The organism is Thiomicrospira microaerophila (assembly GCF_000934765.1).
Classification (GTDB): domain Bacteria; phylum Pseudomonadota; class Gammaproteobacteria; order Thiomicrospirales; family Thiomicrospiraceae; genus Thiomicrospira; species Thiomicrospira microaerophila.
In genome coordinates, this window is sequence record NZ_JYNN01000005.1 from 1 (window position 1) to 57671 (window position 57671).

A 57671-nucleotide genomic window follows, 5' to 3' on the forward strand; every position below is an offset into this window, starting at 1 on the left:
GATCAGAGAGTGCAAGCTTGTGTTTGATAATCAGTGCACCGATCACCAAACGTGCGGGTTTGGCGGGACGACCGCGTTTTTGATTGAGCTTGGCATAGTAGCTTTGGGCGAAGTCATCCCATGGAATGCACTGTGCAAGTTGAACCCAGCGGTTTTGTGGATCAAGATCTGATTGGAAGGGCCAATCGAATTCGCTGAGTGATAATTGGGTTACAGAGTGGTCTCGAATCATTTTTGTGCACGCTTTTTTATATCTTGGGGCTGAAAAACTGTGCATTACTATACCACAAAAACAAGTATTTTTGTTTTAAAACAATGATTTATATTTTCTGAGCAGACTCTAATTAAAGAAAAATATTTGGCTGACCCCTTAAGTGCCGAAGGCGCGGCCAAGGTGGGTGGGCGCTGGAATGCCGAAGGCACGCCTATGCTTTATACCAGCGCCAATGCCGCGACTGCAAAGTTAGAAATCTTGGCAGGTGTGAATGAATATGCCACATTGGCAGAATTTAAGCTGGTTTGCATCGAGATTCCGGATGACAACCTATATATGATCACCGTTGACGAGCTGGTTAATGCTCAAAAAACAATGGAAAGTACGCTGGCTTGGGATGCCGATATACGCCCGGAATTTACTGTGGACCTAGGTGAAACATGGTTCAGCAGCATGGAAACCCTGGCATTAGGCGTACCTTCAACATTAAGCGCCCATGATTACAATATTCTGATCAACACAACGCACCCAGACTTTAAAAAAGTCAAAGTACATAAAGTAACGAATGAAGGAATGAGTCAACGCTTAGCCATACGACAAGAGCCTATTGGCCTTTAGTCCGGCTGGCTCCTAAACGCCTGTTATAGAGGAAAACATCTGATATTGATTAGCGCCCCTAATCACACGCCTTCCTCCGTTTTTCAAATCATGATTTCACATAGCGATCTACGTGACGCTGAAGCCAGAGCTCCAACAGTGCGCAGTGCCATAGTTTTGAGCCTTTGATTGCGGTGAAGTTTTCTTCTGCTTCTGGGTTGGCTAATAGGCGCGCAATATAGTCTGGGTTAAATAAACGGCGCTGCTTCGCTGCCTCGCTGGTCAAAATCGATTTCATAAACTCATAAAACTCGCCGCGCACATATTTTAACGCGGGCATCGGAAAATAGCCTTTGGGGCGATCAATCACTTCATCCGGTACGATGCCACGCGAAATGCGTTTTAATAGGGTTTTACCGCCATCATCCAACTTTAATTCAGGTGGCGCAGACATCACCGCTTCCACCAACAAATGATCCAAAAACGGCACTCTGGCTTCCAAGCCCCAAGCCATGGTCATATTATCCACGCGCTTAACCGGATCATCCACAATCAGCGTAGTAGAATCTAATCGCAACACCTGGTCTAAAAAGCTATCGGCACCCGGCTCGGTTAAACGGTCTTCAATAAACGCCGAGGTCACATCCTCTGTATGATAACGCGCATCGACCGTCTGCAACCATTCTTGATGTGTGCGGTCAAAATAACGCGGCGCAAATCGCTCCAACGCACTGCCCTGCGCTTGTGCCATTTGTGGATACCAAAAATAGCCGCCAAAGACTTCATCCGCGCCCTGTCCTGACATCACCACCTTGACGTCTTTTGATACCTGTTCGGATAATAAATAAAACGCCACCGCATCCTGACCGACCATCGGCTCGGACATCGCATCAATCGCCTCAGGCAAGCGGGGCAACACCTCGGCATTCGGCACAATATATTTATGATGTTTGGTTTGATAACGCTCAACCACTAGATCGGAATACTCAAACTCCGAGCCTTTTTCCTCTGGCGCATCTTCAAAACCAATCGAGAAGGTACGAATATCCTGCGCGCCGGCCTCGGCCAACAGCGCCACAATTAAACTCGAATCCAAACCACCAGACAATAACACCCCCACCGGCACATCCGCCGCATCCAAGCGTTTCATCACCGATTGTTTTAATAAATCATGGGTTAAATACAACCAGGCCTGGTTGTCTTTTGGCTGTTCTGGACGCTGTGCATTCAACGACCAATAACGTTTTTTAAACATCTGTCCATCCGGATTCACCACCAACCAATGACCGGGTTCAAGCTTGCGAATCCCCTTCAAAATCGTATGGGGCGCGGGAATCACCGCGTGCAAGGTCAATTGATGATGCAAGCCTACAGGGTCAATCTCGGTATCGACGCCGCCCGCCGCTAGCAAGGCCTGGGTATTGGAGGCAAAACGTAGGCCGCCATCGACCTGCGCATAATACAAAGGCTTAATACCAAAACGATCTCGCGCCATCAACAACTGTTCGTGATGATCATCCCAAATGGCAAACGCAAACATCCCTTCAAACCGAGTGACACACTCCATCCCCCACTGGCGATAGGCTTTTAAAATCACCTCCGTATCCGAATGCGAGCGAAACACCTGCCCCAAACCGATCAACTCATCGCGCAAGGCTTGATAGTTATAAATACAACCGTTAAACACCAGGCTTAACTCTTGATCAATCATCGGCTGATGACCGGCTGGCGACAAGTCTATAATCGCCAAACGTCGATGCCCAAAACCGACTTGGTTTTGTGTCCAAACACCGCCATCATCCGGCCCACGACGTTCTAGCTCTTTGAGCATGGTATTGAGGGTTTGCTGGCTCGACACGCCACCCTGCCATAAAAATTCACCACAAATTCCGCACATAGGATTCTCTTTTGATCAGTTAGTTTGGGTTATTTTACAGGTTTAATCTGTCTTAAACCAAGCCTTGATCATACTGGCACTCGGAACGCCACCAGAATGGACGACTTGACCGTTTACCACGACCGAAGGGGTGGTCATCACACCGTATTTAGCGATTTCGGCAATATCTTCAACCTTTTCGAGTTGTACGCTAAGCCCTAGCGCTTGGGTGACCTTTTCAACCTGGTTGAAAGCGTTTTTACAATTTGCACAGCCGGTACCTAGAACTAAAATATGGTAGCTTTCAGCCTGATTAACCGCTACCGCTTCCTCAGCACGACAGCTGGTTTTAGTATCACCGCCACTGCAACAGGCCTGGTTGGTTTTGTCAGAGGGCGTGTTATTGTGATCACAACAAGCTTTGCTTTGTTGCTTTGCTACTTCTTGCTTTGCCGCTTGTTGCTTGGGCTGGCTTCCACAGCTACCGCCCGGACAACATTCACCGGTTTTAGACAATTTGGATAGCATACCGGCTGGACAAAATCCGGTATAGGTCGCTTGCAAACCCATGACACCGGCAAACAAACTAATCCACAACCAACTAGGGCTGAACAAATCAACCTGCCCCACTAAATGCGCAATCAAAATCGGCGCAATTACCATTAAGCCCATCAACCTTACCGCGATATTACCTTTCATCTTTTTCTCCTTAAAATTACAAACCTATGCATAAATAAAATTAAACATCCAACCCACTAACACAAACGATACCGCTAAAATTACCACAAACCAAATCAGCGCAGGCCACTTAATCACCTTACGCAAAATAATCAACTCTGGCAAAGACAAGGCGGCTATCGACATCATTAAAGCTAAGGCGGTACCAATCGGCACATCCTTGCCCAACATCGCCTCAATCACCGGAATCACGCCCACCGCATTCGAATAGAGCGGAATTCCCATTAACACCGCGGCGGGCACTGACCACCAGGCCTGGTTGGTTAAATTAGCTTCCACCCATTCTTGCGGCACATAGCCATGAAACAACGCACCGACCGCAATCCCCGCCAATACCCATTTCCACAAACGGCGAAAAATTTCTTTGACCTCGGCAACGGCATTCTGGTGACGTCCGCTAAACGACTTATCCACCACCCGCCCTTGCTGTCCTGCCGCCATTTTAATATCCCAAACATAGGATTCGACCCAGCGTTCGGTTTTCAACTTTTCCATAATCACTCCGCCCACATAAGCCACCACCAGGCCTGCGAGCAAATAAAGCATCGCCACTTCCCAACCTAGCAAATAGATCAGCATCACCAGCGCAATTTCATTAATCATCGGGCTGGCAATCAAAAACGAAAAGGTCACCCCCATTGGAATACGCGCTTCAACAAAGCCGATAAATAGCGGCACCGATGAACAAGAACAAAACGGGGTAATCGCGCCCAGCGTAATCGCCAAACTGCGCGCTAACCACTGTGGCTTGCCCTGCACAAACTCGCGCACCTTTTCCGGTGCGACAAATGCACGCAGCCAGCCCATTAGATAAATCACCAGCGCCAGCAAAAAGAAAATCTGCGCCACATCCATCACAAAAAACTGCACCGCCGCGCCCAATCGATCATCCGGCGACAGACCTAAAAGGTCATACGCCACCAAATCGCCAAGCTGCTCAAAAAGCTTCATAACCTATCTCCAATACAATTGCGCCCTACTATATCTGATTTTTCAAATACAAGCAAAAACAATCTTGAGCATTTGCGATTGTTTCCACATTCGATTACCATTGACTTTGTTTTATTTAGGGCCAACCTACCATGCTGATTCATGCTTCTCATATTCTCCAAACCTCAGAAAAAAAAGCAAAACGCCTAAAAGCGCGACTCGATGCGGGTGAACTTCGTTTTGAGGAAGGGGTTGAACGCTATTCGGACTGTCCATCGAAAGCACATCAGGGTGATTTAGGCTGGTTTGCGCCAGGGGTATTGCCACAAAAATTTGAGAAAGCACTCTGGCAGGCCCCTCTCAATCAAGTCAGCGAACCCGCTGAATCGGAATACGGCTGGCATTTGTTTTTTGTCCACGCCAAGAGCGCCGCGCATGGCTGATTGGATAGAAAGCCAAGCACTCGAAGTGCTCAAACGCGTTTTTGGTTATGCCGCTTTTCGCCCGCAGCAGTTTGAGATTATTCGTGATCTAGTAGAGGGTCAGGATTGTTTTGTATTGATGCCGACCGGCGGCGGTAAATCCCTGTGTTATCAAATCCCAGCGTTTTTACGCTCAGGCACAGCGATAGTCGTATCGCCATTGATTGCATTGATGCAAGATCAAGTGGCCGCGTTACAAGCCAATGGCGTGTCGGCGCAAATGCTCAATTCCTCTCAAGACCCACAAACCAGCGATCATGTGCTGAATCTCTTGCACGCTGGCGAACTTGACCTGTTGTATGTCTCGCCAGAACGCCTGTTAATGAGCGGTTTTTTAGCCCAACTGCAAACCTTACCGATAGCATTATTTGCCATCGACGAGGCACACTGTGTTTCGCAATGGGGACATCAATTCCGCCCGGAATACAGCCAAATTGGTGCGCTGCGTGAGCGCTTCCCGAATGTGCCGTTTATCGCCCTCACCGCGACCGCCGACCACACCACGCAAGCCGACATTCTGCAACAACTGCATCTGCAGCAGCCACAGGTGCATCTCGGCAGTTTTGATCGCCCCAATATTCGCTATACCGTGGTCGAAAAACACCAGCCCTTTAAACAACTCCTCGATTTTTTAAAACAGCAAAAAGGTGAGGCCGGCATTATCTATGCCCTTAGCCGTAAACGTGTTGATGAACTCAGCGCCAAACTACAAGCCGAAGGCTATAGCGTCGGCGCCTATCACGCCGGACTCAGCGCACAAACACGCCATCAAGTTCACCATGACTTTCTGCATGATCAAGTCGATATCGTGGTCGCGACGGTGGCGTTTGGCATGGGGATTGACAAACCGAATGTGCGTTTTGTGGTGCATTACGATGTGCCCAAAAATATCGAAGGCTACTACCAAGAAACCGGGCGTGCTGGGCGCGATGGCTTGCCCTCACAAGCCTTGCTATTATTTGGCATGCAAGATGTCGTGACCGCGCGCCAGTTTGTCGAAAACGTACAAGACCCAAACCAGCGCCGGCTCGAAACCCACAAGCTGAACAGCATGGTGGGGTTTGCCGAAGCGCAAACCTGTCGGCGTAATCTGCTGCTCAACTACTTTGGCGAGAACAAACAACAACCCTGCGGCAACTGCGACATCTGCCTCAACCCGCCCGAACTATTTGACGCCACCCAAGCGGCGCAAAAAGCGCTTTCCTGTGTATATCGTCTAAACCAAGGGTTTGGGGCTAAACATGTGATCGATGTGTTACGCGGGCTCGACAACGAACGTATTCGCCAATTTGATCACCAGCAACTCAGTACCTACGGCATAGGCAAAGAGTACAGCGCCCATCAATGGAACAGCATTATTCGCCAACTGATTCATCTCGGTTATTTGTTTCAAGACCTACAACACTACTCGGTTTTAAAATTTACCGAACGCGCCGGTGCGCTATTAAAAGGTCAAGAAACCTTACAGTTGGCCATGCCGAAAAAAGAAACCGCCCGAAGCAACAAAAGCGCGAAAAAAAGCGCCAGCAGCCTCAGCGAAGAAAACCAGGTTTTATTCGAAGCACTGCGTGCGCTACGCCGCCAAATCGCCGAGCAACAAAATGTACCCGCCTTTGTGGTTTTCGGTGACGTCAGCCTCATCGACATGGCACAAAAACGCCCGCAAACCGAAGACGACTTCCTCGAGGTCAGCGGCGTAGGCCAAGCCAAACTAGAACGCTACGGCGAAGCCTTCCTAACCCTAATCCGCGCTCAATAGGCAGGCCTGGTTAGCGGTTCTTGGGATCTGATAACCGATCAACCCTCGTTTTTTTCAGTGCTTGCTTACAAAACCCCTTGTTATTCGATGCATTTACTGCCAGAATCAAACTTGTGTTTTTATTAGAATAAGGAGAAGCGCATGGCGACGATTACATTGAAAGGCAATCCAATTGAAACAGTAGGGGAACTTCCAGCTATCGGCACGATGGCGCCTGAAGCGGCATTAACCCAAGCCGATTTAAACGATATTTTATTAGCTGACCTGAAAGGGTCACGCTTGGTTTTGAATGTATTTCCAAGTATTGACACCAGCGTGTGTGCCGCCTCGGTTCGCGCGTTTAACCAGCAAGCGGCACAACTCGATAACACCAAAGTGTTATGTATTTCAGCCGACTTACCCTTTGCGCAAGCACGATTTTGCGGCGCAGAAGGCATTGAAAACCTGATGATGCTTTCAACTTTTCGCCATGATGTGTTCGGTTCGGCCTTTGGTTTAACCATTAAAACGGGACCACTAGCGGGCTTACTCTCCCGTGCCATTATTTTGATCGATGAAACGGGTCAGATTATCTACACCGAACAAGTGCCTGAGATTGCACAAGAACCTAACTATAGCGCGGCGTTAACTTCACTATAACTTCCCCTCCTTTTCTCAACTCGCCGAGCAACCAAGCCTTTATGCCTGTAGGCTAGGGTTGCTTAGCTTAACCCCACACAGATTTTCTATTTGGAAAAAGTCTTTTTATATTTTGATGATTATCATTGTCTGACGAAAAATGTATCATGCAATTAAAAGGAGATTTACCATGAAAAAACTAAAGGCGTTATTTATCGGTGCGGCGGCGGTGTTACTTGCGCCGTTTGCTCAGGCGCAAGCCACCACCTATGATATTGATGTGCCAGGGATGCACGCTTCGATTAACTTTAAAGTCAACCATTTAGGCTTTAGCTGGCTAGTGGGACGGTTTGATAAGTTTGAGGGTTATTATGTGCATGACCCCAAAAACCCAGCGAATGAAAAGGTTCAGGTCACGATTGATACCCGTAGCATCAACTCCAACCATGCCGAGCGCGATCGTCATTTACGCAGTGATGATTTTTTAAACGTACGTCGCTACCCTGAAGCGAAGTTCGTTAGCACTAGCGTGGTCAACCAAGCCGATGGCAGCAAATTGATAAAAGGCAACTTTACACTGAATGGCGTAACCCAGCCTTTAGAGATAGTCGCGACTAAAATTGGCGAAGGCACGGACCCTTGGGGTGGCTATCGTTCGGGTTTTGAAGGGTCAACCGAGTTTAAAATGAAAGACTTTAATTTTAAACGTGATTTAGGCCCAGGTTCTGCAACCGTTTATCTGAATTTACATATTGAAGGTATTAAACGTTAAGTAGTAGTGTCTATTGCCGAGTGTGCGTGCGCTTCAGAGATTGCCGCGTCGCTACGCTCCTCGCAATGACCGTGACACACGGCGTGGGAGCGAGGTTAAATCTTCTCCCGTCATCTCGGCGAAGGCCGGAATCTATTGAGCTAGCCGGTACTTTCGATTACACACCATTGAGTGGCCTCTCTTACCAGTAATGTAAAACTAAACCAATTAAGACAACCAGGCCTGCCCAGTGATTTAGCTTAAAGGCTTCAAAGCACATTAAGGGGTCACGATCCTTAATCATCCACTGATGGTAACCAAACATCACTGCCACAGCCACTAGGCTCAGATAATAGATCAAACTGAGCGCATAGAGCAACCCTAACCAAACTAGCAGACCCAGCATGAGCCCTTGCAGCATGCCGATAATCAGCCGGTCATAGTCACCAAACAATACCGCTGTCGATTTAATCCCCACTTTTAAATCATCCTCCCGATCAGCCATCGCATAAAGCGTATCGTAGATCAGTGTCCATACCAACACGATGGCAAACAACAACCAGGCCTGGTTAGGAATCTGGTTTTGTACCGCCGCAAAGCCCATCGGAATCGCCCAGGCAAAAGCCGCGCCGAGAAACAACTGTGGCCAATGGGTAAAACGCTTGGTAAAAGGATAAAGTGCCGCTAAGGCAACCGCACCCAGGGATAGAAATATCGTAAAGGGATTAAGCAGCAGCACAAGGCTAAAGCCAATCAAACAAAGCAATACAAAAAAAACCAACGCCTGCTTCGGCGAAATGATCCCTGTTGCTAATGGACGATGACAGGTGCGGGCCACCTCACCATCCCAATGGCGATCGGCATAATCATTAATTACGCAGCCTGCTGAGCGCATAATAATGGCACCCAAAATAAACACTAAAAGTACCAGGCCAGGTGGTTTACCTTCTGCCGCCAACCATAATGCCCAAAGCGCTGGCCAAAGCACCAAATAAATGCCGACGGGTTTATCCAAACGCATCAGCTGAATATAGGCATTGACCTTTGAGTTAGAACTCGCTGAAGACATGCGTATAGCCCATTTGTTTTAACCAAGCAATGCCCAAAGGGCTGGCTTCGATTTCATAGCTAATTTCATTGTAACGTTCACTGTGATGCAAGGTAATTTTAGCCTTGTCTTTTTCCCAGGTTGACATCACCGTCCAACCCATTAAGTGACTTTGACCGCCATCAAACCCAGTACGCTCCCAGCCTTGCTCGGCTAACTGCTGTTGAATTTGCTGATATTGCTGCTCTGTTAACATACGTACCCTTTAGGATTTTTTAACTGGCTTCTGCCAACCTTTTATCGTCAACTGCTTAGCGCGACTTAGGGTTAGCTCACCCTGTGGCGCCGTTTTCGTAATCGTCGAACCGGCACCAATGGTTGCATCATCTTCAATCGTAACGGGCGCAACCAATTGCGTATCCGAGCCAACAAACACCCGGTCACCAATAATAGTTTGGTGTTTATTAACACCGTCATAATTACAGGTAATGGTGCCCGCACCGATATTCACGCCAGCGCCCATTTGGGTATCACCAATATAACTAAGATGGTTGACCTTAGACCCCTGAGCAATACACGACTTTTTAACTTCAACAAAATTTCCGATATGAACCTGATCAGCAAGCTCCGTATCCGGACGAAGACGCGCATAGGGGCCAATCTGACAAGCCGCACCGACCTTAGCCTGCTCCAGATGACTAAAAGGCTTAATATGTGTGCCTTGTGCAATTTCAACATCTTTTAGAACACAATTAGCGCCAATCTTAACGCCATCCGCTAATTTAACCTGACCCTCAAAGACCACATTAACATCAATTTCAACATCCTGACCAATTTCAACCTGACCACGAATATCAATTCTTCGTGCGTCAATAAGCGTTGCGCCCTGCTCCATCAACAAGCAGGCCTGCTGATATTGATATTGACGCTCTAAATCCTGTAGCTGGACTTTATTGTTCACGCCCAAAACTTCAATTTCATCACTAGGTGAACAGGTCTGAACCTGAAAACCATCCGCCACCGCTTTAGCGATAATATCAGTAAGATAATACTCACCTTGTGCATTGTCATTGCTGAGGTGCGCTAACCAACCAAAAAGCTGCTGACCCTGCACCGCCATAATGCCCGTATTGACTTCTTGAATCGCTAATTGAGCATCACTCGCGTCTTTTTGTTCGACAATCTGTTCTACTCTACCCTCCAGATTCCTGACTATACGACCATAGCCAGTCGGATTCGCTAAAGGGATCGTCAACAATGCAAGTGGGTGTGATTCGTCCAGCAATGACAAGAGCATTTCTAATGTTTCAGGCTGGGTTAAAGGCACATCTCCATATAAAATTAACACCTGATCATGTGCAGTAATGAAGGATTCAGCTTGCTGCACAGCATGCCCCGTACCTAACTGCTCAGTTTGCATACACCAAACAAGGTTAGGCTCAACCAGTGCCTGCTTAACAAGCTCGGCACCATGACCAATCACGCCAATGATTTGTTCTGGCTGCAATTGTTCAGCCCTATGAATAACATGCCATAACAATGGTTTTGCCGCTAAAGGCTGCAAAACTTTTGGCAAGCTAGAACGCATCCTTGTTCCTTTGCCTGCAGCTAAAATAACAACTTTTAAACCCATAGTATTTCTCCAATTTAATCTTAAGCATTTTAAAGCAGTTATCACAAACAGTAAAACGCTTAAGATTAAATCAGGGCAAACGCATCTAAAGTAAATAATAAATCAACAATTTACAACCAGCTCTCGCTCCCACGTTGAACGTGGGAGCGCCTTGGACTTGGGTTTGATCGCTATTTCAGAGGTTAAATCGGTCTGCATTCCCACGCACAGCGTGGGAACGAGGTTAATCATTCCTATCGCTATGATTTTTACGATTATTTAGATGCGTTTACCCTGAAGATTAAATAGAATTAAATGTTGAACAAAAAAAAAGCGCCTTGCGGCGCTTTTTCTTGGGGAGGATATTATGCCATCCCAGTTTTTTGCAAACGCTCACGTAATTTTGTGATTGTTTGAATTTGGGCAACCGCTTCAGCGAGTTCAACTTGCGCACGCGCAATATCAACTTCACTTTTCACGTTTTCCATTGCATCCTCAGCACGTTGTTTTGCTTCAGCTGCTAGTGATTCATCCAAGTCATGCGAACGAACACAAGTGTCAGCTAAAATAGTTACAACATGAGGCTGCACTTCAATAGTACCGCTATTAATGTAATATGAATCTTCTTCATCACCACTCTTAACACGTACTTCACCAGGCTTTAACTGGCTCAAAAACTGGGTATGAAGAGGAAGGATACCAACCTCTCCATTGGCAGCCTGTGCGAAAAGCATATCGGCTTTTCCTGAGAAAATCTCACCTTCCGCACTTACGATATCTACTTGCATAGAGACTGCCATGACCTATTACCCCTTATATTTCTGAGATTTCTCGATGACCTCATCAATGGTTCCACAGAACATGAATGCCTGCTCAGGCACATCATCCATTTCACCACTCAAAATCATTTTGAAACCACGAATGGTTTCAGCTAGAGGAACATAACGTCCATCTTCACCGGTAAACACTTTCGCCACGAAATAAGGCTGAGAGAAGAAACGCTGCATCTTACGAGCACGCGCTACTAAAGCACGATCTTCTTCAGAAAGCTCATCCATACCCAAAATGGCGATGATGTCTTTCAATTCCTTATAACGCTGAAGTGATTGCTGTACACCGTTAGCCACATTGTAATGCTCTTGACCTACAACCAATGGATCCAACTGACGTGAAGTTGAATCTAGTGGATCGATCGCAGGGTAAATACCTGTTTCTGCGATAGAACGGTTAAGTACTACAGTCGCATCCAAGTGAGCAAAGGTTGTAGCAGGTGACGGGTCAGTTAAGTCGTCAGCTGGAACATATACCGCTTGGATAGAAGTGATAGAACCTGTTTTTGTTGATGTAATACGCTCTTGCACTTCACCCATTTCCTGGGCAAGTGTAGGCTGGTAACCTACCGCAGAAGGCATACGACCTAACAATGCAGATACTTCAGTACCCGCTAGAGTGTAACGGTAGATGTTATCTACAAAGAACAACACGTCACGACCTTCATCACGGAAGAACTCTGCCATGGTTAGACCTGTTAGGGCAACACGTAAACGGTTTCCGGGTGGCTCGTTCATCTGACCATAAACCAAGGCAACCTTATCAAGTACGCCACCTTCATTCATTTCATGGTAAAAATCGTTACCTTCACGAGTACGCTCACCTACACCTGCAAATACAGAGTAGCCTGAGTGTTCAATCGCGATGTTACGGATTAATTCCATCATGTTTACCGTTTTACCAACACCCGCACCACCGAATAGACCTACTTTACCACCCTTAGCGAATGGGCAAATCAAGTCAATAACCTTAACGCCTGTTTCTAGTAGCTCTTGTGAAGCCGCTAGTTCTTCAAACTTAGGGGCTTTACGGTGAATAGGCATACGCGTATCAGCCGCAACTGGACCTGCGTTGTCAATCTCATTTCCTAACACATCAAAGATGCGTCCAAGCGTTGCTTTACCCACTGGTACAGTAATAGCTGAACCGGTGTTGCTAACGATCATTCCACGCTTTAAGCCATCAGATGAACCCATCGCAATAGCGCGAACCACGCCATCACCGATTTGTTGTTGAACCTCTAGGGTCAAACCTTTATCATCAACTGTTAAAGCATCATGAACTTTAGGTAACGCAGCACCTTTAAACTCGACGTCGATAACCGGGCCGATAATTTGTACTATTTTTCCACTCATGATATTAAACCTTTTTTTGCAAATACAAACCTAGACTGCAGAAGCACCTGCAACAATCTCTGACAGCTCTTGTGTAATCGCTGCTTGACGAGCTTTGTTGTAAGCAAGTTGTAGCTCTTTAATCATCTTGCCAGCATTGTCAGACGCACTCTTCATGGCGACCATACGGGCTGATTGTTCACAGGCCACGTTTTCAACAACTGCACCAAAAACACTACTTTCAACATAACGAACCATCAAGGTATCCAGTGCTTCTTTAGCATCTGGTTCATAGAGATAGTCCCAATGTGTTGCATTTTTGTCCTCCTCAATAACCAGAGGAACAAGTTGTTCGATTGCTACGTTCTGTGACATGGCAGATAAAAACTGATTCGATGCAATGTGAACTGCATCAATATCACCATTTTCGAAACGATCAAGCATTACCTTGATTGTTCCTACTAGGTCACTGATATGAGGTGAATCACCCAAATCAGCTTTAGAAGCAACAACGTTCCCACCAAAATGTTTAAAGAAAGCCAAAGCCTTTTTACCAATTAAGGCTAATTCGACTTCTACATTTTGCTCTTTCCAAACTTTAAGCTGTTTTAGTGTTTTACGGAATAGGTTGGTATTTAAACCACCACATAAACCACGATCAGACGAAACAACGATCAATCCAACACGTTTTACGGGACGATCAAGAGTAAACGGATGTTTGTACTCATGATGGGCACCTGCAACGTGGCCAATTACGCGTTTCACCTTTTCAACATAGGGGCGCGTCGCGGTCATGCGTGCTTGCGCTTTACGCATTTTCGACGCGGCCACCATTTCCATGGCTTTGGTGATTTTTTGGGTATTTTTTACTGACGCGATTTGCGTCCGTATTTCTTTACTACCGCCTGCCATGGTCAATCCCTCTTAGTAAACGCCGGTTGATTTGAATGACGTAATACCAGCTTTAACACCAGTAATAATTTCATCATTCCAGTCACCCTTAACGTTGATTTTAGCCATTAAGTCAGCTTGTGAAGAGTTCATGTAAGCGTGAAGCGCGGCTTCAAAATCACCTATTTTCTCAACATCAACATCATCAAGGAAACCTTCGTTAGCGGCATACAGAGAAACAGCCATTTCAGCAATAGTTAGAGGCATAAATTGTCTCTGCTTCATCAGCTCAGTAACACGCTTACCACGTTCTAGCTGGGCTTTAGTTGCTGAGTCTAGGTCAGATGCAAACTGAGCAAATGCAGCTAGCTCACGATACTGGGCTAGGTCAAGACGAATACCGCCACCTAGTTTCTTGATCGCTTTAGTTTGAGCAGCACCACCAACACGAGATACAGATAGACCAGCGTTAATCGCAGGACGGATACCCTTCGCAAACAAACCTGTTTCCAAGAAAATCTGACCATCTGTGATCGAGATTACGTTGGTCGGTACGAATGCAGATACGTCACCCGCTTGGGTTTCGATAATCGGTAGCGCCGTTAAAGAACCAGTCTTACCTTTTACTTCACCGTTGGTGAAAGCTTCAACATACTCTTCGCTAACACGAGAAGCACGCTCAAGTAAACGAGAGTGAAGATAAAATACGTCACCAGGGAAAGCTTCGCGACCTGGTGGACGACGTAATAACAATGAAATTTGACGGTAAGCTTGTGCTTGTTTAGTCAAATCATCATAGATAATTAACGCGTCTTCACCACGGTCACGATAGTATTCACCCATCGCACAGCCAGCATAAGCCGCTAAGAACTGTAATGCAGCAGGATCTGATGCATTCGCGGCCACAACAATGGTGTTTTCCATTGCGCCGTATTCTTCTAGCTTGCGTACAATGTTGTTTACAGTAGAGGCTTTCTGGCCCATCGCTACGTAAACACATTTGATGCCTGTATCTTTCTGGCTGATTACCGCATCAATCGCGATAGCTGTTTTACCCGTCTGGCGGTCACCGATAATCAACTCACGCTGACCACGACCCACAGGAATCATCGAGTCAATAGACTTGATACCGGTCATCATCGGCTGATCAACAGACTTACGATCGATTACACCGGGTGCTATACGCTCGATAGGCGAGCTCAATTTAGTATCAATTGGACCTTTGCCATCAATTGGACGACCTAAACCGTCAACAACACGGCCCATTAACTCTGGACCAACCGGTACTTCTAAAATACGTCCTGTACAGGTAACTTTGTCACCTTCAGAAATGTGTTCATATTCACCTAGAACAACCACACCTACAGAATCACGCTCAAGGTTAAGCGCCATACCAAAGGTTTGTTCGTCAAACTGAACCATCTCACCATACATCACATCTGACACGCCGTGGATTAGCGCGATACCGTCAGCTATACTGACTACAGTACCTTCACTACCAGACTCGGCAGTGACCTCAAAACCCGCGATGCGGTTTTTGATCAAGTTACTGATTTCAGAGGGATTCAATTGCATGTGTCTTCCTCTCAATTAATTGGCTATTGCTGCACGAAGTTTTTGTAGTTGCGTATGAGCTGTGTTATCAATAACCCAGTCACCCACTTTAATACGAAGACCAGAAACCAATGTTTTATCTACTTGGTAATCTATATCTACCTGCGCATTAAACTTCGAATTTAAAGCAGCACTTAATTTACTTTTTTGCTCAACCGTAGGTTCTAACGCAGAAACTACGTAGGCTTGAACGCGTTTATCTTCTGCCGTTTTAAGCTGCCCAAAAATTTGAGCAACCTGACCAACAGCATTTAAACGTCCATTTTCAGCCATTGCATTCAACAGATTTTTGGCTTGTGTTGTTAAATCTGCACCTAGAATACCTGCAAAAACAGATACCTTGTTTTCATTTGAAACACTAGGATTGGCAATCAGTTTTGCCATTACAGCATCACTGGCAATCAATGCCAGATTATTTAACAAATCAGACCATTGGCTTAGCTTGTTTTGCTCTTTAGCATAACTAAAGGCAGCTTCTGCATAGGGTCGAGCGGTTGTGATTAATTCTGCCATCGCATTATCCTTAGATTTGTTTTACTAAGGTATCAAGCATCTCATTATGAGCCTTAGCATCGACTTCTTTGTTCAGGATTTTTTCAGCACCTGATACAACCAAAGCGGCGACTTCTTTACGAAGCTGCTCTCTAGCTCGGCTAATTTCTTGCTCAACATCTGCCTGGGCGGCCGCTTTAATGCGCTCTGCTTCTTCTGCAGCCTTTACTTTCGCATCTTCTACGATTTCAGTACTGCGTTTTTCAGCTTGACTTAGCACATTTTGCGCTTGAACTTTAGCATCTTTCAACACGTCTTTTGCGCGTTGTTCTGCTAACTCAAGTTCATGCTTGCCTTTTTCTGCTGCAGAAAGACCATCAGCAATACGCTTTTGACGATCTTCCATAAGCTTAGACATTGGCCCCCACAGCACCTTATTCACGAACCAGATCAATAACACAAAGGTTATAATCTGGATGATTAGGGTTGCATTTATACTCACGGTGGTTACCTCGTCATTCGTTGGTTAAAATTACAAATATCGACTATTAAATTAAGCGCCGACAGCTGCTTGTAATGCACCTACGAATGGGTTAGCGAACAAGAACCACATTGCGAATGCCAAGATAATGAACGGAAATGATTCCATAAGACCCGCGAAAATGAACATATTGGTCATTAATGCAGGACGCATTTCTGGTTGACGAGCAATGCCTTCCAATGTTTTAGAACAGATAAGACCCCAACCAATTGCAGAACCCATACCTGCAGCTGCCAAAATTACACCTACACCAATCGCAGTTGCGGCATAAATATCAGCAATCATAGTAGCAGTTACTTCCATTGACTTTCTCCTAAGTTTTTAAAGTTAAAGTTAAAAAAAGCTTTTTACCAAAACGGTAGGTGCGCTTAAACCCTTTTTAACTGTCTAGCTTAGCCAGACAGTCTTTTTACAAAATCTATCTATTAATGACCTTCGTCATGCGCCATAGCAAGATAAACAATGGTGAGCACCATAAAGATAAAGGCTTGTAGAGTGATAATCAAAATATGGAATATCGCCCAGCCAAGACCCAGTACAGCTTGTAAAGGTGCCCAGAATAGAGCAGCGGCACCCACTGCTAAAGTTCCACCAATCAATGCGATCAGTAGGAATACGAGCTCACCTGCGAATAGGTTACCGAACAAACGCAGAGCAAGAGAAAGCGGTTTTGCCAATTCTTCAATGAAGGTCATTACAATATTCACCGGGATGAAGAATTTACCAAATGGATGGAATAGGAATACTTTCAAATAACCAACGACACCTTTGAATTTGACATTGTAATAAATCACCAGCGCAAACACGACCAAAGCCATTGCCAAAGTCGCATTAAGATCTGTGGTAGGTACAATTTTTAAATAGGCATCTGGATTGTTTGTCACGATCGTGAATAAATATGGGAATAGATCAACGGGGATCAAATCCATAAAGTTCATTAACCAAACCCATACAAAAATCGTTAAGGCGAGTGGTGCAATAATTGGGTTTCTAAACGGGAATGAGTCTTTTACTGTTTTGTCAACAAACTCAAGTATCGACTCAATAAAGTTTTGCAAACCACCAGGCACGCCTGTTTCTAAACGACGCCCGACATACATACCAACGCCAATCATTAGCGCACCTAATAACGCACTAACAACAATAGTGTCTAGATGGAATGTCCAGAAGCCACTACCGACGTAGTTGTTTTGTAAATGATGTTGAATATACTCAACACTACCCAGATTTTCAGAACTCAAGAGCCTTCTCCTTAGTCAGTCAAACGGCGCTTACCCTGCAGATTGAACATTTGACCTAATGTCATGACTACAAATGTAATCACGACAGCCAAAGGATCAAACTTTAAGAGCGCCAACCCAATAACAAATAAAACAGCCAGAAGCACGAAGCGAATGACTGCACTCATGTATAAAATTAAAATACCACTTTTAGGATCTTCAGCGGCGCTTGCGTTTGCTTTATTGAACGTCAACGCTAACAAACCCACGTTCACAAATCCAATAAACATACCATAAACCGCTGGAACCCATTGACCATAGATTGCAAATCCAACCACGGCAACCAAGCCTAATACACCCTGTACTAAAAAAGGGCGCCGCAAATTAGTTTGCATCGGCGTCCTTTCTAATTTGTTCGGCTTTATCCATCTGCGCCATCATACGCTGCACTTTCTGAACCCCGCCAATTATACCAAGCAAACCGCACAGTAGCATAAAAATTGGCGTCGTCCCAGCCAAATAATCAATAAAGTAGCCGACAATAAACCCCGAAATAATCATCGATGCGTACATTTGACCTGAACCGATCATTAAAAAGTTCATTTTTTGCTTGGGTTTATTTTTTGTTGTGCTCATTGTTTTCTTTTGTAATTAAAAGGCTTGGAATCGATTCTTCCTGCATAAAGCTTGCACATATTATCCTTTCAGACATTTAATTGCTAGTCTGGTTTATGCTTATAAACAAATTTTTTTAATCGCCTCACCATAAATAGATGCACGCTAATTAAATACCACTATATGTTGTGGATTCGTTCAATAACTTTTTTTACATTTTGTTTTCTGCAAGGTGCATTTTAGCTAAAATTTCATCCAGTTCTTCAAGGCTTGTATAACTCACCTCAAGGCGCCCACGCCCCTTAGCGGTCTGGGCTATTTTAACCTTCGCACCAAGCTGCTCAGACAACCTTTCTTGCAACGCTCTTACATTCGGCTCAATCTGCTTCTGGCGCTCGGCGCTTGCAGGTTGGCTTTGCGCTTGTTTAACCGCCTCTTCTATTTGGCGTACCGACCAAGACAGGTCTATGGCTTTTTGTGCAAACTTCAACTGCTGAGGCGCTGGTAGACTAATTAATGCGCGGGCATGCCCCATGGTCAGCATCCCATTGTGCATCCAGTCTTGGATAGGTTCTGGCAACTTAAGCAAACGCAACGCATTAGTGACCGACGCACGTGAACGCCCGATAATGTCGGCCACGGCTTGCTGTGTTAAATCAAAATCCTGAATAAGCTTATTTAAAGCTTGGGCCTCTTCTAAAGGCCCCAAGTCTTCACGCTGAATATTTTCAATCAACGCCATCGCTAGGTTTTGCTGATTTTCAACCTCTCGCACAATCGCAGGCAAGCTATCCAGGCCTGCGATTTGAGCGGCACGCCAACGACGCTCACCAGCAATCAGCTCATACTGCTCCTGTCCAGTCCACCTTACAATAATGGGCTGAATAACACCTTGAGACTTAATCGACTCCGCCAACTCCTGCAAAGCTTGCTCATCAAACCTTTGTCGCGGCTGGTATACTCCTGGACGAATTTGCGCTATAGGGAGTTTTTCAATTTTCCAATCACTTACTTGGCTCTCTGCTTTTTGCTTACCACCGAGTAGCGCATGGATTCCACGCCCCCCCAGTCCAGACTGTTTTTTTGCCACACCCGTATCCTTTTACTAAATTCGTAACTTTCTTACCACTTCATTAGCCAGTGCTAAATAGGCCATCGCGCCCGTTGAGTTCGCATCATAATCAATGATCGACTCCCCATAACTTGGTGCCTCAGCTAACCTAATATTGCGTGGAATAATCGTTTGCAACACCTTCATGCCAAAATGCGCCACTAACTCATTAGACACATCATTTGCTAGATTATTTCTTCGGTCATGCATGGTTCGCAACAATCCATCAACCTGTAAGCCTGGATTAAGACCTTGCTGAATAGTTTGCAAAGTATCCATCAATGCCGACAGCCCCTCAAGTGCAAAATATTCACATTGCACCGGCACCAATACACCATCGGCCGCGACTAATGCATTTAAGGTGAGCATATTAAGCGTCGGCGCACAATCGATCAATATCACATCATAGTTTTGCCTAATAGACTTCAATGCCTTACGCAAGTGCTTAGGCCCCTTCTCCTGGTCAAGCAAAGCCACCTCCGCACCGGTCAAATCACCATTCGCTGCAATAAGATCAAGATTGGACTGCGCTAAATGCAAAACAACATCTTTTGCCTTTGCTTCCAGCATCAACAAGTCATACGCGGAATGGGTTAACTGATCCTTTTCCACTCCGAGCGCCACTGTTGTATTGCCTTGCGGATCAAGGTCAATCACCAGCACTTTCTTTTCTAAGCGTGCTAAGCAAGCCGCCAAATTAACGCTCGTTGTAGTTTTACCTACACCGCCTTTCTGATTTGCAATCGCCATGACTCTAGCCATTGTCTCACTCTCCTTGTCTACGCATGGCGACTAAATAGCGTGCCGCATCCAAGCCCGGCACACACAACGCAATAGTTTTCTCGACCACAAGGCCAAGCGGTAAAGTTTTCATTTCTTCATCCAAGTTTTGAGACTTCATCGCCCACCAGCAACCCTTTTCTGCTAACAAAGGTTCCGTGATCGCGACAAAATTATCCAGTGCGGTAAAGGCACGTGAAATGATGGCTTCATATTGCTTATCATGCTCTTCCACGCGCTGATGAAAAACCTCAATATTATCAAGACCAAGCTGCGCTTTAACTTGCACCAAGAAGCGGGTCTTTTTCTCATTACTATCCAATAAGGCAACGGGCATAGCTGGTAACATAATCGCCAAGGGGATACCTGGCAAGCCTCCGCCTGTGCCCACATCAATTAGGTTAGCTGGCGCGGCATCAGCGATAGCCGGCACAACCGCTAAACTGTCAAAAATGTGCTTAACCAGCATTTGCTCAGGTTCACGAATCGCACTGAGGTTATAGACCTTATTCCACTTTTGCAACAAATCCAAATAAGCCAATAATTGTGAGCAGGCCTGGTCAGTTAAATTCAAGCCTAGCTGCGCGGCGCCTTGTTTTAATTGTTGTTCAAGCGTCACCTGCCACCTCGCTTGCTTTTGCCTTGGTTGCACGGTGTTTTTTCATAAAAATGGCTAATAACGACACCGCCGCAGGCGTAATGCCGGAAATGCGTGATGCCATGCCTAAGGTAGCAGGCTTATGCTGTCTTAACTTTTGCTTTACTTCGTTTGACAGGCCAGAAATAATATCTAAATCCAAATCGTCCGGTATCGGCGTGGTTTCTTCACGCTTCGATTTTTCGATTTCCAGCAATTGACGCTCAATGTAGCCAGCGTATTTGGCCTCAATCTCAATCTGCTCAACCACAGCAGGATCACTCACCCCCTCGCCAAACACCGCCAGCTCGGTCAAGGCGTTATAGCTGACATTTGGGCGGCGCAACAGGTCGAATAGCTTATGTTCTTTGCTTAATGGCAACTGCATCAACTCTTCAGCACGTTTTGCATCAGGGTGCGCTGGATAAATCCACACGTCTTTTAACCGCGCAATTTCACGCTCCAGACTTTCAAGTTTGGTTTCATAGGCGGCCCAACGTGTATCATCGATCAAGCCAAACGCACGCCCTAACTCAGTTAGGCGTTGATCCGCGTTGTCTTCACGCAGTAACAAACGGTATTCGGCACGAGAAGTAAACATACGATAAGGCTCTTGTGTGCCCAAGGTAATCAAATCATCCACCAATACACCGATATAAGCTTGATCTCGACGTGGATACCAAGCGTCTTTTTGTTGTGCGCGTAAGCCGGCATTTAAGCCCGCCAATAAACCTTGCGCCGCCGCCTCTTCATAGCCCGTTGTGCCATTAATTTGTCCGGCAAAAAACAAACCCTTAATCGCTTGGGTTTCAAGTGTAGGCTTTAAGCCGCGTGGATCAAAAAAGTCGTACTCTATGGCATAACCAGGGCGCATAATTCGGGCGTTTTCCATGCCTTTCATCGATTGCACAATTTTAACCTGGGTTTCAAACGGCAAGCTGGTGGAAATGCCATTCGGATAGAGTTCGTTAGTGGTTAAACCTTCGGGTTCGATAAACACCTGATGGGCGTTTTTATCGGCAAAACGCATCACCTTGTCTTCAATTGACGGACAATAACGCGGCCCCACCCCTTCAATCACACCCGTGTACATCGGCGATTGATCAAGTGAACCGCGAATCGCCTCATGGGTTTGCTCATTGGTATAGGTAATATAACAAGGCACTTGACGCGGATGCATAGCGCGCGAACCCATATAGGAAAACACCGGCGCGGGATCATCGCCCGGTTGCGCCTGCATTTGCGAAAAATCAACCGTACGCGCATCAATCCGTGGCGGCGTGCCGGTTTTTAGGCGCCCAACAGGTAAAGCCAGTTCACGTAGTTTAGCCGCTAAACGATTAGCCGGCGCATCACCCGCGCGTCCACCTTCGTAATTTTGCAAACAAATATGAATGCGACCGGCAAAAAAGGTACCCGCCGTCAACACCACTTGACGAGCATAAAAATTAAGGTTCATTTTGGTGACGACCCCAACCACCTGCTCGCCCTCAAGGATGAGGTCTTCAACCGGCTGTTGAAAAATCGTTAGATTGGGCTGATTTTCCAAGGTCATGCGAATGTATTGCTTATAAAGCTGACGGTCAGCCTGCGCACGCGTTGCACGCACGGCTGGGCCTTTAGAGGCATTAAGGGTACGAAATTGAATACCACCATGATCCGTTGCCAACGCCATTACACCGCCGAGCGCGTCCACCTCTTTGACCAGATGACCCTTGCCTATGCCACCAATCGCTGGATTACAAGACATCGCACCCAGGGTGTCGATGTTATGCGTGAGCAACAGGGTATTAACCCCCATCCTTGCCGAAGCCAGTGCCGCTTCAGTACCGGCATGCCCACCGCCAACTACAATCACATCAAAATGGGTTAAAGAATTATCCATCGCTTCAATATTCAGTCAATTTATAAAAAATCGGATTTTACCACAAAGCGTTAGCTCGCTCAGTGTAAGATAATAGTTTAAACAAAACTCATCCATCGAAACAAAAGGAAAACCCATGATTGTTTGCGGTATCGAACTCAGCGGCAATGATGCCATTATTTGCCTGCTCAAGCAGGAAGCGGGTATTTTTATTCTGCCTGAATGTCGCAGCACAAGAATTCCATGTGCCAACCCAGACCGTGCTGAAGACCTACAGTATTTCCAAAAGACATTTGTAAAGCTGGCTGAAGACTACAAAATTGATCAACTAGTAATACGTGCTCGCCAAAAGAAAGGCAAGTTTGCTGGCGGTGCGAATGGCTTTAAACTTGAAGCGGTGCTGCAGGTAGCGCCGAGCCTCAAGGTGACCTTAATGGATGCGAGCGAACAAAAAGCAAACCTAAAAAACTATGGCGTGCCGATTTCGTTCAGTGACACCAAGCTTAAAAAATTTCAAGAACCCGCTTTTACGGTTGCATTTGCTTATTTTGCCGGCAAACATGAGTGGTAACGCTGAACTAAGCCTTGGGTTTGATTGAACGTCCAGGTTTTTCTTCTAGCGGTTTATCAGGCCAGCGGTGTCTTGGGTAGCGACCTTTCATCTCTTTAATCACTTGGTAATAGGAGTTTCGCCAGAAATGTGCGAGGTCCGCGGTGGTTTGAATCGGACGACGCGCCGGTGAGAGGAGTTCAAAGGTCAAAGGCACTTGCCCCCAAGCGAGTAATGGGGAATTCAGCTCACCAAACACTTCTTGTAACTGCACCGACACCTTGGCGATGTTTGGCTGACTATAATCTATCGGCACACGTTTGCCAGACGGTGCTTGGTAAAACGCCGGCGCGTGTTGCGCGAGTAACTGCTGTTGTTCGTAATCCAGTAATTGATTCACCAGCGCCGCCATATCCAATGCCTGCAGGCCTTTAATCGAGCGAATGCCCGAACAATAAGGCGCGAGCCATTGCGCCATATTGTTCGACAACCAGGTCGGGTTGTAACTCGGCCAATCGGCATTAAAGGCCGCTAACCAGCGTAATCGGCTTAATACCGCTTCAGCCTTAGTATTCCAAGGCAATAAATCCAAATTATCGGCCAAACAATCACACAACGCCTGCTCAAACTCAGCAGGATCAATCTGAGTCATTGGTTTTTCACTGAGTAACAACTTGCCTAATCGGCGCTGCTCAGTCGCCATCAGTTCACGCTTTTTCGGCTCAAATCGCACGCTGGCGTGGGTTGCAATCTGCGCACCAAAGGTGTGTTCAATAGTTGCTAAATCTAAGGGGGCGGCGAGATAAATGCGTCCTTCTTGGCGCTGACCATCTAGGTTCGCAATCGCCAACCAGGCCTGGTTGGCTAAACTGTCCATATCCGTTAGCAACACCCCCTTGCCATTGGTCATTACATAACGGGCTTGCACGCCTTTTCGTCTTTGCGCAATCCGATCAGGATAAGCCCGCGCCACTAATCGGCCGGTATCCGTTTGCATTTGCGGCAAACTCAACACTAACGGCGCTGAAAAACGCAATTGTCTGCGCCAATTATCAGCGTTTTTTAGCGCCTGCGCGATCGCCGCACGATGAATGGGATAGTCACGCTGAGCCTGATGCTTATTCTGCTGATAAGCTTGTAACGCCATTACTCGCTGGACCAAATCCGCATCCGGCTGACCTTGCAATATATCGCCTTCCGCAAGAATCGCCGCCAAATCCAAAGCCAGCGTTTGTTCAGCGGCGGTTTGGGACTGGACACTGAGCAACATAACGGCCAATCGCGGGGTCAGCCCCAAGCCTTTTGCAGACTGGCCTAACGAGGTTAATTGGCCATTCGATGTCAACAAGCCGAGGGTCTGTAACAGGTTTTTCGCGGCATTATAGTGGGCGCTCGGTGGCGGTGTGAGCCAGCGCAATTCGCTGGGCGAATTCACCCCCCATTGCGCTAAGTCTAAACACAAATCTGACAAATCCGTTTGCGTGATCTCTTCGGCATCAAATGCCGCCATCTGCGCCTGCTGGCTCTCCGACCAAAGCCGATAACACACACCGGCCATTAAACGCCCTGCTCGACCTTTGCGCTGGTCGGCGGCGGCCTGCGAAATGCGCTCAGTCACCAATCGGGTCATCCCACTGGATACATCATAAATCGCCTTGCGTATCAGCCCGGAATCCACCACCGCACCCATCCCTTCAAGCGTTAAACTGGTTTGCGCAATATTGGTAGCGAGTACCAGCTTACGCCGCCCCTGGGGATCGGGCACTAACGCGATTTGTTGTTGTTCTGGTTTGAGTTGACCATAAAGCGGCGTGACAACCAGGCCTGGTCTACTCTGTGATTGCAAATCGGCTTGCAAATCGGCATCTAGTTGCGCTTCAAGCCGCTTGATTTCGCCCTGCCCTGGCAAAAACACCAACACATCCTGCTGGGTGGTTTTCAAGGCTTGAAGAATCATCTGCTTTAAACTGGGCAACCAATCATTCGGATGGCGTGTACTAATCGATTGCGGCAGATAAATGGTTTCAACCTCAAAACAGCGCCCTTGCGAGCTTAATACAGGTGCGTTACCTAAAAACTGACTGACCGCTTCACCATCCATCGTCGCCGACATCACCAACACCTTGAGGTCATCGCGTAACGCCGATTGCACCTCTAAACACAAGGTCAAAGCCAAATCCGCATGAATCGAGCGTTCGTGAAACTCATCAAAGATCACCAGACCTGTATCACGCAACTCAGGATCTGACTGTAAACGGCGGGTTAAAATACCTTCCGTTACGATCTCTAAGCGGGTTTGTGAGGAAGTTTTTTGTTCATTACGAATCTGATAACCCACGGTTTGGCCGACTTTCTCACCCAACTGTTGCGCCAAATACTGTGCGATGGCACGAACGGCAAGGCGTCTTGGCTCAAGCATCATGATTTTTTTACCCGCCAAAAAATCCGCCTGCAACAACGCCAAAGGCACCGCTGTTGACTTACCCGCCCCCGGATCCGCTTGCAAAACAAGGTTCGGGTGGCGTGACAAGGCCTCAACAATCTGAGGCAAGAGTGAGTTAATCGGCAGATTCATTACATTATTCCAAAAAAACAAAAGCCCGCAAAGGCGGGCTGTAAATTATACGCCAAACAGACTTATCTCAGTTTTTTAATCCCTTGATGACCGGTGCGTTGCGTTTTAAAGAAGGCCATGTCTTCAGCCAAAATATGCGCCTGCTCATTAAGGGTTTCAGTTGCGGCCGAGGTTTGCTCAACCAAGGCCGCATTTTGTTGAGTCACCGCATCAATTTGGTTAATCGCCTGATGCACTTGGCTGATACCCAGTGCCTGCTCCGCCGCGGCGGTAGCAATCTCATTCACCCGCTGCGCGACTTCTTCAATCGCATTATTAACCGATTCTAACGCTTCACCGGAAGCCGTTGCGAGGCTTGTGCCTTGATTAATCCGTCCGACCGATTCTTCGATAAGCTGTTTAATATCCTTAGCCGCCTCCGCTGATTTTTGCGCTAATGCGCGTACTTCACTGGCCACCACCGCAAACCCGCGACCATGCTCACCCGCACGCGCCGCTTCAACGGCCGCATTCAATGCCAATAAGTTAGTTTGGAAGGCAATGCTATCAATTAAAGTCACGATTTCCGCAATTTTCTGGCTTGATGCTTGTATACCCGACATCACCTCAATCGTTTGACGCATGACCGTCACACCATCTTGCGCTTTTTGTCGCACATCCAAGGTAATTTTCGCCGTCACTTGACTGTTTTCGCGCGATTGCTCAACCGCCGACGTCATTTGATCCATTGTCGCCGAGGTTTCCTCTATCGCCGCCGCCTGCTGCTGAACACGCATACTCAAATCATTCGCACCGGTTGCCACTTCAGCCGAGGCTTGACTAACAACCTCTGATGCGTCAACCGCCTGATTAACTACGCTAGTCAATTTATTCGCCGTATCGTTGACCGCGTCTTTTAAAACGCGCAACTCACCATGATATTCTTTTTCAATCTTCTGTGTTAAATCACCGCGCGACTGAGCCTGAATCACACGCACAATTTCAACCATCGCACTCTCGAGTGAGTCCATCGAAACGTTAATATTGTGCTTTAATTTGGCTAACTCACCAAAGGCTTCCACCTCTATGCGGTGCTGGTATTTACCTTGGTTCATGTAATCCATCACCTCACAAATCCCTGCCACGGTTTGATTGAGCTGGTGCATTGCTTGACCCGCTAAATCCAGCATCACACTAAATTCACCGGATAACTTTGAGCTATCCAACGCAACCGTGAACTCACCTGACTTGAGTGCCTTCATTGCTTTAGACAACTCTTCCATCGTCAGCTGTATCGAATCGGCACTATGATTGACACCCTGCTTCAGCGTTTGTAAATCACCCTGTAAATCCGAGGTAATGCGGCGGCTAAAATCACCTTTTGAAATTTGTGTAATCACATGATTGGTTTCATTCATCGCCTCTTGGGTTTGGGCTAACAGGTTATTGAAGCCTGCCGCCATTTGCCCAACTTCATCTTTACTTCTAACCTTTGCTCTCTGCGAAAACTGACCGGTTCGACTAATTGACAGCATGGTTTGTGATAAGTCGGCAACGGGCTTAATCACCTTTAGTTGCACCATCGTGATAAGCATACCGACAACAATCATCACGACCAAGAAAATAATAAACAGCGTCAAAAACACTTGATTGGTTTGTTCCGCAATCATTGCGTTCAGCTCATCTGCGGGGAGTTTAAAAATATTGCGACCCAACACCTGCCCCATTTCATCATAAGCGGGGACATTAATATAAATCGAATTATTGCTCAGCATCACCGATGTCTGATCGGCTTCCAGCGCGGGCATGCCCATTTTTTTCAAGTGATCTACAAACTCCGCATCAAACCACTGAGTATGGCCGACAATATAACGGTTATCGTAATTTGGATTTTGGCTTACCGTTTCTGCCAAAGCAGGGTAACGATTTTGAATATAGGTTTTATCCCACAGCATTAACCAATCAATATTAGATTCATCTCTCAATTCACGCACCACCACACCAAAACCACCGGTCACCGCTACCGCACCGACAACCTGGTTATTGACGATCACCGGCGAAACCCCCAATAATGCCGGACCACGACGGGTTAGTGTGACACTGCCTGCAAACTTTTGCTGCTCAAACACGGAACTGACGAGGGGGTTACGAATCGCTTCGCCAAAACTATCCGGTGCCCAAGATTTAATGAAAGAACGTTGGTTTCGATCAAAAACATGCATCTGAATACTGCCATAAGTACCCTTTGATGCGGTGCGGAAATGATCTCGGGTATGTTTTAAATTTTCAATCGCCTGTTCACGTGAAACCTCACCCGTTAGAGCTTGTTGCAACACCTGATTCTGTGCCGCCGCCATCGCCACCGCCATAACGGTATCGACCCGCGCATTCATCCGACGGTCAATATCCTCAACCATCGCTAACTTCGCCTGCTCAAGCTGCGTTTGCGCTATGGGTTTAACCTGAAACCAATAGAGCAAACCACCAAACAAAACCAAGCTGACAATCAACAAGAGTGCGGTAAAGAACAGAAATGAAGCCTTTAGGCTTCTTGCGATGAACGACATAACAGGTCTCCTAGCCGAGTTTTGCTAAAGACAAAACACTTTAAAAATAAAGATAAGTAAACCACTAACCATGGTTTTTTTATGAAAAATAATAGTATCATAAAAAATTTTTATAGAAAGATTAGTGAATCTCTTAAATTTATTATAAAATAAATAATCCCATTATGTCGATTGATTTTATTAGATAATAAAGTGCAAATAATTCTTCTACTGACGCACTAAACGTGGCATTTGCACATGCGGTTGAAAATTAGAACGATATGGATTAATATCCAAGCCACCACGACGCACGTAACGTGCATAGACCGTTAAGGCTTCAGGCTGGCAATAGCGCTGAATATCCATAAAAATGCGCTCAACACACTGCTCATGAAACTCCATATGTTCACGATAAGACACGATATAGCGCAATAAACCCGTAGGTTCGATCTGTTGCCCACGGTAACTAATTACCACCGTTCCCCAATCCGGCTGGCCAGTCACCAAACAATTGGATTTTAATAAATGGCTATACACCGTTTGCTCAACCTCTTTATCCTGCACACTCAAGTGGTCGGTGGTTAATTGGTAGTCATGGATTTCGATATCTTGATGGTCCAAACAAAATGCCTCATCAATCTCGCCCACCAGCGTCTGCGGTTCGCCAACCAGCTTCATTTTGACTTTAACCTTGCTGCCACTGGCGGCCGACAAGTCCTTGATTAAATGCTCAACGACTTCTGTTTGACTGGCAAAGCCTGTGCCATTAAAGGAGTTCAAATAGAGTTTGAAGGATTTTGATTCGATAATATTCGGTGAATCGGCAGGAAACTCAAACTCACCGACCGCAACCATCGGCTTGCCTTTTAAATTCAACCAAGACAACTCATAAGCCGTCCAAATGTCCGCACCACGAAAGGGCAAAACATCGGGCATGGCTAACTCATCACGCTTGATTTTACGCGCAATCGGAAACAATAGGCTCGGATTATACTCGGAGCAATACACCACATTTTTACCCAAAGGGCTTAGCTCGACCCCTTCCTTATTAAACGCTTGATTCATTATATACCCCGTCAATCGTAAAAACACCGTGTTAACAACCAGGCCTGGTTACAAATCCCGCCTAGATACCAAAAAAATTTGTCACAATTCTATCATCTTCGTGGATTAAACTAACATGACAAATTTATGATAGTCAAAAAGGAACACTATGCTAAACCCACTCTTCTGGGGATTCATGATCACTTTCGGGGGGTTAGGATTACTCTGGCTAGGTTTTATCCAGCTCAGAAAACACCCAAAATTTGAAAAACTCAATAGCCGCCAAGTCAACAAACGCATGCTACAACTGAGTTTTGCCCTTTATTTTACCGGCTTTGTCCTCACCCTTTATTTCATGTTAAATTAATCACAGTCTATAACCGTATTCACGAAGTTCGCACGCGATTTGAGGTGCTATGGCGTGATGCAGAGATCCATGCCTTGCGCGCTTTACTCAGCCAACCCGATAAGCGTAAAGAAATAGAGCAACAGCGCGATCAACTTCAGCAGCAACTGATTGATGAGTTTGCCTTTATCGCGCAACTCAACATGGGAAGCGAAAGTGTCGCGCCCTCCGACATTGCGCGTATGCAGCAGATTGGACAGCGCCGCTGGCAAGCGCACTTTGATGGCCACTTGGGTCTATCACATGTTGAGTTGGCGCGCCTGGATGGCCAAGCATTTTGCTATCAGCAAACGCTCCTCGCCGATAAACCTGAACACCGCATTCCGCATGATCGCGCGCCCCATTTTGCGCCACACCTAGGGATTAAAATGCAACGGCCCTTCCATCGTTTTAACTATGGCGAGTTGTATAATCTATCGATTCCCTACGGCACCTTAAGCCAAGAGGAACGCTATATCGTCAACGAACACATTATTGGGACAATTAAAATGCTAGACGGCTTGGCGCTCCCGCCTGAGTTGGCGAATGTGCCACACCTTGCTTCTACCCACCACGAAACCCTGGATGGCAAAGGTTATCCACGCGGCCTCAGTGCCACGGATTTAAGCATGCCTGAAAGAATGATTATCTTGGCCGATATTTTTGAAGCCCTCACCGCGGCAGATCGTCCTTATAAAAAAGCCAAAACCCTGACTGAAGCGCTGGATATCTTACAGATGTTTGTTGAGCAGAAACGCCTTGACAAAGACGTATTTCATCTATTTTTAACCGGTGGCGTTTATCGCCAGTATGCTGAGCGTTTTTTAAATCCAACAAATCCAGCGGAGCTGGATATTGATATTACACGCTATCTTTAACCATCACAACTTGATTACGCCCTTGGTGTTTTGCGCGATAAAGTGCTTGATCTAATGGGCCATAAACATCAGTAAAGTCATGCACCTGGGTCGCCGGCCAAACGCCCGCCCCAATCGATACGCTCAGATAGCCTAGTGGCGTACCTTTATTTTCGATTTGCAATGCGACAACACCTTCGCAAAAGCGTTTCAAATGGTTTTCAAATTGCGTTGGAGTGACATCATTGGTCATAATCAAGAACTCTTCACCACCCAAACGAAACAGAAAATCATCGCCACGGTTAAAATACTCAACCACCAGGTCGGACACGGCTCGGAGCGCTTGATCACCCCACTCATGACCGTGATTATCATTAATCATTTTAAAATGATCAAGATCAAACAGCGCAAAGGCAACACTGGCATGCTTACGCTGCAAGCGTCCCATTTCAGAGGGTAACATTTGCGTTAGATAGCGGCGATTATAGAGTCGCGTCAGCTCATCTTTAATCGATAACTCCTCAACGCGTTTTTTGTCACTAATATCCACCCGTGTGGCTAACACTTGGTCAACCTCACCCCATAGATTTTTTTGCGGTGTCAGCGTCAGTTCGACCCAATAGAGCTGTCCCCCCTTGGTTCTACCTTCCACCTCTCCCGTCCACGACTGGCCGGACATTACCTGCTTGGCAACCACCTGGATTTTTTCGACCGTCATATCTGGCCCAGCCAAGTCGGTAAAACAAATCTCTTTAAGCTCATTTTCTGAATAACCTGTTAACTCACAATAACGCCGGCTTGCCCAGCAGGTTTGATAGGTTTTAGGATCAATCGCACTGGCATAGGTTAACTCGTGAACCTGATGTATGTAGCGTTGAAGATGCTTCTTTTGCATGCGATAGGTTAACACCCAAGCCAACATCATTAACACGATGACGGTAACAACGAGTGATATTTGTGTCAGCTGACGCTGATCTAGCCGCGTGACGAGCTCTAGATTAATCCAGTTTCTATAAATTCGATCATGCTCATCAGGGGTAATGTTATCGAGCGTTTTTTGCAAAATACTTAATAAAATCGGATTATCCTTGTGCACACCCATTGCGAGCTCAAAGCGTTGATCAGATTGGCCGACAATTTGTAACCCTGTTATGCCACGCTGACGCAAGGTGTAGTTAATCACCGCCAGATTACCGGAATAGACCAACGCATGCCCTTTAAGCACCGCTTCTAGCCCTTCTGAAACGTTGTTGACCAAGTACAACTCTATTTCCGGATAATGGGTTCGTAAATATTCATGCGACCAATAATCTCGTACCACCGCTACGCGCTGACCCACTAAGCCATGATAGTCATTGATAAATAAAGTATTCTGCCGACCGGCCAATACCATAGGAAAGCTTAAATAAGGTCGTGTAAAATTAAGATATTCTAGCCGATCCGGTGTTGGCGTCGCGGCAGACAAAATATCGAGTTCTTTACGTTGCATTTTACGCACCACGTTTGACCAGGTTTGATCAGTCACATATTCAAACCTTACGCCTAGTCGCTGCTCAAATAGCTTGAAGTAATCCGCCGCCAAACCCGCGTACTCTCCTTTTTGATTGATAAACTCAAAAGGGGGCCACTCAATGTCATTGCCAATCTTAATCACCGGATTATTTGTCAAATAGTCACGTTCTTCTTGCGTTAAACTGCGTGAGTCAGGTAAATAAGAAATCAAATCGGCTGGATTAAAGCGCGCAAAATCCGCGGCATTGATCAGACCCACATCACGAATTTCAGCCGCGGTGGCGAGCAGTCTTGCTGGATCGAGTGAGCCAATGGGGGTGTCGCCAACACGCACGTATTTGGTGGTGGCACGCGCTTCATACATCAGTGCTTGGCGGCTTTTAATCACGCGATAGTTAGCCAGAATATAATCGACCATCTCCTGTTGATTTTGTATCGCATACTGCCAACCTTTAATGGTCGCTTCACGAAATCGATTAACCACATTAGGGTGATTGGCGGCAAACTCCCTTGAAACAATCACCAGGTCTTCTAAACTATTCACACCAAAATCTGTCGGCTTGACCAGATAATAGGATTCATTTAAGTCGTTTAATTGGAAAGGCTCATTGGTTTCATAAGCGCCATACAAATCCACATAGCCTTGAATAAAGTCCTGCAAATTACCCGTAGGCGGAAAGGTGCGGTTTGGCTTGGTGATTTCAGGGCTGGCACGATGCAGTAAAGCGAGTATTTGAAGGTTGTTGTAATGCGATACACTTTTTCCACTCAGCTGACTAAGCTCGTTAATCGGCTCTTTAGAGAGCAATACCATCGGGGAATACTGAAAGGAGGTCATTACCGCTTTGATCGGATGACCCTGAATAAAATCGGCAATTACGCTGGAGTAAGCGGTGCCAAAGGTAGCGCGACCCGACACCACTTCTTCACGAATATTCATGCCGGGCTGCCAAGTTTTGATGGTCACATCCAAACCCGCGTTCCGATAATAGCCTTGGGCAATCGCGGCATAAAATCCAGCAAACTGATACTGATGATGCCAGTTAATCTGCACGGTTATGGGTGTTAGTGGATCTGCTTTATCAGCCAGCACTGGCTTGATCAACAACATTAGGCTAACAACCGCCAATAGATAGATACGGATACTTTTTAGGTTCATGATGCCATTATAGCCTTGTTTATAATTACCAAACCATCAAGTCATTTAAAACTTGCAGTAAATCCTCTATTTGTTCAGCGCTATGCGCCGCACTTAAGGTAATGCGTAAACGCGCTTGATTTTTAGCCACCGTCGGGTAGCGTATCGCCGCCACCCAAAAGCCTTTTTGCTTTAAGGCTTCGCTCCAAGCCAAGGCGGTATCCGCCTGATGCAAAATGACAGGCTGAATCGGGCTGGCCGAATCTAGCAAGTTTAAGCCTATCTGTTGCGCACCCTCACGAAACTGCAGGATATTGGCTTGCAGCTGGGCACGCAAATCATTGCCCTGCTTGACCAATTTTAACGCCTCACGCGTGGCCAGGGCGTTCATTGGCGACATAGCGGTTGTATAAATAAAGGGCCGCGCAAACTGAATCAAACTCTCAATCAACACCGTTGAACCCGCGACAAAGGCGCCCGTCGTGCCGAATGCCTTGCCAAAGGTGCCGACTAATATTGTATCGGCTGAGATTGCTAAACCATAATGACTAAAACTACCGCGCCCTTGCTCTCCCAGCACGCCGACGCCATGCGCATCATCAATCATCAACCAGGCCTGGTGGGTTTTTGCGAGGTTTTGCAGGCTAACTAAATCGGCTAAATCACCGTCCATACTAAACACACTGTCGCTCACAATCAAGGTAGGTTGGTTACTAGCGACTAAACGGCGACCCAGTGCCGCGAGATCGAGATGTGGATAGCGCTTAAAATCGGCACCCGACGCCCGTGCGCCATCAATCAACGAGGCATGATTGAGCTTATCGCCTAAAATTAAATCTCCCGTTTGCATTAAGGTTTGCTGCACCGCCAGATTGGCCATATATCCGGTTGAAAACAACAAACAGCGCTCAACCCCCAGCCAGTCGGCTAATTCGTCTTCAAGCAGATGGTGATGCAGGTGATGCCCCGTAACAAGATGCGCCGCGCCCGCGCCCCAGCCAGCGCTATTATCTGCACACACGGCGGCCTTGATGCGTGGGTCAGAAGCCAGTCCAAGATAATCATTAGAACAAAAATTAACCATCGGCAGACCGTTAATCTGCATGATAGGTTGTTGCGGAGAGAGTGCCAGCGGGCGTTGGCGGTAAAGCGATTGCGCTCGGCGCTCATCAAGCCGAGCTTGAAAACGCGTGGCAATCGTGGGTTTCATCATGGGCTTAACGTGGGCTTAACAGTGAGTTTAAGACCGCCAATCGGTCAGGGTTTGAGTGAGAATCTCCGCCGGATAATCACCGCTGATATAGGCTTGTCCAATGGATTTCATTAACACCAAACGCACTACCCCGGCCTGTACTTTTTTATCACCCGCCATATAACGAATAAAATCATCATTGCTCAGTTCATTCGGTGGATAAATCGGCAAACCGGCACGTTTAAAAATCCTTGCCATGCGCTCTAGATCCTGCTCGGTTAGATCGCCCAGTAATTGTGACATATAGGCCGCTTGCATCATACCCGCACTAATCGCTTCGCCATGCAGCCAGTTACCATAGCCCATACCCGCTTCGATAGCATGACCAAAGGTATGGCCAAGATTAAGCAGCGCACGTTGACCTTGCTCGGTTTCATCAGCCGCGACAATATCGGCTTTGTTTTGACAAGAACGCTCAATCGCCTCTGCCAGCAGCGCATGATCGCGGGCTAATAATCCATCCAGATTGGCTTCGAGCCATTCAAAAAACGGCAAATCACGAATCAAGCCGTATTTTATGACCTCTGCCAGACCGGCTGATAATTGACGATCTTCAAGGGTATTCAGCGTGTGGGTATCAATCACCACCGCTTGGGGCTGATGAAATGCACCAATCATGTTTTTACCTTGCGGATGATTGACGCCGGTTTTGCCGCCTACCGACGAATCGACTTGCGACAGCAAGGTAGTCGGAATCTGGATAAACGGCACGCCACGCTGATACGCCGCCGCGCCAAAACCGGTCATATCGCCAATCACACCCCCACCCAACGCCACGAGGGTAGATTTGCGGTCAAAGTGTTCACCAATCAGCTTGTCAAACACCTGATTAAGCACCTCAAGGCTTTTATATTGTTCGCCATCGGGCAGAATAACCCAATCCACTTTCAAGCCGGTAAACAGCGCTTTACAAGCCTCCAGATACAAGGGCGCAACCGTGGTATTGGTCACAATCATCACTTGCGTACCCTTAACAAACGGGCGAACCAAATCGGCCTGCGCCAGTAAATCCTGTCCGATAAAAATCGGGTAACTGCGTTCGGCTAAATCAACTTGAAGTCTAATCAATGTAAGCATTCCTTTATACAAATTTTGGTAGGGCGAAGCCTATACGACACCTTGGGATTCAAGGGTTTCATGGATATGTTTGACCACGCGATAAACCGACACCTGCTGCGTTTCTACCACCAGGTCTGCTAGCTCCATATAAATGGGGTCGCGCTTTTCAAGTAGCTCGCGGATCACCTGCTCGGGGTTATCAGTTTGCAACAGCGGGCGGCTGCGGTCATTTTTAGTGCGCGCAATCAGTGAATCCACGCTAGCACGCAAATACACCACAAAACCACGCGAACAGAGGGCGCGTCGATTTTCTTCACGCAACACCGCACCGCCGCCGGTAGCGAGCACCAGATTTTTTTGTTGCGTCAAGTCATCAATCACCGCGACTTCACGATCCCGAAACCCCGCTTCACCTTCGATATCAAAAATCATCGGAATAGTGACACCGGTTCGCGCTTCGATTTCATTGTCGCTATCAAGGAACTCATAGCCCATTCGCTGGGCTAAAAAACGCCCCACCGTTGACTTGCCTGCCCCCATTGGGCCTATTAAAAATATGTTTTGTTTTTGCATTTCGATATTGTATCTAAATTTAAGCGCCTTGACTTAAAAACATCAACCAGGCCTGGTTGGATTTGTTACTATTTGCAATAATTCTATTAATCTTCTGATTGGAGTATTTTATGCAAGGCAATCTTTATATTATTTCAGCCCCGTCGGGCGCGGGAAAAACCTCGTTAGTCAGTCGTTTAATTGCCCTAGACCCAATTATCCGCGTGTCGATTTCCACCACTACCCGCGAGATGCGCCCCGGTGAGCAACATGGCGTGAATTATTTTTTCGTTAATCAAGAGGAATTCAAAGCGAAAATTGATGATAATGCCTTTTTAGAACATGCCAAGGTGTTTAAAAACTACTATGGCACCAGCAAGCATAGCGTGATTGACCAGCTAAATGCCGGGCAGGATGTGATTTTAGAAATCGACTGGCAAGGCGCGCAGCAGGTGCGCCATATTTTTCCTCACGCCTACAACATTTTTATTTTACCCCCTTCGCTAGAAGAGCTAGAACGCCGTTTAACCGGACGGGGCACAGATAGCAAGGAAGTGATTGACCACCGTATGGATCAAGCGGTAGCCGAAATGTCACATTTTGCCGAGTTTGATTATCTGGTGATTAACGATGATTTTGATGCTGCGCTTCATCAATTACACAGCATTTTTATATCCAACCGATTAAAACAGGCTTACCAACAAACGCGCCACCAGAGCCTGTTAGCACAGCTAGTTGAATAGTTCAGAGTTAATCTTTTAACCAGCGTTGGATCGCCTGCTCATCACTCAGTCGTGCATCGACCCAACGTTCACCTTCCGGTGTCCACTCTTTTTTCCAGAAAGGCGCATTGGTCTTTAAATAGTCCATAATAAAATGCGAGGCTTCAAACGCATTTTCACGATGCCGACTGGCGACCGCGACTAATACAATTTGATCTTTCGGCTGCATTTTACCAATACGATGAATAATCAAACTGGATTCCAGTGACCAGCGTTGATGTGCTTGTTGACGAATCGCTTCCAATGCTTTTTCGGTCATACCCGGATAATGCTCTAGCTCTAACTGCTGGATGTCATCGCCTTCATTGATGTCACGCACCGTACCGACGAACGCCACCACCGCCCCCACATCCGCATGCTCATTGCGCAACCAATTCACTTCGGTAGTTAAATCAAAATCGTCCTGCTGCACACGTACAAACGGGTTTTGCGAATCACTCATCTTAGCCCCCGGTCACCGGTGGAAAAAACGCGACCTCATCACCCGCCTTAATCGGCGTTTCACGGTGCGCAATGTCATGGTTCACCGCCACTTGAATTGCATTGCTTTCAAGCAAATGTGTGCGCCATTGTTCCCCGCGCTCAGCCAAGCTCTGCACCAACTCGCCAACCGTTCTAAACTGCGCCGGCACCTGCTCTTGCGCTTGTCCAAAGGTTTCACGCAAGCTCGCAAAATATAAAATATTAACCATTTATGGCTCCTCAATTAAACATTCGGCTTAGTCCGACAGGCTCCTAAAATCAACCGCCTAGCGACACCATTTGCCTGAACTCAATATTATGCACGTTTTCATTGAAAAAGTGACGCTCAGGTTTTTTGGTCATCGCATCAATAATCACCTGCTTCAACTCATCATCCGTACAGCCCGCGCGCAAGGGCGCACGCAAATCGACACCGTCCTCCTGCCCTAAACACAAGGCTAAAAAACCACGCGCGGTCAAACGCACCCGATTACAGGTTTCAAAAAAATGTTGCAAAACCGCCGATATCACGCCAATCTTGGCATCCGTGCCAGCGATCAAATAATTACGCGCCGGACCATCATGACTACGGCTACTCGAAGGAATCAAATCACGGCCAACATGGTCGCGTACCCGCTTTAAAATCTTATCTGCGCTGTAATGTTGATCCATCATGCTGACCCCAGCCGGACCGATTGGCATGGTTTCAATAAAGCGTACTTCGACACCCTTTTGAATCCCAAAGTCCACCATCGCCTCAATCTCGTCATCATTGGTACCTTTCATCACCACCATGTTCAACTTGACCGGCTTCATACCCTGCGCCAAGGCGGCATCAATCCCTGCCATTACCTTAACAAGATCCCCGCCACGGGTGATATGGCTAAACTTATTAACACTCAGCGAGTCAATTGAAATATTCACCCGATTAATACTCGGTGCTAAGGCGGCCGCATGTTTATCTAAATGATGCGCATTGGTGGACAAGGCAATGTCAACCAGGCCTGGTAACGCACTTAAATCGGCTGCAAATTCCGCTAAGCCTTTTCTAACCAGCGGCTCTCCCCCCGTCAAGCGCACTTTTTTAACACCGAGCTCACTAAACGCTTTAATCACCCGCGTCAACTCAGCGAAGGACAAGTATTCGGTATGACTCCCCTCAGGATGCACCCCTTGCTCAGGCATGCAATAACCACAACGATAGTTACACTTATCAGTCACTGATACACGAAGATACTCTATTTTGCGTTGAAATGGATCTATTAATTCATTCATCTTCTATTTCTCTGAACCGTTAGGTTCGGTTGGCTATAACGGTCTGTAATATTAATCGAAAGCACTCGATAAAACAATCGCCCAAACAAACAAAAACAAAAACTTCACAATTGATTCAATGGAAAAAAGAAATACTTTAAAAAGTAGGGTGGATAAGCGCAGCGCATCCACCTATTTTTTTCAGAAAAAACTACTCAAGTATCATCGACCTAATCCTGTCAGGTTCCAGACCTCCCCAATCAGGCGAATACCAACCACACTCAACCAAACGATGAAATGATGACCAAGGCCAATCCTTAACCTGCTCGACCAAACAGTGCTTGACAGGCTCCTAGGTTTTGGTGGATGCGCTAGGCTTATCCACCCTACGACAACAATCGTTTCATTACAATCAATTGACTACTCAACGGTTACTGACTTGGCTAGATTGCGGGGTTGGTCTACGTCGGTGCCTTTGATTAGCGCGACATGGTAGGCCAAAAGTTGCAATACGATGTTAAAGGTAATCGGTGCGGTAATGCGGCCAACATTACTGGTGGTTTTAACTACAGTGAAAGTGCCATCGGAGCTGACGTTGGACTTTTCATCTTCAAACACAATCATTTGTCCGCCACGCGCATTGACTTCTTGCAGGTTTGATTTCAGCTTCTCCAATAAATCATCATGCGGCGCAATCGCCACCACCGGAATCGTTTCATCAATTAACGCCAACGGACCATGCTTAAGCTCGCCCGCTGGATAAGCTTCAGCATGAATATAGCTAATTTCTTTGAGTTTTAGCGCACCTTCCATGGCAATCGGGTACATGGTGCCTCGCCCCAAAAACAAGCAGTTGTGCTTATCCGCAAATCGATTGGCTAAGGCTTGAATCGTCGGTTCATGTGTTAGTGCATTCTGAATCAGTCCAGGTAGTTTTTTAAGCCCTTTCACAATCTTGCCTTCACGCTTAGCATCCAATCGCCCCTGTACTTTGCCGATGGAGGTTAATAACAAAGCTAAGGATACCAACTGGGTGCTAAAAGCCTTAGTACTAGCGACGCCAATTTCTTGTCCGGCGTGGGTTAAGAACACCAGATCCGATTCTCGTGTCATTGATGACTCGGGCGCATTGCAAATGGTCAAGGTTGGCACGCTCAAATTCTGTTGTTTAGCGCGTCCTTTTACCTGCTGCAAAGCGGCAAGGGTATCAGCGGTTTCGCCTGATTGTGAAATCGTGACAAAAAGGCTATTCGATAAGACTACAGGATTGCGATAACGATATTCGCTCGCCACCTCAACCTGACAAGGCAGTTGTAAAATATCTTCAAACCAGTATTTGGCAACCAAGCCGGCATGATAACTGGTTCCGCAGGCGATAATTTGCACCTGTGTAATACCAGCAAACAGGGCTTCAGCTTGATTACCAAACGCGCTGACCAATACCGTTTTATCGGTAACACGCCCCTCAAGTGTATCGCTCACGGACTGAGGTTGTTCAAATATTTCCTTGTGCATATAGTGACGATGCTCACCCAGCTCCACCGCCGCCGCACTCAAACTCGACACGCGCACCTGACGCTCGACCGGCTCACCTTGCTGGTTATAAATTTGTAGTGCATCCCGGCGAATATCGGCGACATCGCCTTCCTCAAGGAAAATCACGTTTTGTGTCACAGGTAACAAGGCCGACACATCGGAGGCAATAAAGTATTCACCAATCCCCACACCAATCACTAACGGACTGCCCTTTCGTGCCGCAATTAAACGTGTGGGATCGGTTACCGAAATGACGCCTAGCGCATAGGCGCCTTCAAACTTTTGAATCGCCGCTTGCACCGCTTTAAGCAAGTCGGGCTGTTGCTTTAAGTGCTCAGCGACACAATGACCAATGACCTCGGTGTCGGTCTGGGAAGTAAACGCATAGCCCATCGCTTGTTGCTGGGCTTTTAGTTGCTGGTAGTTTTCAATAATACCATTGTGAACCACGGCCACTTGATCATTACTAAAATGCGGATGAGCATTCGCCTCAGACGGTACGCCATGGGTCGCCCAACGCGTGTGTGCAATACCAATTTGCCCTGCAATTGGCGTGTCATCCGCATGAATGGTGGCATCTAATGCTTTAATCTTGCCCAAAGAACGTCTGCGCACTAGTGTGCCTTCCGCATCAATGATGGCCACACCCGCCGAGTCATAACCCCGATATTCGAGGCGCTTCAACCCCTCCAACATTATCGGAATCAAATTACGTTCAGCTACACCGCCTACAATTCCACACATCGCCTTGCCCTTCCTGTTTATGTTTAGTTTTTTAATTTTGTTATTTTAGCATGTAGGCTAAAAACCTTCCGCGCGTTGTCGAAGAAAAACCGCATGCCGTGGCCAACCGTTTCGGGTGTAGCCGTTATATTGATAGGTAACCTGTACGCCGATCGCAGGCGGATCAGCGCGCATCGCATCGCTCAAACCACTACCTAAACGCAACAGCTGATTTTGTTCGTTAATACAGAGTAAGGCGCCGACCATCCCCTCATACTTCCCCTGTCCCTCTGTATAGCCGGTGACGGTGCATTCAGCATCATATTTTGGCTTGAGCTTCAGCGCGAAAGGCGAACGGCCCGTGTGATAAGGCTGATTTGGCTCACGCAATACCAAGCCTTCTGCACCCTGCTCAACACTCTGCGCCAGCATCTTGTCTAAATCATCCAACGGTCGCAGCGGTGTTTGCTGAATAATGTGCAGATGCTTAACAGGCTGGTGTATTAAAAACTGTTCAAGCTTACTCAGTCTTGCCATTAAGCCGCCGGGTTGATTGGGCACTTCAAAAATATAAAAGCCGACTTGTCGCCAATCATCACTCGGTTGTTGACGCCGCACAATGGATAAGGTCTGCTCAAACTGACCGCGCCCAATCCATAACTCACCATCCAACTCAAAAGGCGGCAGGTTTTTGGTAAACCAGTTTGGCGGATTAAATGCATTTCCCTGACGACTTACAAGCTGTTTGCCATCCCAGTAAGCCCGCACACCGTCAAGTTTCTCACTCACCAGCCAGCCGGTTACATCCTGCGGCTGATACTCAGTGAGTAAAACCAAATCGGGCGCTTTGGCCTGTGCCGCCACCCCAAATTGAATGATTGCCAGAATGATCAGTAGTCTAAACATGGCTGTCCCCTTAACTAAAAAGAAAACCTATTGTAAAACACTACAGACAAAAACCCTTTAAAATCACGTATAACATAATTCATATCAACAAAAAACCCGCCGAAGCGGGTTTTTCAGAATTACAACCAGGCCTGGTTAGATCAACTAACCCCAAACCTCGTCGGCGATACTGTTGTACCAACCTTGGGTGTAAATGGCTTCCATTTTGCGTACATCAGGCGCCGCGCCCATCGGAGAGACCCCACCTGAACCCGGCACTGAAACAATTTTGCCATCTTGGAAATCATAAATCGCCGCGACAGAAATCGCATAATCCGGTGTAACCAATGAATAACAGGTATTTACGTTTTTCGCTGAAATCGGTTCTTGACCTGCCATCGCTAATACGATATTGGCCGCACAGGAACGTGCTTGGCTGGTCGCTGAATGACCCGATTTTGGCATAGGTCCAGCAATACAGGCATCGCCGATTACATGGATGTTTTTGTGAATTGTAGATTCAAACGTTTGTTGATTAATCGGACAATAACCAGACTCATTCGTCAGACCGGTCGCTACGGCCAATTTACCGGCTTTTTGTGGCGGGATATAGTTAATTACATCGGCCTTCACCTTGCCATAATCCGCGTCAATGGTTTTATTCTTAACATCAATGCTTCTCAGCTTCCCCCCATCATCCAACTTGACATGTTCAATCATCTGACCGTAGTTTAACTCCCAGCCCTCAACGAACAAGCCCTGCTTAGAAAAGGCATTTTTTTGATCTAAAATTAAAATCTTAGCCGTTGGATTATTTTGCTTGAGATAGTGGGCCACCATGCCAACGCGCTCATAAGGGCCAGGTGGGCAACGGAAAGGGTTAGGTGGCGCAACCATTGCGAAGGTACCGCCTTGTCTCATAGACTGGAGCTGATCACGCAATAACAGGGTTTGATCACCGGCTTTATAGGCGTGCGGTAAAAATTTCTCGGTGTTTTCATCGACACCTGCATGCACATCCCACTTGAAGTCAATGCCTGGTGATACAACCAACTTGTCATAGGCCATTGTTTTGCCACTTGCTAACTTGATCACTTGCTTGTCAGGGTCAACCGAGGCAACCGTTTCGTGCATTACATTAATGCCGTTCTTTTTGGCCGCATTATAGTTATGCGTGATTTGTTTCATTTCATGGAAACCGCCAATCACCCAGTTAGAACCAGGGCAGGTAATGTACTCTTTGTTAGGTTCAATGAGGGTGACATTTAATTCAGGGTTATAGCGTTTTAGGTATTTGGCTGCGGCTGAGCCACCAAATCCACCACCGATGACCACAACGTTTCCAGCGCCTTTACGGCCGGTCGTTGAGCAACCGGTTAAGGCCAAAGCCGCTGGTGCGGCAATACCCGCCGCCGCTAATTGAATCATCTGACGACGTGTCAATTTTGAAAATACGTTTTTCATTATGCTTCTCCTATTGTCCTTGTTTACCGATAAATTTCGCCATTAGCTCAATTTCTTCATCGGTATAGCCTTTCGCATGACGATCCATAATCGTGCCAGTACGCGTGCCATCACGATAGGCCTTCATTTGGCTAATAATCATTGAAGCAGGATAGTTTTCAAGGGTAGGAATCGTTGCATTCGCTAAACGGCCTTCATAGCCATGACAAGAAAAGCAGCTGTTGGCGAGTAATTCACCGCGTTCGACGGCTTGGACGGGTAATGCGGTAGCCAAGATTAACCCTGCTGCGGGTAATAGAACTTTTTTCATTAGTTATACCTCAATTTTATGTTTTAAAAGGTGTTGTCGACTATAAATGAGATGCTTTGGTGCCGCCAATAGAAATTTACTGGGGACCATAAAATATTCTTATATCAAGATATAAAGAAATTGTGGGGAAAGCGTGCACAGAAGCTAGTGCGTTGATTTAAATTAGATTTTCCATATTCAAAAAAATGGGCGCTAATAAAGCGCCCGTTTCAACCAACTAAGGAAATATTATTTACCCCTTTATTTAAAGGTATCGGCCACAATATTATTGAACCAAGAGTAGGCATACTGTACTTCACGCTTACGATCACGCGCATTAAATCCGTCACCACCAGGTGTTAGACCACCCGAATTAGGCACCGAAATGATCTTATCACCCTCATAGGCATAAACCGCCGCAACCGAAATGGCTTCGTCATGCGCCACAATTGAGTAACAGGTGTTCACCCATGAAGGCTCAATCATCGCTTTACCGGTTAATGAAGCATAAACAGCAACGGCGGTTACTTTAGCTTCCGAGTTAGCGGCATAACCTGATTTTGGCAAAGGATCAGCTACAGCGGCATCCCCTACTACATAAATATCCTTGTGAATGGACGACTCAAAGGTTTTACCTTGAATCGGGCACCAACCTGCATCATTGGTTAAGCCTGCAATTTGTGCAATCTTGCCTGCTGTTTGTGGCGGGATGATATTTAACACATCCGCTTTCACTTTTTTACCTGATGCGGTAGTCACGGTTTTGGTTTTAGGGTCAACACTCACCACACCATCATTACCGTGCCACTCAATCATCGCATTTGGACCTTCATATCCATAGTGACGACGCCATGCATCTTCAAACAAGCCTTTCTTAGAAAACGCACCTTTTGGATCAAGCATAATTACTTTTGACTTAGGCTTATTGTCTTTCAGATATTTAGCCACTAACGAAGCACGCTCATACGGGCCAGGTGGACAACGGAATGGGTTAGGTGGGCAAACTAATACATAAGTACCACCGTCCTTCATCGCGGCTAACTGATCACGAAGGATAGCGGTTTGCTCGCCGGCTTTCCAAGCATGAGGAATGGTTTTCGCCACTTCAGCGGAATAACCTTGAATCGCACCATAGTTAAGTGCGACACCCGGTGCAACGATGCAACGGTCATAACCAAATGACTTGCCGCCTTTGGTGGATACTTTTTTACCTTTTGCATCAATGCCAGTGACTTCGTCGATAACCACATTGATACCTTGTTTTTTCAAGCCATCCAAGGTGAAACGAATGGTTTTAATATCGCGATCACCATTAATCACTTCGTTACTCATAAAGCAAGTATGGTAATCCGCACCCGCTTCAATCAAGGTCACGTCCATTTTAGGGTCAAGGCGCTTTAACGATTTCGCCGCTGTTGCACCCGCGATACCACCACCAACGATAACAACCTTGTGCTTGCCACCATGGTTGTGAGCAGAAGCCAAGCCACTAAAACTCGCCATGGAACCTGCCGCCACACTAACGGCTGAGGCTTTAAGGAGATTTCTTCTTGTCATATTTAATTTCATCTTAACTACTCCTTATTCCTTGCCTGATGCATAATAATCCAACAACTGTTGAAGCCCTGCATCACCGTGACGGTTCATCATACTTTCTAACTCACGTTTCATGCGTGACTCTTTGTATTCGCGATCACCCGACATATAATCCTGTAAGCTGTATTCTAAGTAAGCGCGCATTTGGCCAGACAAAAAGCCTGAGTCATCTTCTGGGTTAGTGCCTGCGGCATCATGACAACGATCACAGAATGAATTGTGTAAGCGCTGACCTAGTTGCGCGGCACGAGGATCATGAGGCTGCTCCACTTGAACATATTTTTGCTTAGCAAAATACTTAGCCATATCGGCAATATCTTGATCCGTGTAGGCTTTTGCTAGACGGGTCATAATGGTGTTTGGACGCTCACCTGCGCGGAATTCTTTCATTGAGTCAATAAAATACTGTTCAGACATACCGCCGATTGAAGGGATGGCTGGCCCATCACTAATCCCATTAATACCATGACAGCCTACACAGGTATTGGCCAACATTGTGCCACGATCAAACTCAGCTTGTGCGATACCGCTGGCCATCATGCCACCCGCAAGTAACACACCCATCCATTTTTTTAAGGATGGCTTTTTGGTGTTTTTCATAGATTTCTCCTCTTAAGTCGAGTCTTGCCGCTTTCCAATGACTCAACCAAGAGTCGATCTAGAAAGCTGCGCTCAGCGCTTATGCGCTTTTTTTAAATCCGGCATGCTGCCGGTTTGCTATAAAAAATCCCACGCGAAGATGGGATTTTAAATGGGGTTAGTAGGGTAACTCTGCTTTAGAAACCAAAGGCTCCATGGGCTCGTGATGCGCCACACCTTTATGGCAATCAATACAGGTTTCACCCTCCTCAATCGCGCGAGGATGACGGCGCTGGGCTGAACGCCCTTGTGCGTCAATATCCATGGCATCGTAACTGTGACAGGTGCGACACTCCGCCGAGTCATTGGCTTTCATTTTGTCCCAAACAATATTCGCCATACGCCAGCGATGCTCTTCAAAATGGGCTAGATAAGCTTCAGGATCATTTTTGATCTCACTGCTGACCGCAAAGTTGCCTAGAAACTCATGGTAGATGTCTTTAACGGCGATAATTTTTGCGGTCACTTTAGGCACAAACTCTTTAGGCACATGGCAATCTGAACAGGTGGCGCGAACCCCTGAGGCATTGTTGTAATGTGCCGTTTCTTTGTACTCTTCATAGTTGATTTTCATGCTATGACAAGAAGTACAAAACTCCATCTCATTGGTATAGTCGAATACCACATTCATTGCACCATAGGATGCAAAACCTAAAACAAATACGCCAGCAAACGCTAGATAGAGTTTTTTCATCTCGTTAGTCCTTTCAAGATATTGTCATTATTTTTGCGATATGTTACGGAAATGTGAAAAAGAAAGACACTCAGTTTTTTCAATGACCTTAATAAAATTATTTTATGGGAGGAAATAAAATTTACTTTGCCCCTTAATTTATAGGGAATTTATTTAACCCTTCCAATAGCTTAGATACCACTTGCCATTCCGTCGAGTCCTGTTGCAATAAGCCTTGAAGAGCTAATAAATCTTTTTGTGCTTGTTCTAAATCTCCATTTTGACGCGCCACTAACGCACTGGACCATAAAACCTCAACCGAATTCGGTGCGAGTTTGCGCGCCGTAGCGACCAAAGCTTGTGCGCGTAGATTGAACACCCCTCCCTCACGCTCTGCCAGGCTATCCGCCAAGGCAATCATCACCTGCGGGTTATTCTGATCTAATTGATAAGCCCGCTCATAGGCTTCGCTGGCACGTCGCCAGTTTTCTAAGGTGCTGTGCGAGTGCCCTAACATCATCCAACCCTGAATATCTTCAGGCGTTTGTATTAAACGCGCTTCGAGTTGATCAACCAGTGTTCGGGTGGCGTTTTCAACTGTTCTTTGCTGATGCTGCTCTGCCACCAGGCCGGGTTGACCCAGCTGCCCATAACCCAACAACACCATTAAGGGTAAACTGATAAAACTGATCAGAATGACCGGCGACTTCACCATCTGATGACGCTTAGCCAGCGCATATAACAACCCCATCGCCAGCAAAATTAACAGCAACAAGCCTAACCAAAGTTCAATCATCGTGTTTTTCCTTTTGCGCATCGACTTGGGTTTGGCGCACATAGCTCACCACCCAATAGACCGAAAACAGCAATAATAAAAAGGGCGCAATCCACAGAATCAAGGTATTGGCCTGCAAGGGCGGTCGGTACAGCACAAAATCGCCATAACGCTGCACCATAAAATCGACAATCTGCTTTTCATCGGCGTTTTGATAACGCACCATCTGATAAAGTTGCTGGCGAAGGTCTTGTGCTAAGGGCGCGGTGGATTCGAGAATATTTTGGTTTTGACACACCACACAGCGCAATTCGCGCGCCATTTTCTGATACAACAGCTTTTGCTCGGCGGTATCAAACTGATAGCTTTCAATCACGGCTTGCGCTGACAAGGGAATTAGGCTGACAAACGCCAGCAGCACCAAAGACCAAACCGCTTTCATCGCACTAGCTTTCATCTGCCCCCCTTGGCATCCAGCTTTTGCAAAGCCGGCAGGAGAGAGCGCTCAATGCGCTCGGGAGTCAATGCGCCCATCCATTTATCCACCACGCGACCTTGCGCATCAATCAAAAAGGTTTCTGGCGTGCCAATCAAACCCCAATCCATTCCGATGCGCCCGGTGGGGTCAAAAATAACATGCTGATAGGGGTTACCATGCTGGTCCAACCAAGCCTTAGCGTCATCCGCTTGATCTTTGTAATTTAAACCCACTATAACCAGGCCTGGTTGTGTTTTAGTTAATTCCATTAAATGCGAATGTTCAAGATAACAGCCAGAACACCAGGATGCCCAAGCATTTAACAACCAGGCCTGGTTGAAATCGGCGCTATCAATCGGCTGTTCGCTGAGCAGATCGGTGCCCTGTAAAGCCGGTGCCATTTGCCCCACCAGCGGTGAAGGCACATGACGTGGATTCAACATCAAACCCACCACAAACAGCGCGACTAAACCGCCAAAAATCCACAAGGGCCAACTGGCTTTTTTCATTTCAGCGCCTCCTGTTCTTTGGGCGCATTAGCGGCATTGGTCGCACTCGTTGCCATCGTCGCACGGGTCGAATTGCGTCGCCCCCAAACCGCGATTAATCCACCGATCGCCATCAGCAACGCCCCCAACCAAATGCCACGAATAAACGGTTTATACTGAATGCGAAAACTCCATGCGCCCTCATCACCAATCGGCTCGCCCAAGGCGACATAAATATCACGACTCAAACGCCCATCCAGTGCCACCTCTGACATCGGCATTTCATGACCGATATAAATGCGTTTTTCCGGATGTAAAAACTGGATAAATTCCTCACCACGGTAAAGCCGAAGTGTCCCCTCGGTGGTTAAATAGTTTGGCCCCGCCCCCTGCGCCACACTTTGGAAATGCAGGCGATACTCTTTAAGCGGCACCGACTCACCCGGGGCAAGTCGAATATCGCGCTCAATGCCATACAAGCTCGAAAGTGTAATCCCCGCAATCATCACCGCAAACCCGATGTGCGCCAGCGCCGCACCGAGCATAGGTTTAGCAATCCGACCGGTTTTGCGCGCATGATTCAACAACCAAGCCAAAGCGCCAAATCCTATCCAAGCGGTCAACGCGATACCCAGCAACGCCATGCCCTGTAGATCCGGCATCAACCAAAGCGCGGCGAGTAACACCGCGATCGCCGTGAATAGCCCCAGCCACCAAAGCTCTTTTGCCAAGCGTCCAACCGAATCTTGCTTCCAACGGATATAAAACCCCACCCCCATCAAGATCGCCAACGGAATCGTTAAAGGAATAGTAATCGCATTAAAATAAGGCGGCCCGACCGAAAGCTTACCCATCCCCAGCGCATCCAACAACAGAGGATAAAGCGTGCCCAACAAGACGCTGGCGGTCATCACCATCAGCAGCACATTGTTGAACAACAGTGCGGTTTCTTTTGATTGAATTTGCATCGGCTTGATTTTGACCATCTTGGGCGCGCGCGCACTAAACAACGCCAACGCACTGCCAATCACCACCACCAAATAAATCAGAATATAGGTACCACGCGTCGGGTCGGTGGCAAAGGCATGCACCGAGGTCAACACGCCTGAGCGCACCAAAAACGCACCGACCAAGCTCATTGCAAACGCCAAAATCGCCAATAACAAGGTCCAGCCAATCAGCTGGCCGCGCTTTTCACTCACTAACAGCGAATGAATCAAGGCGGTCGCCACCAGCCAAGGCAGGAGCGACGCATTTTCAACCGGGTCCCAGAACCACCAGCCTCCCCAGCCTAATTCATAATAAGCCCACCAACTACCAAGCAAAATCCCTAGCGTCAAAAACGCCCAGGATACCAACGTCCATTGACGTGCCCATGCAAAGGTCTGTGGGCGCGCTTCGCCCAGCCAAAGTTGCGCCACCGCCAAAGAAAAACTCACCGCCAAGCCCACATACCCCATATACAACAAGGGCGGATGAAGAATTAATGCAATATCTTGCAGTAACGGATTTAATCCCAAGCCATCGACCGGCACCGTTGGCAAGCGTTCAAATGGATTGGAGGTGAACAAAATAAATAGCAAAAAGCCTAGGACAATAAAGCCCAAACCGCTGAGTGTCAGGCTATGTTCATCAGAAGTCAATGCACCGCGTTTAAGCGCTACCGCCGCCGTCCAGCCGGTTAGCATCCACGCCCAGAGCAATAACGACCCTTCATGCGCGCCCCACACCGCCGAGAATTTAAAATACCAGGGCTGGAATAGACTCGAATGCGAGGCAACATACTTGAGCGCAAAATCATCCGCCAAAAACGCCCACACCAAAATCGCCAGTGAAATGCCGGTAAACACAAAAATACTCAAGGCCAAAACCGGTGCCATCGCCACCAGGCCTGGTTGCTTGCGCCAGCTGCCATAAAACGGCAACAAGGTTAATAACACCGATAACGCAGCGGCAATAAGTAAAAAAACCAAACCCAGTTCACTGATCATTGAAATAAAAAAACCTTATAAGACAAAATTAGACAATTAGACAATTGAGATTAATAAGCCGCCGCAGGTGGCTTATGCAATGTGGCGGCGACTTCGGGCGGCATATAGTTTTCATCGTGCTTGGCCAAAACTTCCGATGCAACAAACACGCCCTGCGCATTGAGTTGTCCCTTGGCAACAATCCCCTGGCCTTCGCGGAACAAATCCGGCAGGATGCCAGTGTATTCAACTTGAATCGGGGTTTTTAAATCAGTGATATCAAACACCACCTTTAAACTATCACTGGCGCGAGACACCGAGTTTTCTACCACGACGCCGCCGACCCGAAAATCACGGTCTATCGGCGCTAAACCCTCCGCGACCTCCGAGGTCGAAAAGAAAAACATCATGTTTTGTTGAAAGGCTTGAAAAATCAACGCCGCCGCCGCTGACACACCCAACACCAAAAAACCAACCAACATTAATCGCTGACGTTTAACCGGACTCATGCAAACGTGCCTCCTCTTGCTGTTGCTGACGCCATGACTGCAATAAGCGTTGGTGACGCCAATAGGGGATCAGCAGGTTATAACCCATCACCAATAGACTCAAGCCTACCGAAGACCATACATACGCGCCATAACCGCCCATTGAAAAAAACTCGCTCATCTCGCGTTATCCTTTGACTTGTCTTTAGTCGGCTGAATCTGCGCCTGCACCATCGCCTGTACTATCGCCTGCACCCAGGCGCTTTGCGGATAACGCAGCAACAATTCAGTGCGCAAACGCAACATCAGCATCCACAGATACATTAGTTTAAACGCCAATAGGGTAATCAACAAGGGCCAAAGCATATCCGGATGAATCGATGGCGTATCAAGCTTGCTCAAGCTTGGCGGTTGATGCAATGTATTCCACCAGATAACCGAATAATGAATAATCGGAATATTCACCACCCCCACCAATGTCATCAGACTTGCGGCCTTTGCGGCTTGACGCTTATCTTCAATCGCATGATACAGCGCAAAAATACCTAAATAGATAAACAGCAAAATCAATTCGGAGGTCAGCCTTGCATCCCACACCCACCAGGCACCCCACATGGGTTTACCCCAAATAGCGCCGGTAAACAGCGCCATCAAAGTAAACGCCGCACCAATTGGCGCACTGGCAATCAACGCCAACTCGGCGACCTGAATCCGCCATACCAGCACGCTGATCGCCATCATGGTCATCGCCATATACACCAACATCGACAACCAAGCCGCCGGCACATGCACATAAATAATCCGAAATGCATCACCCTGCTGGTAATCAGCCGGTGCAAACACCAAACCCCAAACTAGCCCAATCACTAATAAACTACTGGCCAGCAGCGCCACCCAAGGCAAGCCGGTCTGGATGCGCGGATAAACAAAATGCGGCACGGCCCATTGATAAAACCACTTTAAAACTGGATGCATAATTGTCCTAATTCAAACTCAGTTTAAGCGCCTTCGCCACCGCCAAAGGCGCGAGCGTGACCGATAAAACCGCGAGTGCGGCTAACAAATAGAGTGGCCCCAATGCCGACCAACCCTGTGCCGCAACGTCCACCGCACTGGCGCCAAAAATCAAAATCGGCATATAAAAAGGCAGCACCAGCAGCGCCAAAAGGAAACTATTGTATTTTATGCCACTGGTGATAGCAACGCCGACCGCGCCAATCCACACCAGGCTCAGACTCCCCAAAACCAAACTTAATACCAAAACCGGCAAGGCGCTGACCGGCAAATGTAAGCCATAACCCAGTAACGGCGACAAGACCACCAAGGGCAGCGCATAGAGTAACCAATGACTCACCAGCTTGGCATAAGTATAGCGCAACAGGCTGGCTTGGCTGGCCGCCCAAAGCTCCAAGGTGCCATCATCATGATCACCACGAAACATGGAGTCCAACGACAAGAGTGTCGCCAACAAGGCCGCCACCCATAACAACCCAGGCGCAACCGCGGCTAGTGTCTGGGGCGAGCCCCCCAGCGCCAAAGGAAACAAGATAATCACCAAGGCAAAAAACAACAAGGGCGTTAACCAGTCCAATTTATTCGCATAGGCCAAACTCAACTGCTGCTGCACTAAGCGCACAAAACGCATTAATGCGCTCCCAACTGCAAGCGTTGCACCTTCGCCTCATCAATCATCACCGCATGATGCGCCGCCATCACCGCGATACCACCGGCCTCTAAATGGCGATCCAACATCTGCTCAAACTGTGAAATACCCTGGGTATCGAGCGCCGCTTGGGGTTCATCCAGCAACCAGACCGGTGCGGAGGTCAACATCAAGCTGGCCAGCGCCAAACGGCGTTTCATCCCCTGCGAAAATCGGCCCACTAACTGATGGCGCACCGCAAACAAACCAAAATAGTCCAAGGCTTTCAGTGGGTCAAGCTGGTTTTGTGGGCGTAAGCTGGCTAAAAAGGCGAGGTTTTGCAATGCAGTCCATTGCATTTTAAGGGCATTACGATCACCCAACCAGGCCTGGTTGGGTGCTTGACTAGCATGGTTATCTTGATTAGCATGATTATCTGAAGCGATAGAATGGGAAAAGTGAATCGACCCCTGATCGGGTTCAATTAAACCGGCAAGAATTTTTAACAGCGTACTTTTGCCAGCACCGTTGTGACCTATCAGCAACAAAAGCTGACCCGGATCGACTTCAAAACATAGGTCAGAAAATAAAAGTTGATGGCCTCGGGCATAACTTAACCCTTGAACACGTAGCACCCCTATCACACACGCAAACTATAAGCGCATCGGCATAATAACATGCTGACATTGCATGCTTCCCTCGCCCGAAGCAATCAAACAGCTATTGCTTGAATCCTTCATATTCAATGTAATCACTTCATCCTTCAGCGAGTTAAGCACATCCAATAAATAGCCAACATTAAATCCAATCTCAATCCGTTCCCCTTGATAATCAATCGCCATGTCTTCATGCGACTCATCCTGTTCCGCATTTTGCGCATGCACCGTAAGAAGGTTATGCTCAAACACCAGGCGCACACCACGAAAACGTTCATTTGATAAAATGGCTGCACGCTGCAAAATCGACTTAAATAAATTAAAATCTAGCTGAATCGGCACATCATTGCATTTGGGTATCACGCGATTATAATCAGGATAACGGCCATCAATCAGCTTACAAGTAAACACCGTGTCCATAAACTGCAAGGTTAGATAGTTTTTGGCTAAGGATAGCTTTACTGTTTGCTCGAGATCGGTGAGCAGCTTGGTCAGTTCAACAATCGCCTTACGCGGCACAATTGCCTGTGAAGGCGTGACATGACTCAAAGGATCGGACAGCATACAGGTTGACAACCGATGACCATCGGTCGCCACCAAGCGAAAACCATAAGGCGAAATATCAAACAGCATACCATTCAAATAAAAACGCACATCTTGATTCGCCATCGCAAAACCACAGTGCTGTAACAAGTTTTTAAACTCACCCTGCTTAATCTCCAGCAAAGCTTGCGCTTGCGTTAAATCAATATGAGGATAGTCCTCACCTGGCAAGGTAGATAATTTAAATGATGAGCGCCCGGCTTTTAGCGTACAACGCCCTTCTTCAAAATCAAAATGAACATGCAAACCGTCAGGCAAAGAACGCACAATCGTCAATAGCTTTTGTGCTGGCAAGGTAATGTCAAACGTTTCGCCCTCAACCGACTCAATCGGCACTTGCGAGCGGGTTTCAATTTCTGAGTCCGAGCCGGTGACAATCAGCTGCGATTGCCAGACTTGAAATAAAAAGTTACCCAAAATAGGTTTGGTTTGGCGTTTTTCCACCACACCTATGACATTTTGCAGGGCTTTTAATAGGTTTTCACGTTGTATAGTCAGTTTCATATTCAAACCTTAAGACGTAATAATTCGAATTAATTTGGTAAAGTCTTCATCAATACGATGATCGGTTTCACGCAGCTCTTTCACTTTTCTCACCGCATGCAACACCGTCGTATGGTCACGGCCGCCAAAGGCATCGCCAATTTCTGGCAAGCTGTGGTTGGTCAACTCCTTGGCAATCGCCATTGCCACTTGACGTGGACGCGCAATATTACGTGTACGACGCTTAGATAAAATATCCGCAACACGTAATTTATAATAATCCGCGGTCGTTTTTTGAATATTCTCCAGTGTGACCATTTTTTGTTGCAATGCCAATAAGTCCTTGAGCGCGTCTTTCACCAACAACAAGCTTAAAGGCTGCTCGGTAAACTGTGAATAAGCAATCACACGCTTCAACGCACCTTCAAGTTCGCGCACATTACCTCGTAAACGCTTAGCAATAAAAAAAGCGACCTCTTCAGGCAAGGAAATTCCTGCCTCACTGGCTTTTTTCATTAAGATTGCCACCCGCATTTCAAACTCGGGCGGCTCGACCGCAATTGTCAACCCCCAACCAAAACGCGATTTCAAGCGATCCTCTAAACCATCCACTTCTTTAGGAAAGCGATCCGAGGTTAAAATGACCTGTTTATTGCCTTCTAACAGCGTGTTAAAGGTATGAAAAAACTCCTCTTGAGATTGCTCTTTATTAGCGAAAAATTGGATATCGTCAATCAATAACGCATCCAATGAACGATAAAAGCGCTTGAAGTCTTCAATTTTATTATGACGCAATGCATTGACCATATCCGCCACAAAACTCTCAGAATGCAAATAGGCGACACGCGCATTCGGATTCTTCGCCAACAAGGCATTACCAATCGCATGCATCAAATGGGTTTTACCCAAGCCAACCCCCCCGTAGATAAAAAAGGGGTTATAGCTGCCACCCGGATTATCAGCCACTTGACGCGCCGCCGCGGCCGCCAACTGGTTGGCCTTCCCCTCAACAAAATTATCAAAAGTGTAGTTAGGGTTGAGCTTATGCTTGATGGTTTTTTTTGCCACCTCGGCACTGGGTGTTTTTTTGACGGCAGGCTGCTGCAAAGGCTTGGGAACGGTTGGCTCGTTAACAGGCTCATCTAAATCATAATCACCAATTTCCAAACGCACCTGGGGTGGGTTATCAGGAATAACACGCTCAACCGCCTGACGAATATTACTCATCAGCTTACGGTTTACCCAATCCAGGATAAAAGGCGTCGGGGCTAAAAGTCGGATAACAGAGTCTTCTTCAATGACTTTTAACGGACGAATCCAGCTATGAAATTGCTGCTCATTGAGATCATCTTCTAAATACTTGAGGCTTTGTGACCATAAATGACTCAAATTCGTCTCCTTTTAGGCGAAACTTTATTAATAAGTTCAATTATAGCTGTGAATAACTTTAAAAAACAGCCCCCACTTGTGGATAACTTTTCAATAAACCCTGTGGATAAGTAGTTTATTGTTTCAATAAGTTGATGAAATAATTATAAAAACAGAGGTGGATAAAAATTTTTAAAATATCTCAGCTTTGACACATTAGAAGAACAACATCTTCAAGCCAAGCACGATTAACAAATAGGCAAATAACCGCTTCAACAGCGTTACTGAACTGCGATGTGCTAGCTTTGCGCCCCAATGTGCCGTAAAAACACTCATCACCACAATCGCTAAAAACGCTGGCCAATACACAAACCCTGTGGTGTAGCTGGGTAAATCATCCAACTTTAACCCGGCCAACATATATGCCAGGGTGCCAGATAAAGCCACCGGCAAAGATAAGGCTGCCGATGTCGCGATCGCCTGATGCGCTTTAATGTTATGCCAAAGCTGATACGGCGTACTCAAAGAACCGCCCCCCACACCGAGCAATGCCGATACCCCACCTATCCCGGCTCCTGCTGTATTACGTGCCACCAGGCCTGGTAGCTGACGATGGGGCGCGGGTTTTTTGTTCGCTAACATTTGCCAAGCCACCAACAACTCCATCACGCCAAATAATTTTGCTAACACCGATGTCGAAAAAAACTGCGCGCTCCACGCGCCAACAAACGCACCGAGTAATACACCCGCTATCATGGTTTTTAAAATGTCCCAGCGCACCGCTTGATGACGATGGTGGGTATTGACCGATGATAAACTGGTAATTAAAATCGTCGCCAACGACGTTGCAATCGCGATATGCACACTATAAGGACTCTCCAAATAAATCAAAAACACCGTGCTTAAAATCGGCACCAGTACCAGGCCACCCCCAATCCCAAGCAGCCCAGCCAATAAACCGGCAAACGCACCCGCAATCAAATAAATCAGGATTTCAATAAACATGGCACTTCTCTCTTCTCCATAGGGTGTAATCGAAAGTGATGGTTCCGGTTCCGGTTCCGGTTCCGGTTCCGGTTCCGGTTCCGACCCCCACGTCATTCCGGCGAAGGCCGGAATCCCAAACCAACGGCGTACAATCTCAAGAGATCTCGGTCTAAGCCGGGATGACCTGTCAACGAACCAGGCCGATATGCACTTTCAATTGCACCCTTTTCCATACAAAAAAGCCACGCATAAGTGCGTGGCTTTTTTAAACTTAACCGCTCAAAGAAGGTTAGCGTTTTTTCTCGGCTAAAGCCTCTTTGGCATCCATTTTTTCGATTTTCTTCGTAATATAGTATTGCTGAGAAACCGAAAGAATGTTGTTCATTAACCAGTAAAGCACCAAACCAGCCGGGAACCACATAAAGAACAGCGTAAAGATAAACGGCAATAGGCGCATCACCTTTTGCTGCATTTCATCCATCATCGCGGTCGGGTTCAGTTTTTGCTGAATCCACATGGTTAAGCCCATCAAAATTGGCAACACAAAATACGGATCTTTGGTTGATAGATCACTAATCCACAAGATCCATTCGGCTTGACGCATCTCGACAGAATAGATTAGCACCCAGTAAAGCGCGATAAACACCGGCATCTGCACCAAGATAGGCAAGCAGCCCCCCAGCGGATTGATTTTCTCCTCTTTATAGAGCTTCATCATCTTCTGCTGGAAGAGTACTTTATCGTCACCGTAGTTTTCTTTTAACTGCTTTAACTTCGGCTGGAACTTGCGTAACTTCGCCATCGAGTAGTAACTCTTCGCCGATAGCCAGTAGAACGCCAACTTAATCAAAATCGTCAATACAATAATCGACCAACCCCAGTTACCGACAATATTATGAATATGGTTAAGCAACCAGAAAAGGGGTTCAGCTAGGATCGTAAACATCCCATAGTCAATGGTACGCTCTAAACCCGGTGCAATCTGTTTCAACACATTTTGTTCGGTTGGGCCAATATAAATTTGACTGGTGATCACACCCGTCTGACCCGCGTCAATCGTCACAGCCGGCTCGACCACACCGATCGAATAACGCCCTTGATCCAGCGCACGTGCATAATAAGTATTGGTTACATTTTGATTCGGCACTGCGGCGGTCACAAAGTAATGTTGAATCATCGCCGCCCAACCGCCTTGAATCGGCAGGTTTTCTAGGGGCTGATTGGCAATGTCTTTAAAATCGTATTTGTTATACTTTTTGTCATCACTGTAATGATCGTAATATACAGGTCCGGTATAGGTGTACATCATCAACGAGGAATAAGGATCATGCGCGGTACGCACAAACTGAGAATACAAACTACCTGACCAGGCCTGGTCAGTGCGGTTGGTCACCTCATATTCCACATCAATCAAATAAGAACCACG

Annotated in this window: 58 protein-coding genes and 1 pseudogene (1 of these 59 running past the window's edge); 8 read left to right on the top strand and 51 right to left on the bottom strand. The window is 46.9% G+C overall.

All coding sequences use genetic code 11. The features are described 5' to 3' along the window. Nucleotides 1-232: pseudogene (locus tag NA59_RS03530) on the bottom strand (IS5/IS1182 family transposase); the annotation flags it as partial. Between the two features lie 111 nt (nucleotides 233-343). Between NA59_RS03530 and NA59_RS03535 the strand changes: the two are divergent. Next, nucleotides 344-832, top strand: a complete 489-nt coding sequence (locus NA59_RS03535; protein ID WP_456154832.1) for an RES family NAD+ phosphorylase — start codon at nucleotides 344-346, stop codon at nucleotides 830-832. Nucleotides 833-920: 88 nt separating this feature from the next. Here NA59_RS03535 and NA59_RS03540 read toward each other — a convergent pair whose 3' ends face one another. Genes NA59_RS03540 through NA59_RS03550 form a run of 3 tightly spaced genes read right to left on the bottom strand, consistent with a single transcriptional unit; the run spans nucleotide 921 to nucleotide 4376 of the window. Then, nucleotides 921-2708: an N-acetylglutaminylglutamine amidotransferase gene (locus tag NA59_RS03540; protein ID WP_044408107.1), complete on the bottom strand. Its 1788-nt coding sequence runs from the start codon at nucleotides 2706-2708 to the stop codon at nucleotides 921-923. 42 nt (nucleotides 2709-2750) lie between these two features. After that, the gene (locus NA59_RS14710) at nucleotides 2751-3386 is read right to left on the bottom strand and encodes an MTH895/ArsE family thioredoxin-like protein (protein ID WP_232504025.1); all 636 of its coding nucleotides are present in this window, start codon (nucleotides 3384-3386) and stop codon (nucleotides 2751-2753) included. A 24-nt stretch (nucleotides 3387-3410) separates the two neighbouring features. Next, the gene (locus NA59_RS03550; RefSeq protein WP_044408110.1) at nucleotides 3411-4376 is read right to left on the bottom strand and encodes a permease; all 966 of its coding nucleotides are present in this window, start codon (nucleotides 4374-4376) and stop codon (nucleotides 3411-3413) included. Nucleotides 4377-4507: 131 nt separating this feature from the next. On the opposite strand from NA59_RS03550, the gene NA59_RS03555 reads away from it, so the two are divergent. From NA59_RS03555 to NA59_RS03570, 4 genes are all read left to right on the top strand, one after another. Further along, nucleotides 4508-4798, top strand: a complete 291-nt coding sequence (locus NA59_RS03555) for a peptidylprolyl isomerase (protein ID WP_044408113.1) — start codon at nucleotides 4508-4510, stop codon at nucleotides 4796-4798. Continuing rightward, nucleotides 4791-6596, top strand: coding sequence for a DNA helicase RecQ (gene recQ, locus NA59_RS03560; protein ID WP_044408116.1), 1806 nt, complete (start codon nucleotides 4791-4793; stop codon nucleotides 6594-6596). The genes NA59_RS03555 and recQ overlap by 8 nt, the downstream gene beginning before the upstream one ends. Before the next feature lie 141 nt (nucleotides 6597-6737). Next, nucleotides 6738-7235, top strand: coding sequence for a thiol peroxidase (gene tpx, locus NA59_RS03565; protein WP_044408119.1), 498 nt, complete (start codon nucleotides 6738-6740; stop codon nucleotides 7233-7235). Between the two features lie 169 nt (nucleotides 7236-7404). Continuing rightward, on the top strand, nucleotides 7405-7986 hold the full coding sequence (locus tag NA59_RS03570; protein ID WP_044408122.1) for a YceI family protein: 582 nt from the start codon (nucleotides 7405-7407) through the stop codon (nucleotides 7984-7986). A gap of 181 nt (nucleotides 7987-8167) precedes the next feature. Here the strand turns inward: NA59_RS03570 and ubiA are convergent, their stop codons facing one another. The 17 genes from ubiA to mnmG all read right to left on the bottom strand — a co-directional run bounded on the left by ubiA (nucleotide 8168) and on the right by mnmG (nucleotide 22576). Further along, entirely contained in the window at nucleotides 8168-9034 is an 867-nt protein-coding gene (gene ubiA, locus NA59_RS03575) for a 4-hydroxybenzoate octaprenyltransferase (protein WP_044408126.1), read from the bottom strand. Continuing rightward, nucleotides 9015-9269, bottom strand: a complete 255-nt coding sequence (locus tag NA59_RS03580) for a hypothetical protein (protein ID WP_044408129.1) — start codon at nucleotides 9267-9269, stop codon at nucleotides 9015-9017. Before NA59_RS03580 ends, ubiA begins: the two co-directional genes overlap by 20 nt. Nucleotides 9270-9278: 9 nt before the next feature. Further along, on the bottom strand, nucleotides 9279-10646 hold the full coding sequence (gene glmU, locus NA59_RS03585; RefSeq protein WP_044408132.1) for a bifunctional UDP-N-acetylglucosamine diphosphorylase/glucosamine-1-phosphate N-acetyltransferase GlmU: 1368 nt from the start codon (nucleotides 10644-10646) through the stop codon (nucleotides 9279-9281). A 344-nt stretch (nucleotides 10647-10990) separates the two neighbouring features. Then, the gene (locus NA59_RS03590) at nucleotides 10991-11425 is read right to left on the bottom strand and encodes a F0F1 ATP synthase subunit epsilon (RefSeq protein ID WP_044408134.1); all 435 of its coding nucleotides are present in this window, start codon (nucleotides 11423-11425) and stop codon (nucleotides 10991-10993) included. 6 nt (nucleotides 11426-11431) lie between these two features. Beyond that, entirely contained in the window at nucleotides 11432-12814 is a 1383-nt protein-coding gene (gene atpD, locus NA59_RS03595; RefSeq protein ID WP_044408137.1) for a F0F1 ATP synthase subunit beta, read from the bottom strand. Between the two features lie 27 nt (nucleotides 12815-12841). Further along, nucleotides 12842-13702 (bottom strand): F0F1 ATP synthase subunit gamma, encoded by an 861-nt coding sequence (atpG, locus tag NA59_RS03600; protein ID WP_044408139.1) that lies wholly within the window; start codon nucleotides 13700-13702, stop codon nucleotides 12842-12844. 12 nt (nucleotides 13703-13714) lie between these two features. Next, nucleotides 13715-15256 carry a F0F1 ATP synthase subunit alpha gene (gene atpA, locus NA59_RS03605; protein ID WP_044408142.1) on the bottom strand — a complete coding sequence of 514 codons (1542 nt, stop codon included), beginning with the start codon at nucleotides 15254-15256 and terminating at the stop codon, nucleotides 13715-13717. Nucleotides 15257-15271: 15 nt separating this feature from the next. Beyond that, nucleotides 15272-15808 carry a F0F1 ATP synthase subunit delta gene (locus NA59_RS03610; RefSeq protein ID WP_044408145.1) on the bottom strand — a complete coding sequence of 179 codons (537 nt, stop codon included), beginning with the start codon at nucleotides 15806-15808 and terminating at the stop codon, nucleotides 15272-15274. A 10-nt stretch (nucleotides 15809-15818) separates the two neighbouring features. Further along, complete coding sequence (locus NA59_RS03615) at nucleotides 15819-16289, bottom strand: F0F1 ATP synthase subunit B (protein WP_044408148.1); 471 nt, start codon at nucleotides 16287-16289, stop codon at nucleotides 15819-15821. A 51-nt stretch (nucleotides 16290-16340) separates the two neighbouring features. Continuing rightward, nucleotides 16341-16631: a F0F1 ATP synthase subunit C gene (gene atpE, locus NA59_RS03620; RefSeq protein ID WP_044408150.1), complete on the bottom strand. Its 291-nt coding sequence runs from the start codon at nucleotides 16629-16631 to the stop codon at nucleotides 16341-16343. A 122-nt stretch (nucleotides 16632-16753) separates the two neighbouring features. Next, nucleotides 16754-17569, bottom strand: coding sequence for a F0F1 ATP synthase subunit A (atpB, locus tag NA59_RS03625; RefSeq protein WP_044408154.1), 816 nt, complete (start codon nucleotides 17567-17569; stop codon nucleotides 16754-16756). Nucleotides 17570-17580: 11 nt separating this feature from the next. Continuing rightward, nucleotides 17581-17943: an ATP synthase subunit I gene (locus NA59_RS03630; protein ID WP_044408157.1), complete on the bottom strand. Its 363-nt coding sequence runs from the start codon at nucleotides 17941-17943 to the stop codon at nucleotides 17581-17583. Beyond that, on the bottom strand, nucleotides 17933-18184 hold the full coding sequence (locus NA59_RS03635) for an AtpZ/AtpI family protein (protein WP_044408160.1): 252 nt from the start codon (nucleotides 18182-18184) through the stop codon (nucleotides 17933-17935). Before NA59_RS03635 ends, NA59_RS03630 begins: the two co-directional genes overlap by 11 nt. A gap of 190 nt (nucleotides 18185-18374) precedes the next feature. Next, a complete protein-coding gene (locus tag NA59_RS03640) occupies nucleotides 18375-19253 on the bottom strand; it encodes a ParB/RepB/Spo0J family partition protein (protein WP_044408163.1) in 879 nt (292 codons plus the stop codon). A gap of 15 nt (nucleotides 19254-19268) precedes the next feature. Then, nucleotides 19269-20036, bottom strand: coding sequence for a ParA family protein (locus NA59_RS03645; RefSeq protein WP_044408166.1), 768 nt, complete (start codon nucleotides 20034-20036; stop codon nucleotides 19269-19271). Between the two features lie 4 nt (nucleotides 20037-20040). Then, on the bottom strand, nucleotides 20041-20673 hold the full coding sequence (rsmG, locus tag NA59_RS03650; protein ID WP_044408169.1) for a 16S rRNA (guanine(527)-N(7))-methyltransferase RsmG: 633 nt from the start codon (nucleotides 20671-20673) through the stop codon (nucleotides 20041-20043). Beyond that, complete coding sequence (gene mnmG / locus NA59_RS03655; protein ID WP_044408172.1) at nucleotides 20663-22576, bottom strand: tRNA uridine-5-carboxymethylaminomethyl(34) synthesis enzyme MnmG; 1914 nt, start codon at nucleotides 22574-22576, stop codon at nucleotides 20663-20665. Before mnmG ends, rsmG begins: the two co-directional genes overlap by 11 nt. 115 nt (nucleotides 22577-22691) lie before the next feature. Here mnmG and NA59_RS03660 point away from each other — a divergent pair, with 115 nt between their 5' ends. Further along, nucleotides 22692-23126: a DUF3010 family protein gene (locus tag NA59_RS03660; RefSeq protein ID WP_044408175.1), complete on the top strand. Its 435-nt coding sequence runs from the start codon at nucleotides 22692-22694 to the stop codon at nucleotides 23124-23126. 7 nt (nucleotides 23127-23133) lie between these two features. On the opposite strand, the gene hrpB is transcribed toward NA59_RS03660, so the two are convergent. The 3 genes from hrpB to queF form a co-directional block, all read right to left on the bottom strand. Next, nucleotides 23134-25680 (bottom strand): ATP-dependent helicase HrpB, encoded by a 2547-nt coding sequence (hrpB, locus tag NA59_RS03665; protein ID WP_044408178.1) that lies wholly within the window; start codon nucleotides 25678-25680, stop codon nucleotides 23134-23136. A gap of 62 nt (nucleotides 25681-25742) precedes the next feature. After that, nucleotides 25743-28226 carry a methyl-accepting chemotaxis protein gene (locus NA59_RS14210; RefSeq protein WP_052501438.1) on the bottom strand — a complete coding sequence of 828 codons (2484 nt, stop codon included), beginning with the start codon at nucleotides 28224-28226 and terminating at the stop codon, nucleotides 25743-25745. Between the two features lie 207 nt (nucleotides 28227-28433). Further along, nucleotides 28434-29270, bottom strand: a complete 837-nt coding sequence (queF, locus tag NA59_RS03675; RefSeq protein ID WP_044408181.1) for an NADPH-dependent 7-cyano-7-deazaguanine reductase QueF — start codon at nucleotides 29268-29270, stop codon at nucleotides 28434-28436. 390 nt (nucleotides 29271-29660) lie between these two features. Here queF and NA59_RS03685 point away from each other — a divergent pair, with 390 nt between their 5' ends. Next, entirely contained in the window at nucleotides 29661-30512 is an 852-nt protein-coding gene (locus NA59_RS03685; protein ID WP_044408187.1) for an HD-GYP domain-containing protein, read from the top strand. On the opposite strand, the gene NA59_RS03690 is transcribed toward NA59_RS03685, so the two are convergent. Genes NA59_RS03690 through aroK form a run of 4 tightly spaced genes read right to left on the bottom strand, consistent with a single transcriptional unit; the run spans nucleotide 30496 to nucleotide 36025 of the window. After that, nucleotides 30496-33162 carry a diguanylate cyclase gene (locus NA59_RS03690; RefSeq protein WP_052501439.1) on the bottom strand — a complete coding sequence of 889 codons (2667 nt, stop codon included), beginning with the start codon at nucleotides 33160-33162 and terminating at the stop codon, nucleotides 30496-30498. The genes NA59_RS03685 and NA59_RS03690 overlap by 17 nt on opposite strands. Before the next feature lie 25 nt (nucleotides 33163-33187). Then, entirely contained in the window at nucleotides 33188-34354 is a 1167-nt protein-coding gene (bioF, locus tag NA59_RS03695; protein ID WP_044408190.1) for an 8-amino-7-oxononanoate synthase, read from the bottom strand. A 27-nt stretch (nucleotides 34355-34381) separates the two neighbouring features. Beyond that, on the bottom strand, nucleotides 34382-35461 hold the full coding sequence (aroB, locus tag NA59_RS03700) for a 3-dehydroquinate synthase (RefSeq protein WP_083944912.1): 1080 nt from the start codon (nucleotides 35459-35461) through the stop codon (nucleotides 34382-34384). Nucleotides 35462-35500: 39 nt separating this feature from the next. Continuing rightward, a complete protein-coding gene (aroK, locus tag NA59_RS03705; RefSeq protein ID WP_044408197.1) occupies nucleotides 35501-36025 on the bottom strand; it encodes a shikimate kinase AroK in 525 nt (174 codons plus the stop codon). Nucleotides 36026-36135: 110 nt separating this feature from the next. Between aroK and gmk the strand changes: the two genes are divergently transcribed. Continuing rightward, nucleotides 36136-36747 (top strand): guanylate kinase, encoded by a 612-nt coding sequence (gmk, locus tag NA59_RS03710; RefSeq protein WP_044408200.1) that lies wholly within the window; start codon nucleotides 36136-36138, stop codon nucleotides 36745-36747. 7 nt (nucleotides 36748-36754) lie between these two features. Here the strand turns inward: gmk and moaE are convergent, their stop codons facing one another. From moaE to yidC, 23 genes are all read right to left on the bottom strand, one after another. Further along, nucleotides 36755-37228 (bottom strand): molybdopterin synthase catalytic subunit MoaE, encoded by a 474-nt coding sequence (moaE, locus tag NA59_RS03715; RefSeq protein ID WP_044408203.1) that lies wholly within the window; start codon nucleotides 37226-37228, stop codon nucleotides 36755-36757. Between the two features lies 1 nt (nucleotide 37229). After that, nucleotides 37230-37478, bottom strand: a complete 249-nt coding sequence (gene moaD, locus NA59_RS03720; RefSeq protein ID WP_044408206.1) for a molybdopterin converting factor subunit 1 — start codon at nucleotides 37476-37478, stop codon at nucleotides 37230-37232. A 49-nt stretch (nucleotides 37479-37527) separates the two neighbouring features. Beyond that, nucleotides 37528-38523, bottom strand: a complete 996-nt coding sequence (gene moaA / locus NA59_RS03725; protein ID WP_044408209.1) for a GTP 3',8-cyclase MoaA — start codon at nucleotides 38521-38523, stop codon at nucleotides 37528-37530. A gap of 399 nt (nucleotides 38524-38922) precedes the next feature. Next, nucleotides 38923-40782, bottom strand: coding sequence for a glutamine--fructose-6-phosphate transaminase (isomerizing) (gene glmS / locus NA59_RS03730; protein WP_044408212.1), 1860 nt, complete (start codon nucleotides 40780-40782; stop codon nucleotides 38923-38925). A 57-nt stretch (nucleotides 40783-40839) separates the two neighbouring features. Beyond that, the gene (locus tag NA59_RS03735; RefSeq protein ID WP_044408215.1) at nucleotides 40840-41667 is read right to left on the bottom strand and encodes a DNA ligase; all 828 of its coding nucleotides are present in this window, start codon (nucleotides 41665-41667) and stop codon (nucleotides 40840-40842) included. 144 nt (nucleotides 41668-41811) lie between these two features. Further along, nucleotides 41812-43110, bottom strand: coding sequence for an NAD(P)/FAD-dependent oxidoreductase (locus NA59_RS03740; RefSeq protein ID WP_044408218.1), 1299 nt, complete (start codon nucleotides 43108-43110; stop codon nucleotides 41812-41814). Between the two features lie 10 nt (nucleotides 43111-43120). Beyond that, nucleotides 43121-43420 carry a c-type cytochrome gene (locus NA59_RS03745; RefSeq protein WP_044408221.1) on the bottom strand — a complete coding sequence of 100 codons (300 nt, stop codon included), beginning with the start codon at nucleotides 43418-43420 and terminating at the stop codon, nucleotides 43121-43123. Nucleotides 43421-43660: 240 nt separating this feature from the next. Continuing rightward, nucleotides 43661-44968, bottom strand: a complete 1308-nt coding sequence (locus NA59_RS03750) for an NAD(P)/FAD-dependent oxidoreductase (protein ID WP_044408223.1) — start codon at nucleotides 44966-44968, stop codon at nucleotides 43661-43663. A gap of 12 nt (nucleotides 44969-44980) precedes the next feature. Next, complete coding sequence (locus NA59_RS03755; RefSeq protein WP_052501440.1) at nucleotides 44981-45595, bottom strand: c-type cytochrome; 615 nt, start codon at nucleotides 45593-45595, stop codon at nucleotides 44981-44983. Between the two features lie 157 nt (nucleotides 45596-45752). Next, the gene (locus NA59_RS03760; RefSeq protein WP_044408226.1) at nucleotides 45753-46328 is read right to left on the bottom strand and encodes a NapC/NirT family cytochrome c; all 576 of its coding nucleotides are present in this window, start codon (nucleotides 46326-46328) and stop codon (nucleotides 45753-45755) included. 133 nt (nucleotides 46329-46461) lie between these two features. Continuing rightward, complete coding sequence (locus NA59_RS03765) at nucleotides 46462-47103, bottom strand: tetratricopeptide repeat protein (protein ID WP_044408229.1); 642 nt, start codon at nucleotides 47101-47103, stop codon at nucleotides 46462-46464. Continuing rightward, nucleotides 47096-47539, bottom strand: coding sequence for a cytochrome c-type biogenesis protein (locus NA59_RS03770; protein WP_083944914.1), 444 nt, complete (start codon nucleotides 47537-47539; stop codon nucleotides 47096-47098). The genes NA59_RS03765 and NA59_RS03770 overlap by 8 nt, the downstream gene beginning before the upstream one ends. After that, complete coding sequence (locus NA59_RS03775) at nucleotides 47536-48069, bottom strand: DsbE family thiol:disulfide interchange protein (protein ID WP_044408232.1); 534 nt, start codon at nucleotides 48067-48069, stop codon at nucleotides 47536-47538. Before NA59_RS03775 ends, NA59_RS03770 begins: the two co-directional genes overlap by 4 nt. After that, the gene (locus NA59_RS03780; RefSeq protein ID WP_083944916.1) at nucleotides 48066-50039 is read right to left on the bottom strand and encodes a heme lyase CcmF/NrfE family subunit; all 1974 of its coding nucleotides are present in this window, start codon (nucleotides 50037-50039) and stop codon (nucleotides 48066-48068) included. The genes NA59_RS03775 and NA59_RS03780 overlap by 4 nt, the downstream gene beginning before the upstream one ends. Nucleotides 50040-50089: 50 nt before the next feature. Beyond that, on the bottom strand, nucleotides 50090-50527 hold the full coding sequence (gene ccmE / locus NA59_RS03785) for a cytochrome c maturation protein CcmE (RefSeq protein WP_044408235.1): 438 nt from the start codon (nucleotides 50525-50527) through the stop codon (nucleotides 50090-50092). Beyond that, nucleotides 50514-50687, bottom strand: a complete 174-nt coding sequence (ccmD, locus tag NA59_RS14720) for a heme exporter protein CcmD (RefSeq protein ID WP_083944918.1) — start codon at nucleotides 50685-50687, stop codon at nucleotides 50514-50516. Before ccmD ends, ccmE begins: the two co-directional genes overlap by 14 nt. Then, complete coding sequence (locus NA59_RS03790; protein ID WP_052501441.1) at nucleotides 50684-51481, bottom strand: heme ABC transporter permease; 798 nt, start codon at nucleotides 51479-51481, stop codon at nucleotides 50684-50686. The genes ccmD and NA59_RS03790 overlap by 4 nt, the downstream gene beginning before the upstream one ends. Before the next feature lie 7 nt (nucleotides 51482-51488). After that, complete coding sequence (gene ccmB, locus NA59_RS03795) at nucleotides 51489-52151, bottom strand: heme exporter protein CcmB (protein ID WP_052501442.1); 663 nt, start codon at nucleotides 52149-52151, stop codon at nucleotides 51489-51491. Beyond that, a complete protein-coding gene (gene ccmA / locus NA59_RS03800; protein ID WP_044408519.1) occupies nucleotides 52151-52783 on the bottom strand; it encodes a heme ABC exporter ATP-binding protein CcmA in 633 nt (210 codons plus the stop codon). Before ccmA ends, ccmB begins: the two co-directional genes overlap by 1 nt. A gap of 18 nt (nucleotides 52784-52801) precedes the next feature. Further along, the gene (gene dnaN / locus NA59_RS03805) at nucleotides 52802-53911 is read right to left on the bottom strand and encodes a DNA polymerase III subunit beta (protein WP_044408238.1); all 1110 of its coding nucleotides are present in this window, start codon (nucleotides 53909-53911) and stop codon (nucleotides 52802-52804) included. 9 nt (nucleotides 53912-53920) lie between these two features. Continuing rightward, entirely contained in the window at nucleotides 53921-55279 is a 1359-nt protein-coding gene (gene dnaA, locus NA59_RS03810; RefSeq protein ID WP_044408240.1) for a chromosomal replication initiator protein DnaA, read from the bottom strand. Between the two features lie 195 nt (nucleotides 55280-55474). After that, nucleotides 55475-56263: a sulfite exporter TauE/SafE family protein gene (locus tag NA59_RS03815; protein WP_044408243.1), complete on the bottom strand. Its 789-nt coding sequence runs from the start codon at nucleotides 56261-56263 to the stop codon at nucleotides 55475-55477. Between the two features lie 271 nt (nucleotides 56264-56534). After that, nucleotides 56535-57671: the 3' portion of a membrane protein insertase YidC gene (gene yidC / locus NA59_RS03820; protein WP_044408246.1), read on the bottom strand. The gene runs 549 nt beyond the window's last position; only the last 1137 of its 1686 coding nucleotides appear in the window; its start codon lies beyond the right edge, outside the window — the gene reads right to left on this strand; the stop codon is at nucleotides 56535-56537.

Excerpts from the sequence above, each read along its gene's own strand:
- NA59_RS03540 (WP_044408107.1), bottom strand. The coding sequence starts at position 2,708 with ATGTGCGGAATTTGTGGTGAATTTTTATGGCAGGGTGGCGTGTCGAGC.
- NA59_RS14710 (WP_232504025.1), bottom strand. The coding sequence starts at position 3,386 with ATGAAAGGTAATATCGCGGTAAGGTTGATGGGCTTAATGGTAATTGCG.
- NA59_RS03550 (WP_044408110.1), bottom strand. The coding sequence starts at position 4,376 with ATGAAGCTTTTTGAGCAGCTTGGCGATTTGGTGGCGTATGACCTTTTA.
- NA59_RS03555 (WP_044408113.1), top strand. The coding sequence starts at position 4,508 with ATGCTGATTCATGCTTCTCATATTCTCCAAACCTCAGAAAAAAAAGCA.
- recQ (WP_044408116.1), top strand. The coding sequence starts at position 4,791 with ATGGCTGATTGGATAGAAAGCCAAGCACTCGAAGTGCTCAAACGCGTT.
- tpx (WP_044408119.1), top strand. The coding sequence starts at position 6,738 with ATGGCGACGATTACATTGAAAGGCAATCCAATTGAAACAGTAGGGGAA.
- NA59_RS03570 (WP_044408122.1), top strand. The coding sequence starts at position 7,405 with ATGAAAAAACTAAAGGCGTTATTTATCGGTGCGGCGGCGGTGTTACTT.
- ubiA (WP_044408126.1), bottom strand. The coding sequence starts at position 9,034 with ATGTCTTCAGCGAGTTCTAACTCAAAGGTCAATGCCTATATTCAGCTG.
- NA59_RS03580 (WP_044408129.1), bottom strand. The coding sequence starts at position 9,269 with ATGTTAACAGAGCAGCAATATCAGCAAATTCAACAGCAGTTAGCCGAG.
- glmU (WP_044408132.1), bottom strand. The coding sequence starts at position 10,646 with ATGGGTTTAAAAGTTGTTATTTTAGCTGCAGGCAAAGGAACAAGGATG.
- NA59_RS03590 (WP_044408134.1), bottom strand. The coding sequence starts at position 11,425 with ATGGCAGTCTCTATGCAAGTAGATATCGTAAGTGCGGAAGGTGAGATT.
- atpG (WP_044408139.1), bottom strand. The coding sequence starts at position 13,702 with ATGGCAGGCGGTAGTAAAGAAATACGGACGCAAATCGCGTCAGTAAAA.
- atpA (WP_044408142.1), bottom strand. The coding sequence starts at position 15,256 with ATGCAATTGAATCCCTCTGAAATCAGTAACTTGATCAAAAACCGCATC.
- NA59_RS03610 (WP_044408145.1), bottom strand. The coding sequence starts at position 15,808 with ATGGCAGAATTAATCACAACCGCTCGACCCTATGCAGAAGCTGCCTTT.
- atpE (WP_044408150.1), bottom strand. The coding sequence starts at position 16,631 with ATGGAAGTAACTGCTACTATGATTGCTGATATTTATGCCGCAACTGCG.
- NA59_RS03630 (WP_044408157.1), bottom strand. The coding sequence starts at position 17,943 with ATGCAAACTAATTTGCGGCGCCCTTTTTTAGTACAGGGTGTATTAGGC.
- NA59_RS03635 (WP_044408160.1), bottom strand. The coding sequence starts at position 18,184 with ATGAGCACAACAAAAAATAAACCCAAGCAAAAAATGAACTTTTTAATG.
- NA59_RS03645 (WP_044408166.1), bottom strand. The coding sequence starts at position 20,036 with ATGGCTAGAGTCATGGCGATTGCAAATCAGAAAGGCGGTGTAGGTAAA.
- mnmG (WP_044408172.1), bottom strand. The coding sequence starts at position 22,576 with ATGGATAATTCTTTAACCCATTTTGATGTGATTGTAGTTGGCGGTGGG.
- NA59_RS03660 (WP_044408175.1), top strand. The coding sequence starts at position 22,692 with ATGATTGTTTGCGGTATCGAACTCAGCGGCAATGATGCCATTATTTGC.
- hrpB (WP_044408178.1), bottom strand. The coding sequence starts at position 25,680 with ATGAATCTGCCGATTAACTCACTCTTGCCTCAGATTGTTGAGGCCTTG.
- NA59_RS14210 (WP_052501438.1), bottom strand. The coding sequence starts at position 28,226 with ATGTCGTTCATCGCAAGAAGCCTAAAGGCTTCATTTCTGTTCTTTACC.
- queF (WP_044408181.1), bottom strand. The coding sequence starts at position 29,270 with ATGAATCAAGCGTTTAATAAGGAAGGGGTCGAGCTAAGCCCTTTGGGT.
- NA59_RS03690 (WP_052501439.1), bottom strand. The coding sequence starts at position 33,162 with ATGAACCTAAAAAGTATCCGTATCTATCTATTGGCGGTTGTTAGCCTA.
- bioF (WP_044408190.1), bottom strand. The coding sequence starts at position 34,354 with ATGATGAAACCCACGATTGCCACGCGTTTTCAAGCTCGGCTTGATGAG.
- aroK (WP_044408197.1), bottom strand. The coding sequence starts at position 36,025 with ATGCAAAAACAAAACATATTTTTAATAGGCCCAATGGGGGCAGGCAAG.
- gmk (WP_044408200.1), top strand. The coding sequence starts at position 36,136 with ATGCAAGGCAATCTTTATATTATTTCAGCCCCGTCGGGCGCGGGAAAA.
- moaE (WP_044408203.1), bottom strand. The coding sequence starts at position 37,228 with ATGAGTGATTCGCAAAACCCGTTTGTACGTGTGCAGCAGGACGATTTT.
- moaD (WP_044408206.1), bottom strand. The coding sequence starts at position 37,478 with ATGGTTAATATTTTATATTTTGCGAGCTTGCGTGAAACCTTTGGACAA.
- moaA (WP_044408209.1), bottom strand. The coding sequence starts at position 38,523 with ATGAATGAATTAATAGATCCATTTCAACGCAAAATAGAGTATCTTCGT.
- glmS (WP_044408212.1), bottom strand. The coding sequence starts at position 40,782 with ATGTGTGGAATTGTAGGCGGTGTAGCTGAACGTAATTTGATTCCGATA.
- NA59_RS03735 (WP_044408215.1), bottom strand. The coding sequence starts at position 41,667 with ATGTTTAGACTACTGATCATTCTGGCAATCATTCAATTTGGGGTGGCG.
- NA59_RS03740 (WP_044408218.1), bottom strand. The coding sequence starts at position 43,110 with ATGAAAAACGTATTTTCAAAATTGACACGTCGTCAGATGATTCAATTA.
- NA59_RS03745 (WP_044408221.1), bottom strand. The coding sequence starts at position 43,420 with ATGAAAAAAGTTCTATTACCCGCAGCAGGGTTAATCTTGGCTACCGCA.
- NA59_RS03750 (WP_044408223.1), bottom strand. The coding sequence starts at position 44,968 with ATGAAATTAAATATGACAAGAAGAAATCTCCTTAAAGCCTCAGCCGTT.
- NA59_RS03755 (WP_052501440.1), bottom strand. The coding sequence starts at position 45,595 with ATGAAAAACACCAAAAAGCCATCCTTAAAAAAATGGATGGGTGTGTTA.
- NA59_RS03760 (WP_044408226.1), bottom strand. The coding sequence starts at position 46,328 with ATGAAAAAACTCTATCTAGCGTTTGCTGGCGTATTTGTTTTAGGTTTT.
- NA59_RS03765 (WP_044408229.1), bottom strand. The coding sequence starts at position 47,103 with ATGATTGAACTTTGGTTAGGCTTGTTGCTGTTAATTTTGCTGGCGATG.
- NA59_RS03770 (WP_083944914.1), bottom strand. The coding sequence starts at position 47,539 with ATGAAAGCTAGTGCGATGAAAGCGGTTTGGTCTTTGGTGCTGCTGGCG.
- NA59_RS03775 (WP_044408232.1), bottom strand. The coding sequence starts at position 48,069 with ATGAAAAAAGCCAGTTGGCCCTTGTGGATTTTTGGCGGTTTAGTCGCG.
- NA59_RS03780 (WP_083944916.1), bottom strand. The coding sequence starts at position 50,039 with ATGATCAGTGAACTGGGTTTGGTTTTTTTACTTATTGCCGCTGCGTTA.
- ccmE (WP_044408235.1), bottom strand. The coding sequence starts at position 50,527 with ATGAGTCCGGTTAAACGTCAGCGATTAATGTTGGTTGGTTTTTTGGTG.
- ccmD (WP_083944918.1), bottom strand. The coding sequence starts at position 50,687 with ATGAGCGAGTTTTTTTCAATGGGCGGTTATGGCGCGTATGTATGGTCT.
- NA59_RS03790 (WP_052501441.1), bottom strand. The coding sequence starts at position 51,481 with ATGCATCCAGTTTTAAAGTGGTTTTATCAATGGGCCGTGCCGCATTTT.
- ccmB (WP_052501442.1), bottom strand. The coding sequence starts at position 52,151 with ATGCGTTTTGTGCGCTTAGTGCAGCAGCAGTTGAGTTTGGCCTATGCG.
- dnaN (WP_044408238.1), bottom strand. The coding sequence starts at position 53,911 with ATGAAACTGACTATACAACGTGAAAACCTATTAAAAGCCCTGCAAAAT.
- NA59_RS03815 (WP_044408243.1), bottom strand. The coding sequence starts at position 56,263 with ATGTTTATTGAAATCCTGATTTATTTGATTGCGGGTGCGTTTGCCGGT.